Annotated in this window: 54 protein-coding genes and 1 pseudogene (2 of these 55 only partly in view); 29 read left to right on the plus strand and 26 right to left on the minus strand. The window is 63.4% G+C overall.

Features of this window, described 5'->3' with window-relative positions:
• Together LOY53_RS10725 and LOY53_RS10730 are read left to right on the plus strand one after the other, a co-directional pair.
• Positions 1-66, plus strand: the 3' end of a protein-coding gene (locus LOY53_RS10725; protein ID WP_252823705.1) for an FMN-binding glutamate synthase family protein. The gene continues 1,260 nt to the left of window position 1, outside the view; only the last 66 of its 1,326 coding nucleotides appear in the window; the start codon falls outside the window, past its left edge; its stop codon occupies positions 64-66.
• Positions 67-128: 62 nt separating this feature from the next.
• Entirely contained in the window at positions 129-1,430 is a 1,302-nt protein-coding gene (locus LOY53_RS10730) for an ammonium transporter (protein WP_258703990.1), read from the plus strand.
• A gap of 63 nt (positions 1,431-1,493) precedes the next feature.
• Here LOY53_RS10730 and LOY53_RS10735 read toward each other — a convergent pair whose 3' ends face one another.
• On the minus strand, positions 1,494-2,906 hold the full coding sequence (locus LOY53_RS10735; RefSeq protein WP_027595367.1) for a cytosine permease: 1,413 nt from the start codon (positions 2,904-2,906) through the stop codon (positions 1,494-1,496).
• Positions 2,907-3,319: 413 nt separating this feature from the next.
• Positions 3,320-3,772, minus strand: coding sequence for an Lrp/AsnC family transcriptional regulator (locus tag LOY53_RS10740; RefSeq protein ID WP_099429055.1), 453 nt, complete (start codon positions 3,770-3,772; stop codon positions 3,320-3,322).
• Between the two features lie 111 nt (positions 3,773-3,883).
• Here LOY53_RS10740 and LOY53_RS10745 point away from each other — a divergent pair, with 111 nt between their 5' ends.
• From LOY53_RS10745 to LOY53_RS10755, 3 genes are all read left to right on the plus strand, one after another.
• A complete protein-coding gene (locus tag LOY53_RS10745; protein ID WP_099453781.1) occupies positions 3,884-4,498 on the plus strand; it encodes a LysE family translocator in 615 nt (204 codons plus the stop codon).
• Positions 4,499-4,564: 66 nt separating this feature from the next.
• Positions 4,565-5,197, plus strand: coding sequence for a LysE family translocator (locus LOY53_RS10750; RefSeq protein WP_027595370.1), 633 nt, complete (start codon positions 4,565-4,567; stop codon positions 5,195-5,197).
• Positions 5,198-5,284: 87 nt separating this feature from the next.
• Positions 5,285-7,420: a response regulator gene (locus LOY53_RS10755; RefSeq protein WP_252823706.1), complete on the plus strand. Its 2,136-nt coding sequence runs from the start codon at positions 5,285-5,287 to the stop codon at positions 7,418-7,420.
• Positions 7,421-7,423: 3 nt separating this feature from the next.
• Here LOY53_RS10755 and LOY53_RS10760 read toward each other — a convergent pair whose 3' ends face one another.
• The 10 genes from LOY53_RS10760 to LOY53_RS10805 form a co-directional block, all read right to left on the minus strand.
• The gene (locus tag LOY53_RS10760; protein WP_258703991.1) at positions 7,424-9,220 is read right to left on the minus strand and encodes an ATP-binding protein; all 1,797 of its coding nucleotides are present in this window, start codon (positions 9,218-9,220) and stop codon (positions 7,424-7,426) included.
• A gap of 101 nt (positions 9,221-9,321) precedes the next feature.
• Complete coding sequence (locus LOY53_RS10765) at positions 9,322-9,885, minus strand: NUDIX hydrolase (protein WP_027595373.1); 564 nt, start codon at positions 9,883-9,885, stop codon at positions 9,322-9,324.
• A 2-nt stretch (positions 9,886-9,887) separates the two neighbouring features.
• Positions 9,888-10,652 (minus strand): GntR family transcriptional regulator, encoded by a 765-nt coding sequence (locus LOY53_RS10770; protein WP_033697319.1) that lies wholly within the window; start codon positions 10,650-10,652, stop codon positions 9,888-9,890.
• Positions 10,653-10,741: 89 nt separating this feature from the next.
• Positions 10,742-11,131, minus strand: coding sequence for a carboxymuconolactone decarboxylase family protein (locus tag LOY53_RS10775; protein ID WP_152957680.1), 390 nt, complete (start codon positions 11,129-11,131; stop codon positions 10,742-10,744).
• Positions 11,132-11,335: 204 nt separating this feature from the next.
• Positions 11,336-11,821, minus strand: a complete 486-nt coding sequence (locus tag LOY53_RS10780; RefSeq protein ID WP_027595375.1) for a flavin reductase family protein — start codon at positions 11,819-11,821, stop codon at positions 11,336-11,338.
• Positions 11,822-11,834: 13 nt separating this feature from the next.
• Positions 11,835-13,316, minus strand: a complete 1,482-nt coding sequence (locus LOY53_RS10785; RefSeq protein WP_027595376.1) for an aldehyde dehydrogenase — start codon at positions 13,314-13,316, stop codon at positions 11,835-11,837.
• Complete coding sequence (locus tag LOY53_RS10790; protein ID WP_027595377.1) at positions 13,313-14,146, minus strand: alpha/beta fold hydrolase; 834 nt, start codon at positions 14,144-14,146, stop codon at positions 13,313-13,315. The genes LOY53_RS10785 and LOY53_RS10790 overlap by 4 nt, the downstream gene beginning before the upstream one ends.
• Before the next feature lie 68 nt (positions 14,147-14,214).
• Entirely contained in the window at positions 14,215-14,811 is a 597-nt protein-coding gene (locus tag LOY53_RS10795; protein WP_003256068.1) for an amino acid synthesis family protein, read from the minus strand.
• A 333-nt stretch (positions 14,812-15,144) separates the two neighbouring features.
• Positions 15,145-16,185, minus strand: coding sequence for an LLM class flavin-dependent oxidoreductase (locus tag LOY53_RS10800; RefSeq protein ID WP_027595378.1), 1,041 nt, complete (start codon positions 16,183-16,185; stop codon positions 15,145-15,147).
• A gap of 66 nt (positions 16,186-16,251) precedes the next feature.
• Positions 16,252-16,737, minus strand: a complete 486-nt coding sequence (locus tag LOY53_RS10805; RefSeq protein WP_027595379.1) for a flavin reductase family protein — start codon at positions 16,735-16,737, stop codon at positions 16,252-16,254.
• Positions 16,738-17,054: 317 nt separating this feature from the next.
• On the opposite strand from LOY53_RS10805, the gene LOY53_RS10810 reads away from it, so the two are divergent.
• Positions 17,055-18,458, plus strand: a complete 1,404-nt coding sequence (locus LOY53_RS10810) for a cytosine permease (RefSeq protein ID WP_099453786.1) — start codon at positions 17,055-17,057, stop codon at positions 18,456-18,458.
• Positions 18,459-18,500: 42 nt separating this feature from the next.
• Here LOY53_RS10810 and LOY53_RS26860 read toward each other — a convergent pair whose 3' ends face one another.
• The 3 genes and pseudogenes from LOY53_RS26860 to LOY53_RS10820 all read right to left on the minus strand — a co-directional run bounded on the left by LOY53_RS26860 (position 18,501) and on the right by LOY53_RS10820 (position 21,559).
• Entirely contained in the window at positions 18,501-19,364 is an 864-nt protein-coding gene (locus LOY53_RS26860; RefSeq protein ID WP_408981374.1) for a methyl-accepting chemotaxis protein, read from the minus strand.
• Positions 19,356-20,126 (minus strand): annotated as a pseudogene (locus tag LOY53_RS26865) (MCP four helix bundle domain-containing protein); the annotation flags it as partial. The gene LOY53_RS26860 and the pseudogene LOY53_RS26865, both read right to left, overlap by 9 nt.
• 230 nt (positions 20,127-20,356) lie before the next feature.
• A complete protein-coding gene (locus LOY53_RS10820; RefSeq protein ID WP_258703993.1) occupies positions 20,357-21,559 on the minus strand; it encodes an NAD(P)/FAD-dependent oxidoreductase in 1,203 nt (400 codons plus the stop codon).
• 588 nt (positions 21,560-22,147) lie between these two features.
• Here LOY53_RS10820 and LOY53_RS10825 point away from each other — a divergent pair.
• A complete protein-coding gene (locus LOY53_RS10825) occupies positions 22,148-23,527 on the plus strand; it encodes an NAD(P)-binding domain-containing protein (protein WP_252823714.1) in 1,380 nt (459 codons plus the stop codon).
• Positions 23,528-23,612: 85 nt separating this feature from the next.
• Positions 23,613-24,152: an Rrf2 family transcriptional regulator gene (locus LOY53_RS10830; RefSeq protein ID WP_252823716.1), complete on the plus strand. Its 540-nt coding sequence runs from the start codon at positions 23,613-23,615 to the stop codon at positions 24,150-24,152.
• 63 nt (positions 24,153-24,215) lie between these two features.
• Here the strand turns inward: LOY53_RS10830 and LOY53_RS10835 are convergent, their stop codons facing one another.
• On the minus strand, positions 24,216-25,124 hold the full coding sequence (locus tag LOY53_RS10835; RefSeq protein ID WP_252823717.1) for an AraC family transcriptional regulator: 909 nt from the start codon (positions 25,122-25,124) through the stop codon (positions 24,216-24,218).
• Between the two features lie 102 nt (positions 25,125-25,226).
• Between LOY53_RS10835 and LOY53_RS10840 the strand changes: the two genes are divergently transcribed.
• Genes LOY53_RS10840 through LOY53_RS10860 form a run of 5 tightly spaced genes read left to right on the plus strand, consistent with a single transcriptional unit; the run spans position 25,227 to position 29,664 of the window.
• Positions 25,227-25,787, plus strand: a complete 561-nt coding sequence (locus LOY53_RS10840; protein WP_099454458.1) for a carboxymuconolactone decarboxylase family protein — start codon at positions 25,227-25,229, stop codon at positions 25,785-25,787.
• A 47-nt stretch (positions 25,788-25,834) separates the two neighbouring features.
• The gene (locus tag LOY53_RS10845) at positions 25,835-26,899 is read left to right on the plus strand and encodes an acyl-CoA dehydrogenase family protein (RefSeq protein ID WP_252823719.1); all 1,065 of its coding nucleotides are present in this window, start codon (positions 25,835-25,837) and stop codon (positions 26,897-26,899) included.
• The gene (locus tag LOY53_RS10850; RefSeq protein ID WP_258703994.1) at positions 26,896-27,717 is read left to right on the plus strand and encodes an ABC transporter ATP-binding protein; all 822 of its coding nucleotides are present in this window, start codon (positions 26,896-26,898) and stop codon (positions 27,715-27,717) included. The genes LOY53_RS10845 and LOY53_RS10850 overlap by 4 nt, the downstream gene beginning before the upstream one ends.
• On the plus strand, positions 27,704-28,909 hold the full coding sequence (locus LOY53_RS10855) for an ABC transporter substrate-binding protein (RefSeq protein ID WP_258703995.1): 1,206 nt from the start codon (positions 27,704-27,706) through the stop codon (positions 28,907-28,909). The genes LOY53_RS10850 and LOY53_RS10855 overlap by 14 nt, the downstream gene beginning before the upstream one ends.
• Positions 28,909-29,664 (plus strand): ABC transporter permease, encoded by a 756-nt coding sequence (locus LOY53_RS10860; RefSeq protein ID WP_099454454.1) that lies wholly within the window; start codon positions 28,909-28,911, stop codon positions 29,662-29,664. The genes LOY53_RS10855 and LOY53_RS10860 overlap by 1 nt, the downstream gene beginning before the upstream one ends.
• A 33-nt stretch (positions 29,665-29,697) precedes the next feature.
• On the opposite strand, the gene LOY53_RS10865 is transcribed toward LOY53_RS10860, so the two are convergent.
• Positions 29,698-30,384, minus strand: coding sequence for a GNAT family N-acetyltransferase (locus LOY53_RS10865; protein ID WP_258703996.1), 687 nt, complete (start codon positions 30,382-30,384; stop codon positions 29,698-29,700).
• A gap of 80 nt (positions 30,385-30,464) precedes the next feature.
• Positions 30,465-31,406 (minus strand): N-acetyl-gamma-glutamyl-phosphate reductase, encoded by a 942-nt coding sequence (gene argC, locus LOY53_RS10870; RefSeq protein ID WP_258703997.1) that lies wholly within the window; start codon positions 31,404-31,406, stop codon positions 30,465-30,467.
• A gap of 103 nt (positions 31,407-31,509) precedes the next feature.
• Here argC and LOY53_RS10875 point away from each other — a divergent pair, with 103 nt between their 5' ends.
• Positions 31,510-32,388 carry a LysR family transcriptional regulator gene (locus LOY53_RS10875; RefSeq protein WP_027595393.1) on the plus strand — a complete coding sequence of 293 codons (879 nt, stop codon included), beginning with the start codon at positions 31,510-31,512 and terminating at the stop codon, positions 32,386-32,388.
• A 54-nt stretch (positions 32,389-32,442) separates the two neighbouring features.
• On the opposite strand, the gene LOY53_RS10880 is transcribed toward LOY53_RS10875, so the two are convergent.
• Positions 32,443-33,093, minus strand: a complete 651-nt coding sequence (locus LOY53_RS10880; protein ID WP_099454451.1) for a TIGR04211 family SH3 domain-containing protein — start codon at positions 33,091-33,093, stop codon at positions 32,443-32,445.
• A gap of 243 nt (positions 33,094-33,336) precedes the next feature.
• Between LOY53_RS10880 and LOY53_RS10885 the strand changes: the two genes are divergently transcribed.
• The 5 genes from LOY53_RS10885 (at position 33,337) to dddP (ending at position 38,605) form a co-directional block, all read left to right on the plus strand.
• Complete coding sequence (locus LOY53_RS10885; RefSeq protein WP_252823726.1) at positions 33,337-33,816, plus strand: VOC family protein; 480 nt, start codon at positions 33,337-33,339, stop codon at positions 33,814-33,816.
• A 444-nt stretch (positions 33,817-34,260) separates the two neighbouring features.
• A complete protein-coding gene (locus tag LOY53_RS10890; protein ID WP_276534033.1) occupies positions 34,261-35,139 on the plus strand; it encodes a glycine betaine/L-proline ABC transporter ATP-binding protein in 879 nt (292 codons plus the stop codon).
• Positions 35,140-35,159: 20 nt separating this feature from the next.
• Complete coding sequence (gene proW, locus LOY53_RS10895; protein ID WP_099429070.1) at positions 35,160-36,113, plus strand: glycine betaine/L-proline ABC transporter permease ProW; 954 nt, start codon at positions 35,160-35,162, stop codon at positions 36,111-36,113.
• Positions 36,114-36,169: 56 nt separating this feature from the next.
• A complete protein-coding gene (gene proX, locus LOY53_RS10900) occupies positions 36,170-37,198 on the plus strand; it encodes a glycine betaine/L-proline ABC transporter substrate-binding protein ProX (RefSeq protein ID WP_252823728.1) in 1,029 nt (342 codons plus the stop codon).
• 60 nt (positions 37,199-37,258) lie between these two features.
• Entirely contained in the window at positions 37,259-38,605 is a 1,347-nt protein-coding gene (dddP, locus tag LOY53_RS10905; protein WP_252823730.1) for a dimethylsulfonioproprionate lyase DddP, read from the plus strand.
• Positions 38,606-38,658: 53 nt separating this feature from the next.
• On the opposite strand, the gene LOY53_RS10910 is transcribed toward dddP, so the two are convergent.
• Positions 38,659-40,410, minus strand: a complete 1,752-nt coding sequence (locus LOY53_RS10910) for a BCCT family transporter (RefSeq protein WP_258703998.1) — start codon at positions 40,408-40,410, stop codon at positions 38,659-38,661.
• A 313-nt stretch (positions 40,411-40,723) separates the two neighbouring features.
• Here LOY53_RS10910 and LOY53_RS10915 point away from each other — a divergent pair, with 313 nt between their 5' ends.
• The 4 genes from LOY53_RS10915 to LOY53_RS10930 all read left to right on the plus strand — a co-directional run bounded on the left by LOY53_RS10915 (position 40,724) and on the right by LOY53_RS10930 (position 42,969).
• The gene (locus LOY53_RS10915) at positions 40,724-41,041 is read left to right on the plus strand and encodes a hypothetical protein (protein WP_252823734.1); all 318 of its coding nucleotides are present in this window, start codon (positions 40,724-40,726) and stop codon (positions 41,039-41,041) included.
• Positions 41,042-41,061: 20 nt separating this feature from the next.
• Positions 41,062-41,262 carry a DUF1289 domain-containing protein gene (locus LOY53_RS10920; protein ID WP_099454445.1) on the plus strand — a complete coding sequence of 67 codons (201 nt, stop codon included), beginning with the start codon at positions 41,062-41,064 and terminating at the stop codon, positions 41,260-41,262.
• 55 nt (positions 41,263-41,317) lie between these two features.
• Entirely contained in the window at positions 41,318-41,959 is a 642-nt protein-coding gene (locus LOY53_RS10925; protein WP_252823735.1) for a LysE family translocator, read from the plus strand.
• 191 nt (positions 41,960-42,150) lie between these two features.
• The gene (locus tag LOY53_RS10930; protein WP_252823736.1) at positions 42,151-42,969 is read left to right on the plus strand and encodes an ABC transporter substrate-binding protein; all 819 of its coding nucleotides are present in this window, start codon (positions 42,151-42,153) and stop codon (positions 42,967-42,969) included.
• A 3-nt stretch (positions 42,970-42,972) separates the two neighbouring features.
• Here the strand turns inward: LOY53_RS10930 and LOY53_RS10935 are convergent, their stop codons facing one another.
• Genes LOY53_RS10935 through LOY53_RS10955 form a run of 5 tightly spaced genes read right to left on the minus strand, consistent with a single transcriptional unit; the run spans position 42,973 to position 48,682 of the window.
• Complete coding sequence (locus LOY53_RS10935; RefSeq protein ID WP_309475941.1) at positions 42,973-43,557, minus strand: nucleotidyltransferase family protein; 585 nt, start codon at positions 43,555-43,557, stop codon at positions 42,973-42,975.
• Positions 43,539-44,567 (minus strand): XdhC family protein, encoded by a 1,029-nt coding sequence (locus tag LOY53_RS10940; protein ID WP_027593626.1) that lies wholly within the window; start codon positions 44,565-44,567, stop codon positions 43,539-43,541. Before LOY53_RS10940 ends, LOY53_RS10935 begins: the two co-directional genes overlap by 19 nt.
• Positions 44,568-44,601: 34 nt before the next feature.
• Entirely contained in the window at positions 44,602-45,948 is a 1,347-nt protein-coding gene (locus LOY53_RS10945) for a cytochrome c (RefSeq protein WP_258703999.1), read from the minus strand.
• A gap of 17 nt (positions 45,949-45,965) precedes the next feature.
• Positions 45,966-48,224 carry a xanthine dehydrogenase family protein molybdopterin-binding subunit gene (locus LOY53_RS10950; RefSeq protein ID WP_258704000.1) on the minus strand — a complete coding sequence of 753 codons (2,259 nt, stop codon included), beginning with the start codon at positions 48,222-48,224 and terminating at the stop codon, positions 45,966-45,968.
• Complete coding sequence (locus LOY53_RS10955; protein ID WP_252823739.1) at positions 48,224-48,682, minus strand: (2Fe-2S)-binding protein; 459 nt, start codon at positions 48,680-48,682, stop codon at positions 48,224-48,226. Before LOY53_RS10955 ends, LOY53_RS10950 begins: the two co-directional genes overlap by 1 nt.
• 253 nt (positions 48,683-48,935) lie before the next feature.
• Here LOY53_RS10955 and LOY53_RS10960 point away from each other — a divergent pair, with 253 nt between their 5' ends.
• On the plus strand, positions 48,936-51,122 hold the full coding sequence (locus LOY53_RS10960; protein WP_258704001.1) for an OsmC domain/YcaO domain-containing protein: 2,187 nt from the start codon (positions 48,936-48,938) through the stop codon (positions 51,120-51,122).
• 394 nt (positions 51,123-51,516) lie between these two features.
• Positions 51,517-52,329 (plus strand): class I SAM-dependent methyltransferase, encoded by an 813-nt coding sequence (locus tag LOY53_RS10965; RefSeq protein ID WP_252823741.1) that lies wholly within the window; start codon positions 51,517-51,519, stop codon positions 52,327-52,329.
• A 17-nt stretch (positions 52,330-52,346) separates the two neighbouring features.
• Here LOY53_RS10965 and LOY53_RS10970 read toward each other — a convergent pair whose 3' ends face one another.
• On the minus strand, positions 52,347-52,646 hold the full coding sequence (locus LOY53_RS10970) for a hypothetical protein (RefSeq protein WP_085274366.1): 300 nt from the start codon (positions 52,644-52,646) through the stop codon (positions 52,347-52,349).
• Between the two features lie 246 nt (positions 52,647-52,892).
• Between LOY53_RS10970 and LOY53_RS10975 the strand changes: the two genes are divergently transcribed.
• From LOY53_RS10975 to LOY53_RS10990, 4 genes are all read left to right on the plus strand, one after another.
• Positions 52,893-53,267, plus strand: a complete 375-nt coding sequence (locus LOY53_RS10975) for a DUF2231 domain-containing protein (protein ID WP_258704166.1) — start codon at positions 52,893-52,895, stop codon at positions 53,265-53,267.
• Complete coding sequence (locus LOY53_RS10980) at positions 53,264-54,556, plus strand: sorbosone dehydrogenase family protein (RefSeq protein WP_252823743.1); 1,293 nt, start codon at positions 53,264-53,266, stop codon at positions 54,554-54,556. Before LOY53_RS10975 ends, LOY53_RS10980 begins: the two co-directional genes overlap by 4 nt.
• A 68-nt stretch (positions 54,557-54,624) precedes the next feature.
• Positions 54,625-55,203, plus strand: coding sequence for a hypothetical protein (locus tag LOY53_RS10985; RefSeq protein WP_027593617.1), 579 nt, complete (start codon positions 54,625-54,627; stop codon positions 55,201-55,203).
• 122 nt (positions 55,204-55,325) lie between these two features.
• On the plus strand, positions 55,326-55,328 hold the 5' portion of the coding sequence (locus LOY53_RS10990; RefSeq protein WP_258704002.1) for a DMT family transporter. The gene runs 513 nt beyond the window's last position; only the first 3 of its 516 coding nucleotides appear in the window; its start codon is at positions 55,326-55,328; its stop codon lies beyond the right edge, outside the window.

Below are 55,328 nucleotides of genomic sequence, written 5' to 3' on the forward strand. Positions count from 1 at the left end.
GCGGCTGCCATGGCCCGGGTGCCGCTGGCCGGTACTGCCTGGGTACCAGGCCAGGCTCAGTACTGATTCCACCTTCTGGGGCCGCTTTGCGGCCCCCGATGCATCCCCATTCGCACAGGAGTGACTCCATGAAGCTTGCCCTTGCTGTTGTGCTGTTGGCATTGACGCCGTTGGCCCACGCCGCCGAGCCCACCCTGGACACCGGCAACACCGCCTGGATGATCTGTGCGGCGATGTTCGTGCTGATGATGTGCATCCCGGGCCTCGCGCTGTTCTACGGCGGCATGGTGCGGGCCAAGAACTTTCTTTCGGTGTTCACCCAGCTGTTCGCCGTGGCCGGGCTCATCGGCATCCTCTGGGTGCTGTTCGGCTACAGCCTGGTGGTGGATACCCGCGGTATGGTTGAAGGCCAACTGACCTTCAACAGTTTTATTGGCGGCCTGGACAAGGCGCTGATGCTGAACATCGGCCATGACAGCCTGGTAGGGACCATCCCGGAAGGTGTCTTCGCGGTATTTCAGCTGACCTTCGCGATCATCACGCCTGCGCTGATTGCCGGCGGCTTTGCCGAACGCATGAAATTCAGTGCCTCGTTGTTGTTCATGGGCGCCTGGTTCGTCCTGGTGTACGCACCGATTGCCCATATGGTCTGGGGCGGGCCAGGGGCATTGATGGTCAACTGGGGCGTGCTGGACTTTGCCGGCGGCACCGCAGTGCACATCAACTCCGGTGTGGCGGCGCTGGCTGCAGCGTTGATGCTAGGCAAGCGCAAGGGCTACCCACAGGTGGCCATGCCGCCGCACAACCTCGGCTTCACCCTGGTAGGTGCCGGTTTGCTGTGGGTGGGCTGGTTTGGGTTTAACGTGGGCTCGGGGCTTGCGGCCAACGAAGGGGCAGGGGTGGTGATGCTGGCGACCATGGTGGCTGCCTGCGCAGGGATTGTCGGTTGGCTGATTACCGAAAAGCTCATGCATGGGCGGCCCACTGCACTGGGGGCGGCCTCAGGTGCGTTGGCCGGGTTGGTTGGCATCACGCCGGCGTGCGCCTTTGTCGGGCCGTTGGGGGCGCTGGTGATCGGCTTGCTGACGGGGGCTATCTGCTTCATCGCAGTGACCCGGCTAAAGCAGGCATTGGGGTATGACGACAGCCTCGACGTGTTCGGCCTGCATGGCGTGGGCGGGATGGTTGGCGCGCTATTGACCGGGGTGTTTGCCGCGCCGTCGTTGGGCGGCTATGTGGAAGGCATTACGCCCCTTGGGCAAGCACTGGTGCAGCTGAAAGGCGTGGCCTTTACCTTTGTTTATTGCTTTGTGGTGAGCTGGGCGATTCTGGGCGCCATCAAGCTGACTGTCGGGCTGCGGGCCAGCCGGGAGGAGGAAGAGCAGGGGCTGGACCTGGCGGAGCACAATGAGCGGGCTTATAACCTCTGACTACAAGGTGTCTGTACTGGCCTCTTCGCGGGCTTGCCCGCGAAGAGGCCAGTACAGGATGAATCAGTGCCCCATGGCCAGCTTGGCACTCACCTGCCGACGACGATAGGCACTGTCGCGGCTGGCCAGCCACCAGTACAACGGCGAGGTAATCGCCAGCCCCACCAGCCACGACAGGTCTGCCCCGTTGATGTGCTCTGAAACCGGCCCAACATACAGCGGCGTGTTCATGAACGGGATCTGCACGACGATGCCCACGGCGTAGGCCACCAGCGCCTGCGGGTTGTAACGCCCGTAAATACCGCCATCGACTTTGAAGATCGACTGGATGTCGTAGTCACCCTTGTGGATGGCATAGAAGTCGATCAGGTTGATCGCCGTCCACGGCACCAGCACCACCAGCAGCACCAGCACCATGTCGACGAAGTGGCCGATGAAGTCCTTCGATGCGCACACGGCCACCACACTGCAAGCCGCCAGCACGATCAGTGACAGCACCGCACGGCTTTTGGCGGTGGGGATCCAGCGGTAGGCGAAGGTCTGGATCAGGGTAATGATCGACAGCACCGCGCCATACAGGTTGAGGGCGTTGTGGCTGATCACGCTGAGCAGGAACAGCACCAGCATGATCGGGCCCAGGGTGCCGGTGGCGAGTTTCACCGCGTCCATGGTGTCCATGCCGGCCGGGATTGCCAGCACCGCGACCGCGCCGAAGATGAACGACAGGCTCGAGCCCAGCACAGAGCCCAGGTAAGTGGTCCAGAAGGTCGAGCTGACCTTGACGTCGGCTGGCAGGTAGCGCGAATAGTCCGACACATACGGGGCAAAGGCGATCTGCCACAACGCTGCCAGCGACACCGTGGCCAGCCAGCCGGCCAGGTTGAAACCGCCGCGGGTGAGGAAGTCGTCACTTTGCACGTGGGTGAAGATATAGCCGAAGCCGACCACGATACCGATGCCCAGCACCCAGGTGCCGATGCGGTTGAGCACATGGATGAAGCGGTAACCGATGATGCCGATGATGCCCGACCCCAGTGCGCCAATGACGATCCCCACCGGTACCGGCACGGCTTCGACCACGCCATGCAGCGACTTGCCCGCGAGGACGATGTTGGAGGCGAAAAACCCGATGTACATGACCCCGGCGATCACCACCACCAGCAGCGCGCCAAGCGTGCCGAACTGGGCGCGGCTCTGGATCATCTGCGGGATCCCCATCTGCGGGCCTTGGGCCGAGTGCAGCGCCATCAGCACCCCGCCGACCAGGTGGCCGACCAGGATGGCGACGATGCCCCATACCAGGTTCAGGTGAAACAGCTGCACGCCCAGCGCGCCGGTGACGATGGGCAGGGGCGCGATATTGCCCCCGAACCACAGTGTGAACAGATCCCTTACCTTTCCATGGCGGTCTTGCGGGGGCACGTAGCCGATCGTGTGTTTTTCTATGAGGGGTGCCGAGTTGGCTGCACTGGTCATGACTGACTCCAAGGCAAGGTAGGGCATGGGGTACTGCCCGGGTGCGTGCCGGCGAAGGGCGACGCGTTCTTGTTGGAGGGATGATGGGGGGTGCGGGGATAACGAGAAATTAGTAAATATGTGCCCATAAACCTTAAAAAACCTAAGGCTGACAAAAGGTTAAGGGACGAGTGGTAGCAAGGAGCGGGCCATACGGCTGGAAGGCCTGGGCCTGGGGGGTTGGCGCTATCCAGGTGAATGGCTGGGGGAACCGGGTTGGTGCGGGGGGCGCGTTATCAGTGCAGATAAATAATCCGCCTGTGCCGGCCCTTTCGCGGGCAAGCCCGCTCCCACAGGAGGACCACGTGCTCAAGATAGGTGGGTTCCTGTGGGAGCGGGCTTGCCCGCGAAGAGGCCAGAGCAGGCCTGCACAGCTACATCGGCAACAGCCGGTCCTGGATCACTTCCTTCATCACCAACGTCGAACTCAACCGCTTCACGTTGGGAATGCTGGTCAGGTGTTCGTCATACAGCTTCTGAAACGCTGGCAGGTCCTTCGCCACCACGTGCAGCAGGTAGTCCGGGTCGCCGAACAGCCGCTGCGCCTCGACGATCTGGGGAATTTCGGCCAACGCTGCCTCGAAGTCCGCCACCGGCTGGCGCGTCACCTCGCGCAGGGTGACGAACACCAGTGCGGCGAAGTTCAGCCCCAGTGCAGTCGGCGCCAGGCGCGCGTGGTAGCCGAGGATGGCGCCCGATTCCTCCAGCGCCTTCAGCCGGCGATGGCAGGGCGATAGGCTCAGGCCCACACGATCCGCCAACTCGGTCACCGACAAGCGACCATCTTTTTGCAGCTCGGCAAGGATTTTTCGATCAGTTCTGTCCATGGAGAAGAATCTTCCAGCATATGTGCGATGACGGGGAATATACGAAAGAAAATGCCCCGAAGGAATCCGTAATCTTTCTGCATACCAAGCCAAGACATAAGGAAGATTCAAGTGGCAATCAGTGTGCTGACGGCGTTCTGGGCCGTGTCGTTGCTGTTCGTGATAACCCCTGGTGCCGACTGGGCCTACGCCATCTCGGCGGGCATGCGTGGCCGCTGGGTGATGCCTGCGGTGGCGGGCATGTTGTCGGGGCACTTCCTTGCGACGCTGGTGGTGGCGGCCGGCGTGGGCAGCCTGTTGGCCGGGCACCCGTTGGCGTTGACGTTGCTGACCCTGGCAGGCTGCACCTATTTGTTGTGGCTGGGCGGCAACCTGCTGTTGAGCCCCGGCGTGCCGGAAGCGGGGCAGGACGGGGTGGGGGAGTCCGGCTCGCGATGGGCCTTTAAAGGCTTTTGCGTCAGTGGGCTTAACCCGAAGGTATTCCTGTTGTTTCTGGCCTTGTTGCCGCAATTCACCGACCCGCAGTCAAGCTGGCCGGTGCCGGTGCAGATCCTGCTGCTGGGGCTGGTGCACCTGTGCAGCTCGCTGGTGATCTATTCGCTGGTGGGGTACGGCGCCAAGGCCGTCTTGAGTACCCGGCCAGGGGCGGCGAAAATGGTCGGGCGGGTGTCGGGTGTAGCGATGATCGCCGTGGCCTTGGGGCTGATTGCCGGGCAGTTGGGCTGACGCTACCGGCGCTGACGCCGCTCGGATACACTCGCCGCTACTTTTCGCACAACCAGGATGTGCCCCATGCCCGACACCGCCCAACTGCTGACCTTCGCGCTGATCTGCTTGGGTATGGTGCTGACGCCCGGCCCGAACATGATCTACCTGATTTCCCGGTCGATCTGCCAGGGCCGAAATGCGGGGTTGATTTCCCTCGGTGGTGTGGCCTTGGGCTTCGTCATCTATATGCTCTGCGCTGCACTGGGCATCAGCGCGCTGGTCATGGCGGTGCCGTTTGCCTACGACGTGCTACGCATCGGTGGCGCACTGTACCTGTTGTACCTGGCCTGGCAGGCGCTTCGGCCTGGCGGCAACTCGCCGTTCCAGGTCCGCGACCTGCCAGCGGACAGCCCACGGCGGCTGTTCACCATGGGCTTTGCCACCAGCCTGCTGAACCCCAAGATCGCCGTCATGTACCTGTCGTTGATGCCGCAGTTCATCGAGCCCGGTCACGGCAGCGTGTTGGTGCAGTCGCTGGTGCTCGGGTCTACGCAAATCGCCATCAGCGTTTCGGTCAATGCCTTGATCGCGGTGATGGCCGGCTCCATCGCCGTGTTCTTAGGCGGGCGGCCCCTGTGGCAGCGCGTTCAGCGCTGGTTGATGGGCACTGTGCTGGCCGGGTTGGCCTTGCGCATGCTGGCTGAAGGGCGCCGTTGAAAAACGTCTGAAAACAAGGGAACGAACGGGTACTTGCAGGCCTCCTATCCATCAGATGGATGGCAATGTGCCCGGGACTTCCCTGACATGAGATCGCTTCAACAACCCCCCACCGACGCGGGCAACCCACCGTTGGGCTTTCTGCTCAACGGCGGTAGCGTCGGCAGCCTGCTCCAGTCGATGGACTGGCGCGGCTCGCCGGTGGGCCCACCCCACACCTGGTCGCCGCACCTGCAGACGGTCATGGGCACGCTGCTGCCGGCGCAAGCGCAGTGCGTGCTGTTCTGGGGGCCGGCCTACGTGGCGCTGTACAACGATGCCTATGCACCGAGCATTGGCACCAAGCACCCGCAGGCATTGGGGCGGCCGGCCCAGGAAAACTGGAGTGAGCTGTGGGACGACCTGGAGCCGTTGCTGCGCGGTGTGCGCGAGAGCGGCCAGACTTTCTCGGCCAAGGATCGCCCTTTCTACATCGAGCGCCACGGCGTAGGTGAAACGGCCTATTTCGACGTGTCCTATTCCGCCGTGCGCGAGGCTGACGGCAGCGTTGGCGGCGTGCTGTGCCTGGTGACCGAGACTACCGAGCGCGTACGCTTCCAGCAGCGCCAGGCCTTTTTGCTGGAACTGGGCCGTGCATTACCCGCGCTGGGTGATGCAGAGCGGATCGAAGCGTTCGCGGTAAGTCGGCTGGCACGGCGACTCGGCGCGGCACGGGTCTACTTTGGTGAGGACCAAGGCGACGGCAGCAACTTCCAGGTAGCACATGACTGGTCCGAGGCCTTGCCCTCGTTCGTCGGCCAGCATGCCTACGCGAGCTTCGGTGCTTCGTTGCGTGAGCAACTGGCAGCGGGGCAGGTGGTGCAGCAGCCTCACAGCCTGCATGTGCCGGTCCTGCGCGCTGGCCGGCTGGAGACCACCCTGAGTGTGCATTTCCATACCCCGCACCTGTGCCCTGAAGACGAATGCCAGCTGGTGGAAGAGAGCGCCAAGCAAGCTTGGGCGGCGATTACCCATGCCAGGGCCGAGCGGGCGCTGCACCTGCTCAACGAAAGCCTGGAGGAGCGCGTGGCGTCGGCCCTGGCTCAGCGCGAATCTGCGATGTTGCAGCTGCACGAAGCCCACAAGCTGGAAATGATCGGGCAATTGACCGGCGGCATCGCCCATGACCTCAACAACATGCTCACACCGATCATTGCCTCGTTCGAATTGATGCGCCGCAACCCACAGTCCGAGCGTGCCCCCAGGCTGATCGACGGCGGCCTGCAGGCTGCCGAGCGGGCGCGCAACCTGGTCGGTCGGCTGCTCAGTTTCGCCCGCCGGCAAACCCTCAAACCCCAAGCCGTGTCTCTGGCGGCGCTGGTGGAAGACATGCGTGAGTTGATCGCACGTTCGCTGGGGCCGACCATTACCGTGCACGTGCAAGTCGACCCGGCGCTACCGGCCGTGGTGGCCGACCCTCATCAACTGGAGCTGGCCTTGCTCAACCTGGTGGTCAACGGCCGCGACGCGATGGCTGAAGGCGGTGAGCTGAGTATCGTCGCTGGTATTGATGCAAACGGCCCGCCGAGGCCGGAAGGCGTGGCTGCGGCGCGGCTGGCCTGGTTACAGGTGCGCGACAGTGGCTGTGGGATGGACGCTGAACAACTGCGCCGCTGCTTCGAGCCTTTCTACTCGACCAAGGCGGTGGGCAAAGGCACCGGCCTAGGCCTGCCGATGGTGCAGGGCTTGGCCGTGCAGTCGGGCGGTGGCTTTACTATTCGTTCGTGGCCAGGTGAGGGCACCGAGGCGACCTTGTGGTTGCCGACCAGCGATGTGGCGGCAAGCTGCCGCGACAGTGATACAGCCGAAGCGCCATTGGCCGGCCGGAAGAACCACGTGCTGTTGGTCGATGACGAAGCGATCGTACGCCATGCCACAGCGCTGCAACTGCGCGACCTCGGCTACGAAGTGATCGAGGCCGACAGTGCGGCAGCGGCCTTGCAGCTGGTAGAGCGGGGGCTAGTGCCGGATGTGCTGGTGACCGACCATGTGATGGCCGAGATGACCGGCGTGCGCTTTGCCCAGCAGATGCGCCAGCGCCAGGCCAACCTGCCGGTGCTGATCATTACCGGTTACGCCAACCTGACACCGCGCGAACTCAAAGGCTTCGAAGTGCTGCGCAAGCCGTACCGGCGTGCCGAGCTGGCACAGAGTGTGGCGCGGTTGCTGGCCGCGCAACGGTAGCCGCTATTCAGAAGCCTCAGGGCCGGCAGAGGGCGTTTGTTGCGGCAGGTACAGGGTAAACGTCGTGCCCTGGCCTTCGACGCTGATTACCTCTACATCGCCTTCGGACTGCTTGGCAAAGCCGAACACCTGGGACAGGCCAAGCCCGGTGCCTTCACCGGGCGCTTTGGTGGTGAAGAAGGGGTCGAAGATGCGATCGAGCAGCTCGCTGGCGATGCCGACACCGCTGTCCACTACCGAGATGGCTGCAAAGGGCCCGGCTTGCGCGGCCTGCCCACGCAGGCCGGGCAGGCGTTGGTTGGCCTGAAGGCGCAGGCGCAAGGTGCCTTCCCCGGCCATGGCGTCGCGGCCGTTGAGCATCAGGTTGATGATCGCGGTTTCAAGTTGGCTGAGGTCGGCGCGGATATGGCAAGGCGCCTCTGGCAGTTCGATTTCCACCTGAACCCGTGCACCGGTAGCGGTATCGAGCATATCGGCCATGGCTTGGAGCCGCGGCCCGGCCTCGAACACTTGCGGGCTCAAGGCCTGTCGACGGGCAAAGGCGAGCAGTTGGCCAGTCAGCTTGGCGCCGCGCTCGACGGTGTCGGCAATGGTCTTGAGGTAGCGCTCGCGGCGTGCTTCGTCCAGGTTGGGACGCTGCAAAAAGTGCAACGACGAGCGGATGATGGTCAGCAGGTTGTTGAAGTCGTGTGCCACACCGCCGGTCAACTGGCCGATGGCCTCGAGCTTCTGCGCCTGGCGCAGCACGGCTTCGGTGTGCAGCAGCTGGGTGGTGCGCTCTTCGACGCGGTGCTCCAGGGTTGCGTTGAGCGCCTCCAGCGCGGCCAGGGCTTCACGCACTTCGGCGTGGGCCTGCACCCGCTGGATATGCGACCAGCAGCGTTCGGTGACTTCGCGGATCAGGCGCAGTTCATAGCCCGTCCATACCCGGGGCGCCTTGTCGTGAATGGCCATCAAGGCGGTGAGGCGACCGTCCTTGATCAGCGGCATGCAGATGGTCGCGGTGATGCCGATGGCCTGGAACGTCGCGGCTTCCTCGGCGGCCAGTTCGTTGAGGTTGTCATTGATCACCAGCGCTTCGCCTGCGCGCAGCCGGCTGACTGCCAGGCGACCGAAGTCGGCCAGGCGGTATTGGCCGATCAGCCGCGGTGAGCCGGGGGCGACGGTGTCGCCGCAGATGTTGAAGCCGTCCTGGTCGGGGTCCATCACCGCGTAGGCGCAGCTGGACAGTTGCAGGTGCTCGACCAGCATGCGGGTGGTGATGGCCATGATCCGCTCGGGGTCGGTGGCATTGGCCACTTCGCGCCCCAGGCCGTCGAGAAAGCTCAGGCGCTGGCTGTTGACCACGCTGGTGGTGGTTTCGGTCACGGTGTCGAGCATGCCCAGTACCGTGCCGTCTTCGCCGCGGATCGGGCTGTAGCAGAAGGTGAAGTAGGCGCGTTCGGGGGCACCGTTGCGGTCGATGACCAAGGGAAAGTCTTCGATGTAGACCGCCTCACCGGCCATGGCGCGTTCGGCCATGGCGCTGATTTCGCCCCAGGCCTCCTGCCACACTTCGCTGAACGGCCGGCCCAAGGCCAGGGGCTTGCTGCCAAGGATCTGGGTGAAGGCGTCGTTGTACAGGGTGATCAGCTCGCTGCCCCATAACACGGCCTGTGGGAAGCGCGAGGCCAGGCACAAGGCCACCGAGGTCTTGAGCGCGCTCGGCCAGGCCTCGAGTGGGCCCAGTGGGCTGTGGGTCCAATCGTGCTGGCGGATGCGTTCAGCCATCAGCCCGCCGCCGTCTAGCCATTTCGCCATGTGTGCTGCCGATCCTTTATACCTGGGAGGATAAGGGTGCACCGAGAACAGCGAATTGGCGAGGGCTTTGTGTCGTCTGGGCGGCCCCTTCGCGTGCAGGCTCAGCGAATGAAATGCACCTTGCCGGTATCGTCATTGCCCATGTAGATGCCGTACACCCCGGCCTGGCGCTCCAGGATATAACGCTCGAGAATCTGCCGGATGGCCGGGTAGTAGATCTCGTCCCAGGGGATTTCATCCGGCTCGAAGAACTTGTAGGCCAGTGTTTCCGGGCCGAACTGGCCGGTCTCCTGCGTGGCGATGGCGCGGAAGATGATGTACACCTCGCTGATCTTGGCCACGCTGAAAATCGAGTAGGGCGAGACGATTTCGGCGTGCACGCCGCTTTCTTCCCACACCTCGCGCAACGCCGCCTGCTCGGTGGTCTCGCCCGCTTCCATGAACCCGGCGGGCAAGGTCCAGGTGCCAGGGCGGGGTGGAATGGCCCGCTGGCACAGCAAGTACTTGCCATCGCGCTCGATGATGCAGCCGGCGATGATTTTCGGGTTGATGTAGTGGATGTAGCCGCAGCCGGTGCAATGCAGGCGTTCGTGGGTGTCGCCTGTGGGAACGCCCCGGGCCAGTTCCGTGGTGCAGTGCGGGCAGTAGCGCGGGGCGTTGGGCATGGTCAGCGGCCTATGCGGGGTTCTATACGTGGCTCTTTGAGGGCCAGGGGCTCGACCATGTCGCGCACCTTGGTGTTGTCATCCTGCTTCTGGCGCAGGTAGTCCAGGGCCACCTTGGCGGCGGCGCGGACGTGATCGACCGAGGCTTGGTGGGCGACCAGTGGGTCACCGCCCTTGATCGCCTCGACGATCTTTTCCATCTCCCGGTTGCTGGCACCGCGGCGGTTTTCTTGTGACACCGAGGTGGCGCGCAGGTAGCTGATGCGGGCCTGCAGTTGGCGCAGCTGTTGGGCGGCAACCTGGTTGCCGGAGCCTTCCAGCAGCACATCGTAAAAGCCTTGCACCGAGTCGAGCACCTGTTGCAGTTCGCCTTCTTCCAGGGCTTCGCGGTTGACCTCCAGCGCGCGCTCCAGGGCGCGAATGTCCTTGGCCTTGGCATTGAGGGTGAACAGCTGGACGATCAGGCCTTCGAGCACGCAGCGCAGCTCGTAGATATCGCGGGCATCTTCCAGGGTAATGATGGCCACGCGCGGGCCTTTGGCGTCGGCGAACTCGACCAGGCCTTCGGATTCGAGGTGGCGCAGGGCTTCACGTACAGAGGTGCGGCTGACGCCGAGGCGGTCGCAAAGGTCGCGCTCCACCAGGCGGTCACCTGGCAGCAAGTGGAAGTTCATGATCGCGGCGCGCAGCTTGTCGAGCACGATTTCGCGCAGGGTAACGGGGTTGCGGTTGACCTTGAAGCTGTCGTCGAGTGGCTGGCGTTTCATCAGGTGCGCTCTTTATGAGGCTGTTGCGCCAACCCGCGGAGCACGCCGAACCGGGCGCTGCTCCTTACGGTGGTTCGAACAGCCCGTTGTTAACGGGTTGACTCCGCATCGGCTTCGGCGAACGCTTCGCGGGCCAGGCGGAAACTGTCCACCGCCGCGGGTACGCCGCAATAAATGCCGACTTGGAGCAGGATCTCGCGAATCTGTTCTCGGCTCAGGCCATTACGCAATGCGCCGCGGATGTGCAGCTTGAGTTCGTGGGGCCGGTTGAGCGCGGAAATCATGGCCAAGTTTATCATGCTGCGCTCTTTGAGCGACAAGCCTTCGCGGCCCCAGACATGGCCCCAGCAATACTCGGTGACCAGCTCTTGCAGGGGCTTGGTGAATTCATCGGCGTTCTGGATCGAGCGGTTGACGTATTCCTCGCCCAGCACTTGGGTGCGGATCTGCAGGCCTTTCTCGTATTTTTCGTTGCTCATGTGTCTGGCTCCGAATCAAAACAGGGGCCGCAACCAAGGGTGAGAGGGTCGCGCGGCCCCTAAAAAATGGTTGGAACAGGGTCGCTTTGCGGCCCAATCGCCGGCAAGCCGGCTCCCACAGGTACAGCACAGGCAGACAGGACCGTGGCGATCCTGTGGGAGCCGGCTTGCCGGCGATTGGGCTGCAGGGCAGCCCCAAGGGTATCAGCCCAGCGGGGGCAGGGCGCCCAGCTTGCCTTTGTGGTAGACCATCGGGGTGACCGGATCTGCCGGCAACACCAGGTTTTTCACCGCGCCGACGATGATCGCGTGGTCACCGCCGTCATACTCGCGCCACAGTTCGCACTCGATGATCGCCGTGGCCTTGGCCAGCAACGGGTTGCCCAACTCGCTCAGGTGCCAGTCGATGCCCTTGGCCTTCTCCTTGCCCTTACCGGCAAAGGCATACGCCTCGGCGGTCTGCTCGGCAGACAGCAGGTGAATGGCGAACTGCTTGCTGTCACGCAGGATCGGGTACGTGTCGGAGGCGTAGTTGGGGCAGAACAGCACCAGTGCCGGCTCGATCGACAGCGCGCTGAACGCGCTGGCGGTGATACCGACGATGCCGCCGTCAGCGTCCAGGGTGGTGACCACCGTAACGCCGGACGGGAAGGAGCCCATCACGTCTTTGTAGATGCCTGGTTCGATCATGTCGTGCTACCTCTTAACGCATCACAAACGGGTCGGGCATCGGCGCGGTGGACAGGTTGATCCACACGGTCTTCAGCTCGGTATAGGCCAGCACCGAATCGATGCCACTCTCACGGCCGTAGCCGCTGTTCTTGAAGCCACCGATCGGCGCCATCGCCGATACCGCGCGGTAGGTGTTGACCCAGATGATGCCCGAGCGTACGTCACGGGCCAGGCGGTGGGCGCGGCCCAGGTCGCGGGTCCAGATGCCGGCCGCCAGGCCGAACTGCGAGTCGTTGGCAATGGCCAGGGCCTCTTCTTCGGTCTTGAAGCGGATGACTGCGGCAACGGGGCCGAACACCTCTTCCTGCATGATGGTCATCGAGTTGCTGTCGCACTCGAACAGGGTGGGTTCGTAGAACCAGCCGTCACCCTCGACCTCGGCACGCTTGCCCCCCAGGTGCAGCTTGGCGCCTTCGGCCTTGGCCGCAGCGACCAGGCCTTCGACCACGGCCAGTTGCTGGGCGGTGGCCATCGGGCCCATTTCGCTGGCGTCGTCCTGCGGGTTGCCGATGCGTATACGCTTGGCGCGCTCGACCAGGCGGCTGACGAATTCGTCGAAGATCTCGTCCTGTACCAGCAACCGCGAACCGGCCACGCAACTTTGCCCGGAGGCGGCATAAATGCCGGCCACGGCGCCGTTGATGGCGCTGTCCAGGTCGGCGTCGGCGAAGATGATGTTCGGCGACTTGCCGCCCAGCTCCAGCGACAGCTTGGCGAAGTTCTCGGCGCTGCTGCGTACCACATGGCGGGCCGTGGCGGCGCCGCCGGTGAAGGCGATCTTGCGTACCAGCGGGTGGCGGGTCAGGGCCGCGCCGGTGCTAGGGCCATAACCGGTGACCACGTTGACCACACCCGGCGGGAAGCCGGCTTCAAGGGCCAGGCGAGCCAGCTCGAGGATGGTCGCCGAGGCGTGTTCGGACGGTTTGAGCACGATGGTGTTGCCAGCGGCGAGGGCCGGGGCCAGCTTGATGGCCGTCAGGTACAGCGGGCTGTTCCACGGGATGATCCCGGCGACCACGCCAATCGGCTCGTGCACGGTGTAGGCGAACAGGTCTGGCTTGTCCAGCGGCAGGGTGCCGCCTTCGAGCTTGTCGGCCAGGCCTGCGGTGTAGTGGAAGAACTCGGGCAGGTAGCCGACCTGGCCGCGGGTTTCGCGGATCAGCTTGCCGTTATCACGGCTTTCCAGCTGCGCCAGGTGCTCTTTGTTCTCGGTGATCAGGTCGCCCAGCCGGCGCAGCAGTTTGCCGCGCGCCGTGGCGGTTATGCTGCGCCAGGCAGGGCTTTCGAAGGCTCGCTGGGCGGCCTGCACGGCCAGCTCCACATCGGCTTCGTCGGCGTCGGGCAGTTGCGCCCAGGCTTGCGCGGTGGCCGGGTTGAGGCTGTCGAAAGTCTTGCCGCTCTGGGCATCGAGCCATTGGCCGTCGATGCACATCTGGAAACGTACGAGGGTCATGCAACAATCCCCTTGGCGGATTCGGTGAGGGTGCGGGCTTGCTTGAGGAAGTCCAACAGCATCTTGTTGACTTCACGCGGTGCTTCCACCGGCATCATATGCCGTTGCTCGGCGAGGACCACACTGTGCGCCCCAGGGATGCTGGCGGCGAGCTGGCGGGTCATGGCCGGGGTGGAGCCCGAATCGAGTTCGCCGGTGGCGATCAGCGTCGGCACCTGGATGCTGCCCAGGTCGCTGGCGCGGTACATGTCCTGGGTGGCGAACAGTGAATAAGTAGTGTGGTAGCCCTGCGGGTCGTTGCTCGCCAGCACCTGGCGAATGGCGGCGACCTGCGCCGGGTTGGCAGCCTTGTATTCACGGCTGAACCAGCGGTCGAGGGCGGCGTCGACGTTGGCGTCAGGGCCGAGCTCCGCCGCCTGGGCGGCGCGGGCGATAACGCCGGCACTCTGCTCGGGGGTGCGGTTGAACACGCTGTTGAGCACCACCAGCGCAGAGAGCCTGTGCGGGTAGTTGAGGGCGAAAGCACGTGCCACCAGGCCGCCCATGGAGAAGCCGATCACGGTGGCCTGGGCAATCTGCAGGTGGTCAAGCAGCTCGACGAGCTGGGCGGCGTAGCCTTCCAGGCCGGTGTCGGCGGCTGGCAACGCACTCTGGCCGTGGCCGAGCATGTCGTAAGCGATGACGCGGTAGTCGTTGGCCAGGCCAACGAACTGACCGCCCCACATTTCCTTGTTCAGGCCCACACCGTGGATCAGCACCACGGGTTGGCCCTGGCCTTGGTCCAGGTAACTGGTCCCGGCCGGTGTACGTTCAGCGACAGGCTGAATCATGGAGGGCGCTCCTTGAAGGTCGGGCGCGGCGGGTAAGCACGCCACGCCCCGGCCCGTCTTGGTTGTTGTTATTGAGCGTTGGCTTTTTCGGCAGCCAGTTCTTCCAGGTCGATGTAGCGGTTGCCAATGCGCGGGTGCAGACGACCGCCGTCGGCAGCGCCCAGGACCACGACGATTTCATCGGCACGCGGGGCGTCTTCGATCTGCATTTCAAGGGTGATGTAGTGCGAACGCAGGCCTTCGTCGTCCTTCTGCATCATCGGGATCTGGATCGAAGTGCCTGGGCCGCCGCGCTTGTTGGTGAAGCTCAGGTAGCTCTTGGCCTGTACCGCTTCGCGGTAATGGTTGCCGAAGCGCAGGGTGTGGATCACGGCAGAGGCGTGTTCGATTTCGCCGTCGGCGCCGACCACGGCGGCTTTACCGTAGGCTTCGATCTTGTCGGCACCGCCGATGGCGGCAGTCAGGCGCTCGACCATCAGTGCGCCCAGCTCGGAGCAGTTGGCACGGATTTCCGGCTTCAGATCTTCTACAAAACCACGACCCGCCCACGGGTTCTTGATCACCACGGCCAGGCCGACCATGGTCACCGGTTTGTCGGTGGCCTTGCCGCCTTCGATGCGGGTCTCTTCGGAGTAGGTGACGATCTTGCGGATTTCGAAACTCATGGGTGGCTCCTGGTGAGGGTTATCAGCTCTTGTTGTCTGATGGTATACCATAATATTTGTTGTGCAAGAGGGGGCTGGAAATTTCTATTGCCAGGGGACGAAAGGTGGGCTGATCCCTTGAATCTTGTGGTGTCTGTACTGGCCTCTTCGCGGGTGAACCCGCTCCCACAGGTACCGCGCAGGCCTTGAAAGCTGTGGGGAACCTGTGGGAGCGGGTTTACCCGCGAATGGGCCGGTGCAGGCTGTGACTGAACTTCAAAAAAAACCCGCTCACGCGGGCCGCAAGGGCCCCCGGGAGCGGGCGTGTCCCGCAATGTCTCAGGTACAGGGAATTCAGGCGAACGCTGGCACCACTTCCTTGATGAACAGCTCGAGCGACTTTTTCTTCTCGGCGTGGGGCAGGCTGTTGTCGCACCAGAAGCTGAACTCGTCGACGCCGAGCTCTTGGTAGTACTTGATACGCGCGATGATTTCTTCAGGTGTGCCGATCATGGTGTTCTTGCGGATGTTTTCCAGCTGGAACGCCGGCACTTCGGCAAACTTCGATTCCGGGCTCGGCTCCAGGAAGCCGTTGACCGGCACGGTCTTATTGCCGAACCAGGCGTCGAAGGTGCGGTAGAAGCGCGAGATGGCTTGGGCGCCAACCTTCCAGCCTTCAGGCTCGGACGGGCTGTGCACGTGTGTGTGGCGCAGCACCATCAATTGTGGGCGTGGCACATCCGGGTTGTTGTCCAAGGCCGCCTGGAACTTGTTTTTCAGGTCCAGCACTTCTTCGTCACCCTTCATCAGTGGGGTGACCATGACGTTGCAGCCGTTGGCCACGGCGAAGTTGTGCGAGTCCGGGTCGCGGGCGGCGATCCACATCGGCGGTGTAGCGTTGAACGGTTTTGGCACGCTGGTGGAGGTGGGGAACTTGTACACCTCGCCGTCGTGGGCGTAGTCGCCTTCCCACAGTTTGCGCACCACCGGGACCATTTCACGCAGGGCCTTGCCGCCGTCGGTGGCAGGCATGCCATTGGCCATGCGGTCGAATTCGAACTGATAGGCGCCGCGCGCCAGGCCCACTTCCATGCGGCCGTTGCTGATCACGTCGAGCAGGGCGCATTCGCCTGCCACGCGGATCGGGTTCCAGAACGGCGCGATGATGGTGCCGGCGCCCAGGCGGATCTTCTCGGTGCGCGCGGCGAGGTAGGCCAGCAGCGGCATCGGGCTTGGCGAAATGGTGTACTCCATGGCGTGGTGTTCGCCGATCCACACGGTGCTGAAACCGCCGTTCTCGGCCATCAGGGTCAGTTCGGTCAGGTCTTCGAACAGCTGGCGGTGGCTGACCTGTTCATCCCAACGTTCCATGTGTACGAACAACGAAAATTTCATGGGGCTTTCCTCGGAGCTTGAAAGTCTCGCCTGGCGCGCCAGGCGTCAGTAATAAGGCTAGGTGCTTCAGGCGAAGGCGGGCAGGCTGGCCATCTTGCCGCGGCAGTAGATCATCGGCTGCGGGGCTTGCTCGGGGACGATCAAGTTGTGCACCTTGCCGACCATGATGGCGTGGTCGCCACCTTCATATTCACGCCACAGTTCGCATTCGATGATGGCGGTGGCATTGGCCAGCAGCGGGTTGCCCAGCGCACTCAGGGACCACTCGATGCCGGTGGCTTTGTCTTTGCCTTTTTTGGCGAACGCATAGGCTTCGGCTTGCTGTTCACCAGAAAGCAGGTGAATGGCGAAGCGCTTCTGCTTGATCAGCACAGGGTAGGAGTCGGAGCTGTAGTTGGGGCAGAACAGCACCAGCGGCGGGTCCATCGACAGGGAGGAGAAGGCGCTGGCGGTAAGGCCGACGATCGAGCCGTCGTCGTCCAGGGTGGTGATGACGGTAACGCCGGACGGGAAGGAGCCCAGGACGTTCTTGTAGACGGTTGCGTCGATCATCTCATGTACCTCAGAAGGGCTGCGGTGGTCCGCGGTTTTTATCGTTGATGTGTCTGATGGTATACCGTAATACTCGATTTGCAAGCGGAATTTTCCCCCGCAGCAAAATCACGATGAATGGCGCAAAGCCGCATGGATAGGGGGCTTGGCGGAACTTTAGTGCCCCAGCGTCAGCTGCTGAACCGGATCAGTTAGGGTTTTTTAAGCCGAATCAGTGTTGTCAAAAGTTTGGAATACCATAATATGGTCCGCAGCTGAGAGGCCGCCTAGACGCGGTTTCCTTACAAAGATAAAAACGACCTTTCGAGCTGAAAACCATGTCCCAACCGTCATCGCAACACCAGTTTGTCGAGAATCACACGGTCGATTACGTTCCACCTGCCGAGCGCCATGGGAAGGCGCGCGACCTGTTCACCCTCTGGTTCAGCACCAACATTGCGCCCCTGCCCATCGTCACCGGTGCGATGGTGGTGCAGGTGTTCCACCTGAACCTGGTGTGGGGGCTTGTCGCTATCGTGCTGGGCCATCTGCTCGGGGGCGTGGTCATCGCCCTGGCCTCTGCGCAGGGACCGCAGCTGGGCATTCCGCAGATGGTCCAGAGCCGGGGCCAGTTCGGCCGTTATGGCGCCTTGCTGATCGTGTTCTTCACGGCGCTGATCTATGTGGGCTTCTTCATTTCCAACATCGTGCTGGCGGGTAAGACCATCCACGGTATCGCCCCGAGCGTGCCGATGCCCGGTGCCATCGTCATCGGCGCCCTCAGCGCGACGGCCATTGGCGTGATCGGCTACCGCTTCATCCATATCCTCAACCGTATCGGTACCTGGGTGATGGGGTCGGCGCTGCTGGCCGGGTTCATCATGATGTTCATCCAGGAGCTGCCGGCCGACTTCTTCAGCCGCGGTGCATTCAATTTGTCGGGCTTCATTGCCACAGTGTCGCTGGGCACCATCTGGCAGATCAGCTTCTCGCCGTACACCTCCGACTACTCACGCTACTTGCCTAAAGAAGTCGGTATTGCCAAGCCGTTCTGGGCCACCTATTTCGGTGCCACCCTGGGCACCATCCTGTGCTTCAGCTTTGGTGCGGTGGCGGTGTTGTGCGTACCGGAAGGCACGGACGCGATGGACGCCGTCAAGCAAGCCACCGGCTGGCTCGGCCCGATCCTGATGGTGCTGTTCCTGCTCAACATCATCAGCCACAACGCGCTCAACCTGTATGGCGCGGTGTTGTCGATCGTCACGGCCATCCAGACCTTCTTTGCCAAGTGGACGCCGAGCATCAAGGTGCGGGTGATCCTGGCCTCGGTGATTCTGGTGGGCTGCGGCCTGGTGGCGTTGAATGCGTCGGCGGACTTCATCGGCCAGTTCATCGGCTTGATCCTGGCGCTGTTGCTGGTGTTGGTGCCGTGGGCGTCGATCAACCTGATCGACTTCTACCTGATCAAGAAGGGCCAGTACGACATCGCGTCGATCTTCAGTGCCGACGGCGGCATTTATGGGCGCTTCAACCACCACGCGATCATTGCCTATGCGTGCGGGATCGTGGTGCAGTTGCCGTTTGCCAATACGGCGCTGTATGTGGGGCCGTATTCGAACATCGTCGAAGGGGCTGATTTGTCCTGGCTGATCGGGTTGCTGGTGACGGTGCCGCTGTATTACTGCCTGGCGACGCGCGGGCAGAGTGTTAACAGTGCGCGGGCTGTCAGCGTGAACGATTGATGATCAAAACTGGGGCCGCACAGCGGCCCCAGCTATCTTGAGTCAAACCTTGAACTGGGCAACCATCCCATTCAGGTCCACCGCCAACCGCGACAGGTCCTGCGCCGCCGCACTGGTCTGATTCGCACCCGCCGACGTCTGCATCGCCAGGTCGCGAATATTCACCAGGTTACGGTCTACCTCCCGCGCCACCTGCGCCTGTTCCTCCGACGCACTGGCGATCACCAGGTTGCGCTGGTTGATCGAGGCAATCGCTTCGGCAATCACCTCAAGTGCCTGGCCTGCAGACTGGGCCACCTCTAGGGTGCCCGTGGCACGCCCTTGGCTGCTGTGCATGGCGGTTACCGCGCGCTCGGTGCCAGTCTGGATACCCACGATCATCTGCTCGATTTCTGCCGTGGATTGCTGAGTGCGGTGGGCCAGTGCGCGCACCTCGTCGGCGACTACTGCAAAGCCACGGCCTGCCTCACCGGCCCGTGCTGCCTCGATGGCGGCATTGAGCGCCAACAGGTTGGTCTGCCCGGCGATTGCGCCGATCACATCGAGCACGCGGCTGATCTCGTTGGCGTTGTTGGCCAGCAGTTCGATCTCGGTCGAGGTACCGGTGACGTCGTCGACCAGGTGCTGGATCGACGCCAGGGCCTGGTTGACCTGGTCGCGACCGTCGCGGGTGGTGCGGTCGGCACCTTTGGACGCGTCTGCGGTACTCACCGCATTGTTCGCCACTTCTTCCACGGCGGCGGTCATCTGGTTGACAGCGGTAGCGGCCTGGTCGATCTCCGCACTTTGCTGGTGCAGGCCGCGGCTGGTGTCCTCGGTGACGGTGTGCAGCTCTTCCGAGGCCGAGGCCAGTTGATCGGACGATGCGGCAATCTTGCGCAGGGTGTCGCGCAGGCTGTCTTGCATGCGGCTCAAGGCGCGCAGCAGTTGCGCCGGTTCGTCGCGGCCGATCACACGAATTTCGCGGGTCAGGTCGCCGGTGGCCACGCGCTCGGCCACGGCCACCGCGTCGGCCAGGGGCACGACGATGCTGCGGGTCAGCACCGTGGCGATGGCTGCCAGCGCGAGCATGATCACCAGCAGTGAACCGATGATGGCGGTCAACGCTTGGTCTGCGACATCGCTGCTACGTTGCGAGGCCACTTCAGCGCCTTTGCTGTTGTAGGCGATCAGTGCCGCCATGGCTTTCATCATGCTGTCGGCGTGCAGGGTGAGCGGGCCGTTGATTTTCTGCCTGGCCTGGTCAATGTGCCCGGCGGCGATGTCGTCGAGCACCTGCGCCTGCAGGTCGACGTACTGTTGGTGGGCAGTGCTGAAGGCATTGAACAAGGCGCGGTCGTCGGCGGCGATGATGGTGCTGTCGTAGTCCTGGAGGCCGTCCTTGAGCTGAGCGTTGATGCCTCTGAGCATCTCGAGGTTGCGTGCGCGCTCGCTGTCATTGTCATCCAGCGCCGCGCGCAGCGTCACGGCGCGGGCCCGGCCGAGGTTGCTGCTGATTTCACTGAGTGCGACCACGGCGGGCAACCAGGTGACACGGATCTCGTCCGTGGCCGTGTCCATTTGCCGGGTCTCGTAGAGGGCGATCAGGCCCATGCCCAGCACCAGTGCGCCCAACAGGGCGAATACGCTGGCTGCGCGAATGCCGATCTTCATATTCCGTAACTGCATGGAATGCTCCTTGACGGTGGCGTGCAGGCGTCAAGAGCATGGACGGAAGGCCGGGTCACCGGGGGTGGTGCCAGCTCTCGATGCGCTGCGGATTTAGTGTGTGTGCCTCACCCTCGGAAATGTTTTATTTAAATGATGGCATATCGATATCATTATTGACCAGTCATTCAATGTAACGACATGTGCGGGCAAATCCGTCGTTTTTTGACGGATTTGTTCGCTATCAGGTGTTAGACGATCGGGATCAGCGGGTCGGCAGCGGCCAGCGCCAGTGCTCGGTCTGCGGCGGGTGGGTAGATCCACACCGAGTTGATCTGGCGCTTGAGTGCCTTGCCTTCCTGGCCGTGCAACTTCAATTCACGCGCCCAGCCCTCACTGTAGGCCGCGCCCCAGTCGCCGAGGTCCAGGCAGGTGACGTATTTGGGCTGGCGGTAGATGACCGGGTCGATGCCCAGCAGGTCGGCAGCGGCATTGTTGCCGCAGTGACGGCCCATGGGGATGGCGTGCTGGCAGGTCATCAGGGCGTGGTTGCCCAGCTCATCGACAGCGGCCCAGGCGGTGTCGCCGGTGGCATAGATGTGCGCCTGGCCAATCACTTTCAGGTGGTCGTCGACCCGCAGGCGGCCTGCGCCGTCACGCTCGCCGGCGACCTGTGCAGTCAAGGGGCTGGCCTTGACGCCTGCGGTCCAGATCACTGTGCTGCTGGCGATGTACTCGCCGTTGTCCAGGGTGACGCCGCCGGCATCGACAGCCACCACCGAGGTACCGGTCAGCCATTCGACACCCGCCAGTGCAGAGGCGGCCTCGATCGAGGGGGTGATGCCCGCGCCCAACGCCGCGCCGACGCTGGCGCCACGGTCGACCACCAGCACACGCACCGCACTGCCGTCACCGAGCAGGGTGCGCAAGCGTGCCGGCATTTCGGTTGCTGTCTCGATGCCCGTGAACCCGCCACCACAAACCACGACCGTGTTGCGCGCCGGGGAGGCGGGCAGGGCGGCCAGCCTCAGCAGGTGCTGTTCCAGGCGCACGGCCGACTCCATCTGGTCGACATCGAAGCTGTGTTCGGCAAGGCCTGGTACAGCCGGGCGCGCCACCTGGCTGCCGGCGGCGAGGATCAGGCGGTCGTAGTTGATCTGCTGGGGCTGCCCTTGGGCATCGGTGTAGCTCACGCAGCGCCCGTCGGCGTCGATGCTGTCGGCGTTGCCAGGGATGAAGTGCACGCCCACGGCCTCGAACAGCTCGCCCAACGGTGCCTTCATGCCATGCACATCCGCTTCGTAGAAGCGTGGGCGAATGCGCAGCTCCGGTTGAGGGGCGAGCACGCTGATACGCACGTCTTCACGTTGTGCCTGGTCCAGCAGGCGAGCAGCGCTCAGGGCGCTCCAGACACCGGCAAAGCCGGCACCGATGATCAGGATGTTGGATTTCATGCAGGTGCTCCGCAACGGTCACGTAGGGAAAAAGGGCTTCGATGACACAGCAAGTGCCGCTCGAATAACTACGACTGTATTGATCGTAGTTTGCGCCTGCAAGTTTTTTTTCGTCCCCGGTAGGGGCGCAATCCGCCGGTCAACACCTGGAAAGGCTATGTTTCGATGGGTTTTAGGCGGTGAAACGAAGGTTTTGCTGTCGACGAGCGGTCGTGCGGGGGCCGGGCGGGAGGGCCGCCATCCTTGATATCCCCACCCCCATCCGTTATAGATAAAAAAGAAACCATAAAGAAAAGAGGCCATTTCAGCCCCCATGTACGAGATCACACGTATCTTGCGCCCCTCAGGCCCCCATTACGCACCCTGCGCTAATGGATACGGGCCCCCCCCCATGACACGCTCCCCGCTTTCGAGCCTGTACCACGTGTTGTCGATCCCGCCCGTCAACATCCTGCTTAGCCAGATGCGCAAACGCCCCGTCCCTCCACCTGCACCGTAACGCCTGAATTTCACCACCCCCGGCCTTTTGCCGTTTGGGGTTGGGGAGCCTTTGCATTTTTTTCAGCGTTCAACTGTTCAGGAATCACTATGACTCTTCGTGTCGCTATCATCGGCGCCGGCCCGTCCGGCCTTGCGCAACTGCGTGCTTTCCAATCCGCCCATGCCCAGGGCGCCCCCATGCCTGAAATCGTGTGCTTCGAGAAGCAAGCCGACTGGGGCGGTATGTGGAACTACACCTGGCGTACCGGCCTCGACCAGCATGGCGAACCCGTGCACGGCAGCATGTACCGTTACCTGTGGTCAAACGGCCCCAAGGAATGCCTGGAGTTTGCCGACTACAGCTTCGATGAACACTTTGGCCGGCCGATCTCCTCGTACCCGCCGCGCGAAGTGCTGTGGGACTATATTCAGGGCCGCGTGAAGAAGGCCGGGGTGCGCGATTACATCCGCTTCAATACCGTGGTCAAGCACGTCAGCTTCGATGAAACCACCCGCGAGTTCACCGTTAGCGCCCACGACTACAGCGCAGGGCTTGGTGTCGAGCAGGTGTTCGATTATGTGGTGGTGGCCAATGGGCACTTCTCCACCCCACACGTGCCGGAGTTCGAAGGTTTCGAGCGTTTCACCGGGCGTATCCTGCATGCCCACGATTTTCGCGAAGCGATGGAGTTCAACGGCCAGGACCTGCTCATTGTCGGTAGCAGCTATTCGGCCGAAGACATCGGCTCGCAGTGCTACAAGTACGGTGCACGCTCGATCACCACGGCCTACCGCACGCAACCGATGGGCTACAAGTGGCCCAAGGGCTGGGAAGAACGCCCGCAACTGGTCCGGGTCGAGAACGACCTGGCATTCTTCGCCGACGGATCGAACAAGCGCGTCGATGCGATCATCCTGTGCACCGGTTACCAGCATCACTTCCCGTTCCTGCCGGACGAACTCACCCTCAAGACCAACAACCGCCTGTGGCCTGCGGGGCTGTACCAAGGCGTGGTATGGGAGCAAAACCCGCAGCTGATTTACCTGGGCATGCAGGACCTCTGGTACAGCTTCAACCTGTTCGACGCACAAGCATGGTTTGCACGCGACTACATGCTGGGGCGCATCACGTTGCCGGCCAAGGCCGCCATGCATGCCGACAGCGAGCGCTGGCGCGAGGATGAGCTGGGCCTGGAAACCACGGCCTCGATGTACGAATTCCAAGGCCGATACATCAGGCACCTGATCGAGCAGACGGATTACCCAAGCTTCGATATCGAGGCGGTGAACCGCATCTTCCTGCAATGGAAGACCGACAAGAAGCACGACATCATGGGCTACCGCGACAAGTCGTACCGCTCGGTGATCACCGGTACCAAAGCGGTGCCCCACCATACCCGCTGGATGCAGGCGATGGACGACTCGCTGCAGGAGTACTTGCGCGAGACGGACGGCAAACAAGGTGAGGTGAAGGTGCTGCGCGGGTAGGGTTTTCTATCGCTTCAAACGAGGGAATGCTTTCGGCGCTGGCGCTATCGGCGTATTATTGCGACAAAGTTGGTCGGAGATTGATATGTCGCTGTACAGTGCTGGCGTCGAATATGGCATCCATTGCCTGCTGTACCTGGTGGATGAGCGCGGTGACACGCGCGAGTCCAGCGTGCGCGACCTTGCGGCGCTGCAAGGCGTGCCGCAGGAATACCTGGCCAAGGTGTTCACCAAGCTGGCTCGCGCCGGCTTGGTGGTTGCCACTGAAGGGGTGCGCGGCGGTTTCCGCCTGGCGCGGCCGTCGGATGAGATCACCGTGCTGGATATCGTCACGGCTATCGACGGGCCGAAGAAGATCTTCGATTGCCGTGAGATTCGCGAGCGTTGCACGCTGTTTGACGGCTCACCACCGGGTTGGGCGACCGAAGGCACCTGTGCCATTCATGCGGTGATGCTGGGTGCGCAAAAGCGCATGGAAGAGGCGCTGGCGCAGCAGACCATCCTAGACCTGGCGCGGCGCGTGGGGCGCAAGGCGCCTGCCGCGTTCGGGCAGCAGGTCAATGAATGGATGGGGGAGCGGCGGGATGGCAAGAGTGGCGGTGATATCCCGGTGAGTCAGGTCTAAGTCAACCTGCCCAGGCCTCTTCGCGGGCTTGCCCGCGAAGAGGCCCGACCAGGCAAACACAAATCAACGCCCCTCATGCTGCCTGCGATACGCCCCCGGCTGCACCCCAACGGCCTTGGCAAACGCCCGGGTAAACGCCGCCACCGACTGATACCCCACCTGCGCACCCACCTGCTCCACGGTGTTGCCCGCTTGCAACAGCTGGGACGCATGGCGCATGCGCAACGCCAGCAGCACCTGCCCCGGTGACTGCCCGGCCAGTTCGTTGAAACGCTTGAAAAACGCTGACCGCGACAGCCCCGTGCACGCGGCCATGCTCTCCAGCGTCCAGGCTTGCCCAGGCTGTTCGATCAGTTGCACCAGCAACGCGGCAAACGCCGGCTGCCGGGCCAGCGCCACCAGCCCGCCGAGGGGCTGCCCGGCATGCACTTGCTGGCGCAGTACGTACAGGAACAACAAATGCGTCAGCCGCTCCAGCAAGGTCTGCGACGGCGGTAGGCGTTCGCATTCTTCCAGGATCAGCCCGAACAGCGCCCGCGCCGCATGCCCGGCGGGCTCGTCGGCGCGCAACAGAATCCAGTCGGCCAGGCCTTCCACGATCAGTGACGACAACCCCGGGCGAAAGTGGAAGAACCCGCACACCAGCCCCACGCCATCGCCGGCAGTGGCATCCAGAGCCTGCATCGTCTGGCGCGGCTGGGCGCAGGCGCTGATGGGGTTCTGGTCACTGGACAGCCGATACGCCAGGTCACGCAGCAAAAAAACCGCATCCCCAGCTTCCAGCCGTATCGCCTCGGCCTGGCCATCGAGGTGCAGCCAGCAATGGCCCTGCACCACCAGGTGGAAACTGGCGCGGCCCATGCCCTGCGTGCTGGCATGCCAGCCGCCGCAATAGCGGCCGACATGAAACAGGCTGGCGTCGAGCTCCAGGCCTTCTAATAACCAATCAACAAGGTGGCTGGACGAAATCATCTAATGCAAAGACTCAGGAGCAAGGAAAGGCGACTGATGAATATGGAGGGTAGTTCTTATAACCAACAGACTGTAAGGACACCCACCACAGGAGACCCCTCCATGTCCTCGCGCATTACTTTACACACTCTGCAGAGCGCCCCGGAAGCGGCCCGTCCATTCCTTGAAAATGCCCAGAAAAATTCCGGCTTCATCCCCAACCTGCTCGGCGTGCTGGCCAACGCCCCGGCAGCGCTGGAAACCTACGTGACCGTGTCGGCGCTCAATGGCAAGTCCGAGCTGACCCTGGCCGAGCGTGAGGTGGTGCAGTTGATTGCTGCCACCCAGCATGGCTGCGACTTTTGTGTCGCAGGGCACACCGCAGTCGCCCTGAACAAGGCCAAGCTGCCGCAGGCAGTCGTCGATGCGCTGCGCGCGCGGGGTGAACTGCCCGATGCCCGTTACGAGACCTTGGCCGCGTTCGCTCGCGAAGTCATCGCCACCCGTGGCAACGTCAGCGAGGCCACCTACCAGGCATTTCGCGAGGCCGGCTTCAGCGAAGGCAACGCCTTGGAAGTGATTCTGGGCGTGAGCCTCGCAACCCTGTGCAACTTTGCTAATGTTTTCGCCCAGACGCCGCTCAACGACGAACTGAGCAAGTACCGCTGGCAGCCTTCTGCGTAATCCGCGTGTGGTGCCGGCCCCGCCGGCGTTTTCAAAGGAGTACAGACATGCAAGATTGTGCATTTCGGCAATGGCTGGATGCCAACGCCGAGGCCATTGACCAGGGCACGTGCGAGTCGCACCTGGTGCTGGCGCAGATCGCTGAAGCGCAGGTGCTGCGCATCGGCGTCGATCCGGCCCAGGGCGGCACGGGTGGGCAGGTAACCGATGCGGTCGAAGCCATCGCCGCCATTGCCAGCCGTTCGTTGGCGGCGGCCTTCGTCTGCTGGGGCCAGCGCGCCTTCATTGAATACCTGCTGCAAAGCCCTAATCAGTCACTGCGCGAACGCCTGCTGCCGAGGTTGCTGACAGGCGAGCTGGCAGGCGCCACCGGGTTGTCCAACGCCATGAAGTTTCTCTCGGGCATCGAGAGCCTGCAGGTGCGCGGGCGCCCCAGCAGCGAGGGGTGGAGCCTGGAGGGCCGCTTGCATTGGGTGACCAATCTGCGCAAGAGCGGTTTTGTGGTGGCCGCGGCCATCGAGTGCGATGCCGAGCGCGCGCCCTTCGTGTTGGCCATTCCGTCAGAGGTGCACGGGCTGGAGCGCTCGGACGACTTGCAGCTGATGGGGCTGCAATCGAGCAATACCGCCGCGCTGGCGTTCCATCAGGTCGAGCTGGGCCGCGAGTGGCTGCTGCATGAAAACGCCCGTGAGTTTCTGCCCAAGGTACGCCCGGCCTTCCTCGCGCTGCAATGCGGCATGGCCATCGGCCTGGCCCGGCGCGCGTTGGATGAAGTGGCGGCGCACCTGCAAGGCCGTGGTTCGTTCCTCGAAGAGGCCCGCCAGGTGCTCAAGGAACGCCTGGAAAACACCGTGAGTGAACTCAAGCAGGGCCTGCTCGACGGGCGCTTCCTGCAGCAGCCAGCGGCGTTGTTCAAACTGCGCATCATCCTTGCCGAAAGTGCTGCCGACGCGGTGCAGCTCGAGCTGCAGGCCAGTGGTGGCAAGGCGTACCTCAGCGAGTACGGCCAAGGTTTCGCGCGCCGTTGGCGCGAATCGGCGTTCGTGCCCATCGTCACGCCAAGCCTGGTGCAGCTGCGCGCCGAACTGCAACGCCAGGCGGGCACGGCATGAGCGAAGTCGTGCTGCAAGCCCGAGCCATCAGCCTCGGCTACCCCCGCGAGGGCGGTTGGCACGAGGTGCTGGCGCGGTTCGATCTGCAGTTGGCACCGGGCGAAGTGGTGTCCATCCTGGGCCCCAGCGGGGTTGGCAAGTCCAGCCTGTTGCGGGTGCTGGCGGGCCTGCAGGCACCGCATGGCGGCAGTGTGATGCTGCACGGCGAGCCGTTGCAAGGGCCGCACCCGCGCCTGGCGGTGGCCTTCCAGGACCCCAGCCTGTTGCCTTGGCTGAGCCTGGAAAAGAACGTCGCCTTCGGCCTGGATTTCGCCCGCCAACCCAAATTGGCCGCAACCGAACGGCGTGCGCGCATCGACCATGCCATAACCGCCGTGGGTTTGGACCATGCCCGTAACCAGTACCCGGCGCAGCTGTCCGGTGGCATGGCCCAACGCACGGCGTTGGCGCGCTGCCTGGCGCGTCAGCCTGAAGTGCTGTTGCTCGACGAGCCGTTTGGTGCGCTCGACGAAGTGACCCGCGCCGACATGCAGCAACTCCTGCTGCAACTGATCGCCACCCACAATACCGCTGCGGTGCTGATCACCCACGATATCGACGAAGCCCTGCTGCTGTCCGATCGGGTCCTGCTACTGGGCAACCACCCAGCGCAGGTGCTCGGCCAGTGGCACATCGAACTGCCGCAACCGCGTACGCAGCGGGTCGATGAACTGGGCGCGCTGCGTATCGAGATTGTCAAAACCCTTCGGCGGGCAAGCCGCACAGACCCACCTTCCTCAACCCCCTTGCCCTCGGAGGCTGTCCATGTGCATGGATGACTGCTGTTCCGCTTCTTCGCGTCGCGACTTCCTCAAGCTTGGCGCCATGCTTACCGCCGCCGGTGCATTGCCGCTGCTGTCGAGCCTGCAGGCCCGTGCGGCTGCCGAGCCGGACGCGCCGGTGCGCATCGGCTACCTGCCGATCACCGACGCCACGCCGTTGCTGGTAGCGCACAACAATGGCCTGTTCGAGGCCGAAGGCATCAAGGCCGAGCGCCCAGTGCTGCTGCGCAGTTGGGCGCAGGTGATCGAGGCGTTCATTTCGGGCCAGGTCAACGTCATCCATTTGCTGTCGCCGATGACCGTCTGGGCACGTTACGCCAGCAAGGTACCGGCCAAGGTCGTGGCCTGGAACCATGTGGGGGGTTCGGGGCTGACCGTGGCGCCCGACATTACCGACATGAAGCAGTTGGGCGGCAAGACCGTGGCCATCCCATTCTGGTACTCAATCCATAACGTGGTGCTGCAGCAGATGCTCAACGACAGCGGCCTGACCCCGGTGTCGAAACCCGCCAATGCGCAGCTGGCGGCCACCGAGGTCAACCTGCTGGTGCTGCCACCGTCCGATATGCCGCCGGCGCTGGCCAGCAAACGTATTGCCGGCTACATCGTCGCCGAACCGTTCAACGCCCTGGCCGAGAACCTTAAGGTGGGCCGCGTGCAGCGCTTTACCGGCGATGTGTGGCGCAACCACGCCTGCTGCGTGGTGTTCATGCACGAGCACGACCTCAACAACCGCCCGGAGTGGTCGCAGAAAGTGGTGAACGCCATCGTCAAGGCCCAGCAGTGGACGCGCGAGCATCGCGCCGAAGCCGCCGCGCTGCTGTCCAAGGCCGGCCCCAACAAGTACACCCCGCACGAAGTGGCGGTGTTGAGCAAAGTCCTGGCGCCAGCCGCCGAAGACCGCGCAGGCTATATCGCCAGTGGCGCGATCCAGCATCAGCAGTGGGACGAAAAACGTATCGACTTCCAGCCATACCCGTTCCCCAGCTACACCGAAGCACTGATCAAACGCCTGCAGCACACCCTGATCGAAGGCGACAGTGGTTTTTTGGCTGGCATGGACCCAGCGCACACCGCCCGCGACCTGGTCGACGACCGTTTCGTGCGTAATGCCATCGCCGCTGTTGGCGGGCCGTCGGTGTTCGGCATTGCCGACAACTTCGAGCGTAGCGAGGAGTTCGCGGTCTGATGCGCAAGCATGTCGTTCATACCAGCCTGGGCTTGGCCGGGCTGCTGGGGTTGCTGCTGGCGTGGTGGGCCGGCGTGGCATGGTTTGGCGAGGCCGATGGGCTGTCGGCGCGTTTCTCGCCGGCGGCCACCCTGGCCAGCCTGGCCGAGCTGCTGGGGCAGGGCGAGGTCTACGGCCACGTGTGGGTCAGCCTCAAGCGTATCCTGATCGGGCTGTTGCTGGCTTTGTTGATCGGTGTCCCCCTCGGCTTGCTGGTGGGCAGCTATCGGCACCTGGAGGCGGCGACCACGCCGGCCTTCCAGTTCTTGCGGATGATCTCGCCGCTGTCGTGGATGCCGGTGGTGGTGATGCTGATGGGGGTGGGTGACCAGCCGATCTATTTCCTGCTGGCATTTGCCGCGCTGTGGCCGATTTTGCTCAACACTGCAGCAGGTGTGCGTCAGCTTGACCCGCGTTGGTTGCAACTGAGCCGCAGTTTGAGTGCTACGCGCTGGGAGACCTTGTGCAAGGTCATCGTGCCAGGGGTGATCGGCCATGTGCTGACGGGCGTGCGCCTGGCCATCGGCATCCTATGGATCGTGCTGGTGCCCTGCGAGATGCTGGGGGTAAGTGCGGGGTTGGGGTATTTCATCCTCGACACCCGTGACCGGCTGGCGTATTCGGAGCTGATGGCGATGGTGCTGCTGATCGGGGTGCTGGGCTTCATGCTCGATGCCCTGGCGCGTGCGTTGCATCGGCGTTGGGTGCATGGCTGAAAAGAGCTGGGGCCGCCACGCGGCCCCACTGGTTTAATGCACGGTCTTGCGCTGGCGGACACATTCCTGCGCTTGAATAGCCAACTGGTCCAAGCGCTCGTCGCGCAGCTGTTCGGCCTCGATCATCGCCTCCTCGCCTTGCTGGTTGAGCAGGTAGGTGTGGATTTGATGCACCTCGGTGGTCTGGTAGATCGGCCCGATATCCAGCCGGCCGATCAGCGCCTCGCTGGCGTGCCCGGTGCTGCTCATCAGCACCTGCGGCCCGTTGGCAGCTACCACCTGCATGCCCATCGCTTCGAACCACGGCACCTGGCCGGCAAAGGTGTTCAGCTCGACATAGGCATGCTGCGCCTGCAGGTCACCTAACAATGCGCGGGCGATGCCTTGCCGGCGATGGCTGGCGCGCACGGCAAGAAATGCCAGTGCGCAGGTTTGCGCATCATCATCGGCCGGCAACGCCAGGGCGAAACCGAGCAGTTGGTCCGGGGCATCGGCGTCCAGCGCCAGGGTCAGCGTCACCGACAAGCCGCGTTTCCCGTCCATGGCCTGCAAGTACTGGTGCACTTCCATGCCGACGCCGTACTGGTACAGCGGATACAGCGGGTTATCGGCAAGAATGGCGACGCTGCTCAATTCGCCGACGTGATGAATCACCAGCTCACGGATCTGGTTCTGGAAAGACTCGGGCGGCACGCTGTAGAGGCGGCTCAGGATGAACATCGGGGGGCGGGCTCCGGCGGCTAGGAATACAACCCGCGCCATGCTGACGCGGGACGTACAGTTTAACCGGTTTTGCCCAATCAGCCTTGCGCCTGTAGCGCGGCGAGCATCAGGTCGAGGTTTTGCACTGCCGCCCCGGACGCGCCTTTGCCCAGATTATCGAATACGGCGGTCAGCAGCACCTGGCCATGTGCCGGGTTGGCGTACAGCGCCAGGCGCAGGTCGTTGCTGTCGTTCAACGCTTCGGGGTCGAGTGCTGCAGCCGGGCCTTGCTGGTGCAGGGGCATTACTTGAACGTAGCGGGCTCCCTGGTAGTGCTCTTCCAAGCAGGCCTGCAGGTGTTCGGCGCTGACCTGGCCGGGCAGCAGGCGCAACTGCAGCGGGATGCTGAGCACGATGCCCTGGCGATAGGCGCCGTAACCAGGCATGAACACCGGCCGTGCCGACAGCCCGGCGTGTTGCTGGATTTCCGGTACATGCTTGTGTGCCAGTTCCAGGCCATACAGCTGCAGGGTTGGGGTGTTCTCGGCACTTGGCTGCTCATGGCGCTCGACTGCGGCGCGGCCGCCGCCGGAGTACCCCGAGATGGCGTGAATGCTCAGCGGGTAATCCGCTGGCAGCAACCCGGCGGTGATCAGCGGGCGCAGCAGGGCAATCGCGCCGGTGGGGTAGCAGCCGGGGTTGCTGACGCGTGTGCTGTGGGCGATGCGCTCGGCTTGCTGCGCGTCCACTTCCGGCAGGCCATAGACCCAGCCGGGGCTGGTGCGGTGGGCGGAGCTTGCGTCGATGACCCGAACGTGCGGGTTGTGGATTGCCGCGACGGCCTCGCGGGCGGCGTCATCGGGCAGGCAGAGCACGGCGATGTCGGCGCTGTTGATGGCTTCGGCGCGGCGCTGCGGGTCTTTACGCTCGGCCTCGGGCAGGGTCAGCAGGCGTACGTCATTGCGCCCGTGTAGGCGGGCGTGAATCTGCAGGCCAGTGGTGCCTTGGTCACCGTCGATAAAGACAACAGGGGTATGCATGGTCGAGGTCCGGTCAGGGGAGGGTGGCCTATGCTCGCCTGCGGCTGGACTAAAGGAAATTTGAATATCATGATGCTGATATTCATTATTTCTGAAGCTAGTCATGCGCGAAATCAGCCTCGACCGCCTCCGCACGCTGGTCGAAATCACCGACCTCGGCTCGTTTGCCGAGGCCGCTCGCCGGCTCAACCTGGCCCCACCCACCATCAGCCTGCATGTGGCCGAGCTGGAGGCACGGGTAGGCGCGCCGTTGCTCACCCGCAACCGTGGGCAGGTACGGCCTACGGCCATCGGCGAGACGCTGCTGGCCCGAGCCCGTCGCTTGCTGGCCGATGCCGACCTGGCGCTGGATGAGGTGCGCCGTCAGGTCGAGGGGCTGACTGGCCGGGTTCGCCTGGGGGCTTCGACTGGCGCCATTGCCCACCTGTTGCCCAAAGCGCTCGAGTATCTGCGCGAAGTGCACCCGGGGATCGATGTGCAGGTGCAGGTGCTGACTTCGCAGGCGTCGCTGGCGCGGTTGCGCGAGGGGGCCTTGGACATTGGCCTGGTGGCCTTGCCGCAAGTGGCAGGCAAAGGGCTCAAGATCACCCCGTGGCGACGCGATCCGATCTTGGCCTACGTGCCGGCCGACTGGCAGCCGCCGGCCAAGGTTACCCCGGCATGGCTGGCGCAGCGGGCGTTGATTCTCAACGACAACAGCACGCAGTTGTCGCGGGTGACGGGGGAATGGTTCGCTGCGGCGGGGTTGTTCCCCGAGCCGCGCATCGAGCTGAACTACAACGATGCAATCAAAAGCCTGGTGGGCGCCGGCTACGGCGCGACATTGCTGCCGCAGGAGGGCGAGGCGCCCGAGCTGGACCGGCGGATTGCCCGGCGACCGTTGCGTCCGGGGTTGTGGCGGCAACTGGGCATCGCCTGCCGTGAAGGGCAGGCTGAACGTGCCACAGCGCATGTGCTCGAGGCTTTGGAGCGGCTGTTGTAGGGGGCGGGTGCATGCCTCCTGGCCGCCCGCCTCAAGCCCCTGATGCACCCCAAATCAGAACCAGCGGTCATTCTTCTTCCGCCCACGCGTCAGCGCCGGCAAGATCAACCCCATCAGCAGGCCCGCGCCTGCAATACTGCCGCCGTACACCATATAGCGCATCATCACCTGTTTGTTCTCATCCCCCAGGCGGGCCTGGGTATCGCGCAAGGTCGACTGGCTCTGGTCGAGCTGTTCGTTCAGCGCTTTGTTGCGCGCTTGCAATTCGTCGATCAGTTGCTTGCGCGAATCCAGTGTCTCTTGCATGCCCTGCACGCGGTTTTTCCAGCTGTCATCGATGTTCTTGAGCTGCCCGGACAGGTCGGCGACCTGGGCATCGAGTTGCGGCAGGCGTTCGCCCTGGCCCGGCACCGCCTGCAGGTCGCTGCTGAGGATCCACACCAGGTCGCCATTCTGCCCACGCACCTGGCTGTAGTTGCCTTGGGTGGTGACCAGCGTCAGTTTCTGGCCGGACTTGAGGGTGCCGACAATCCGGTGGCCATCGGTCGGGCCGCTGCGCACGTAGGTGCTCAGGCTGTCGCTGACCCAGCGCGCATCGCTGGCAGGCTCCTCGGCATGCACTGGGGCGGCGAGGGCCACCAGGGCTGCGATCAGGCCGCCGCGCAGGGCTGGGAGGGCGGAGAATGTGGGGCGGGATTCGGGCATGTTGGTCTTCGCTGAAACAGGACAAAAGTAGGCCCGCTGACTGGGCCGGTGAACCGGTCGGTGAGTTGACCGTCAGCGAAAGACCTTTTTTATGTAAGCAGGTTCACTACCTAACGTCGGAAATGTCTGCAGAATGTTGCAAAGACCGGCCGTCCTGAAGGCGTATGCCGGGCCACGCAGCGGCGCCGACGGCAAGGCCGTGAACTAGACTCAAAGGCCCACTCTCATTCATGGAGCCCTGCCATGACTGCCAAAAACACGATCTGCCTGTGGTACGACCATGACGCCGAAGAGGCGGCCAACTTCTACGCCCGCACCTTCCCCGACAGCCGGGTAGTGGCGGTGCACCAAGCCCCTAGCGACTACCCGTCGGGCAAGCAAGGCGATGTGATTACTGTCGAGTTCATCGTCATGGGTATCCCTTGCGTTGGGCTCAATGGGGGTAAGGCTTTTAGCCATAGCGAGGCGTTCTCGTTTCAGGTCAGCACCGAAGACCAGGCCGAGACCGACCGGTTGTGGGATGCCATCGTCAGCCATGGCGGCGAGGCCAGCGTCTGTGGCTGGTGCAAGGACAAGTGGGGGCTGTCTTGGCAAATCTGCCCACGCATCCTGATCGAGGCCATTGCCAATCCCGACCGGGCTGCTGCCAAGCGGGCGTTCGAAGCCATGATGGAAATGGGCAAAATCGATGTCGCCAAGATCGAGGCAGCATTGAAGGGGTGACCCCCTTACCCGGTAGGAGCAGCCTTGTGCTGCGAAGAGGCCGGTGATAACACAGTGAGTCTGTAGGAGCAGCCTTGTGCTGCGAAGAGGCCAGTGATAACACAGTGAATCTTTAGTGTTATCACCGGCCTCTTCGCAGCACAAGGCTGCTCCTACAGTCCCTATGCCGTGGCAAGCCCTGGGCCCCGGCATACCATAAATTGACGCTTCCGTTCTATTCCATGCCGATCGCCAGGGCTACAGTTCAGCCAGTCCTTCACAAAAGCCCGCTACCCCGAGGCTTTACCAGCGTGCCACGCACCGCTTGCTCAACCATAAGATCATCACCGTTCTGATTCGCTCACCGCTTTTTGAGCACCCTGCCAATCGCACGTCTGCAGCTGTTTCCGCCCATGGAAAGGATGCCGATCATTTATTGGTCATAACAAAAAGAAAGAGGGTCGTATGAGCCATGCCGATGAGATTCTTTCGGTAAACAACATCTTCAAAGTGTTCGGCCCCAACCCGAACATGGCCATGGAGATGCTCCGCAAGGGCGCCGACAAGAACGAAATCTTCAGCAAGACCGGCCACGTCGTCGGCGTGTTCGATGCAAGCTTTTCCGTCAAACGTGGCGAGATCTTCGTCATCATGGGCCTGTCGGGCTCGGGCAAGTCGACCATGGTGCGGCTGTTCAACCGCCTGATCGAGCCCACTTCTGGCAGCATCCACCTCAACGACCGCGAAATCACCGGCCTGTCCGATAAAGCCCTGCTCGATGTGCGCCGCAAGGAAATGGGCATGGTGTTCCAGTCCTTCGCCCTGATGCCGCACATGAGCGTGCTGCAGAACACCGCCTTCGGCCTGGAAATCGCCGGCGTTGCTGAAACCGAACGCCACCGCCGTGCCCGCGAGGCGCTGAGCCAGGTCGGCCTGGCCGGCCACGAGCACAGCTACCCGCACCAGCTGTCCGGCGGCATGCAGCAGCGCGTGGGCCTGGCCCGGGCGCTGGCCAACGACCCGACCATCCTGTTGATGGACGAAGCCTTCTCGGCCCTCGACCCGTTGATCCGCAACGAGATGCAGGGCGAGCTGATGCGCCTGCAGGCCGAGCAGCAGCGCACCATCATCTTCATTTCCCACGACATTGAGGAAGCCATCCGCATCGGCCATCGCATCGCGATCATGGAGGGCGGCCGGGTGGTGCAAATCGGCACCCCGCAACAGCTGATCAACCAGCCGGCCAACGATTACGTGCGCGCGTTCTTCAAGACCTTCAACAGCCGCTGCCAGTGTTCCAGCCTGGCCAACAGCACGCCGTTGCAGTCCCTGAGCCGCCACTGACCCCACGCGAGGTTTGCCCCATGTCCGAATTCAGCCTGCTCGACCCGTTCCAGGCGGCCACCATCCCCCTGGGCGATTGGGTCACCGCTACCCTCAACTTCCTCGTGCACAACTTCCGCGAGGTGTTTCGCGCCATCCGTTGGCCGATCGACCAAGTGCTCAATGGCATCGAGTTCACCCTGCAGAGCATCCCGCCCACCATTGGCATCCTGCTGTCGTCCTTGCTCGGCTGGCAGCTGGCGGGCAAGCGCATGGCGCTGCTGTGCTTCGTCACCCTGACCCTGCTGGGGCTGATCGGCGTGTGGTCGGAGTCGATGACCACCCTGGCGCTGGTGCTCACTTCGGTGTTTTTCTGCGCGGTGATCGGCATCCCGCTGGGCATTGTCTGCGCCCGCAGCAACCGCCTGGAAAGCATCATCCGCCCCGTGCTCGATGCGATGCAGACGCTGCCGGCGTTCGTCTACCTGGTGCCGGTGGTGATGCTGTTCGGCATCGGCAACGTGCCGGGCGTGCTGGTGACCATCGTGTTTGCCCTGCCGCCGCTGGTGCGCCTGACCAACCTGGGCATCCGCCAGGTGCCGGAAGACAAGATCGAAGCGGCCCGCGCCTTTGGCTGCACGCCGCGCCAGATGCTGACCCGCGTGCAGCTGCCGCTGGCCACCTCGACCATCATGGCCGGGCTCAACCAGACCCTGATGCTGTCGCTGTCGATGGTGGTGATCGCCTCGATGATCTCAGTCGGCGGCCTGGGCCAGATGGTACTGCGCGGCATCGGCCGGCTGGACATGGGCCTGGCCACGGTCGGTGGCATGGGGCTGGTGCTGCTGGCGATCTTCCTCGACCGCCTGACCCAGGCCATGGGCGCGCGCACCAATGCCGACCCGAGCCTGCGCTGGTACCACACTGGGCCGGTGGGCCTGGTGCTGCGCCTGTGCGGTGCGGCGCAACCACAAGGGCAGCGCAAGGCCGCCTGAAACACCGCGTTCTATCTGCCGCAACCCTCGACAACAACCCGAAAAGGTACGCGAAGATGTACGAGTCCCCGTTCACCCGTCGTTTGCTTCAGTGCGCATGTGCCATGGCGCTTTCCGTGACGTGCCTGGGCGCCAGCGCCTCCACCGACAAGCCCGGGGAAGGGGTGAATATCACCCCGTCGTTCCCTTCGGTGGATGAAGAACGCTTCCGCGGCGAAATCGCCATGCAGGGCCTGCGCGAATTGGGCTACAACGTGCAGAAACCCAAGGAAACCGAATACGCCACGATGATTCTGGCAGTCGGCTACGGCGACGCCGACTTCAGCGTCAACCTGTGGGACAAGCTGCACGCCAGCTTCTACGAGAAGGCCGGCGGCGACCAGAACATGGTCAAGGCCGGCGATATCATGCCTGGCGTGTTGCAGGGCTACCTGATCGACAAGAAAACCGCCGATCAATACAACATCAAGTACATCACCGACCTGAAAAAGCCCGAGCTGGCCAAGCTGTTCGACACCGATGGCGATGGCAAGGCCGACCTGACCGGTTGCAATCCCGGCTGGGGCTGCGAACTGGTCATCGCCCACCATATGAAAGCCTACGACCTGGACAAGACCGTGCACGTCAACCAGGGGTCGTATTTCGCCTTGATGGCCGACACCATCACCCGCTTCAAGGAAGGCAAACCGGTGCTCTATTACACCTGGGTACCTCAGTGGGTGGCCGGGGTGATGGTGGAGGGGCGCGATGTGGTGTGGCTGCAAGTGCCCAACACCGACTTGCCGGGCGGCGGCAACAGCGTCGATACCACGTTCGAGGGCAAGAACCTGGGCTTTGCGGTGGACAAGGTCGAAGCGGTACTTAACCGAGCGTTCGCCGACAAGAACCCGGCGGCACTGAAGTTTCTGTCGCTGGTGCAGATCAGCGCGGCGGACGAGAGCGCGCAAAACCTCAAGATGCAGAACGGCGAGAAGAACCTGAGCGACATTCAGCGCCACGCCCAGGCGTGGATTGCAGCGCATCGTCAGCAGTTTGATCAATGGCTGCAGGCCGCGCGAGCGACGGCGGTGCAAGCCAGCAACTAGCGGCGCCACCTTGCAGGTGGGTGATTCTTCCAACACTACGATCAAGGAAGCCCTCGCACCATGATGACTTCGCCGTTCTCGATCCCCGCCCAGTCACGCCGTATCGACCCGTCGCGCCAGCGTGCTGCCGCGCTCAGGGCCGACGGCTCGGTCGATGACAACGACCGCAGCGAAATCGGCCCGACCCCTTTGGCGTTCGCCGAGTGGGCCGCGCTCGGCCTGCAGGTGCCGCAGTTGGCGACGATGCGAGAGTACCGCCTGCAACGCATCTGCGAGCAGCTCGTGGCCCGTGATCTCGGCGGCATTCTGCTATTCGACCCGTTGAACATCCGCTACGCCACCGACAGCACCAACATGCAGCTGTGGACCACCCACAACCCCGCCCGTGCCTGTTTCGTCGCTGCCAGCGGGCATGTGGTGCTGTGGGATTTTCATGGCTGCGAGCACCTCTCGGCACACTTGCCGTTGGTGCGTGAGCTGCGCAGTGGCGCGTCGTTCTTCTACTTCGAAACGGGCGAGCGTACCGACGAACATGCCCGGCGTTTTTGTGCCCAGGTCGACGAACTGCTACGAACCCATGCCGGCGACAACCGCCGCTTGGCCGTGGACCGCATCGAGGTCGCCGGCCTGCGTGCCCTGGACGCCTTGGGCGTGCAGGTGCAGAACGGCCAGGCAGTGACCGAGTTCGCGCGTGTGATCAAGGGCCCCGATGAAATCCTCGCCATGCGCTGCGCGGTGGCTTCCTGTGAAGCTGCCATCGCCGAAATGCGCCAGGCCATGCGCGCCGGGGTAACCGAGAACGACGTCTGGGCGGCGTTGCACAGCGGCAATATCCGCCGTGGCGGCGAGTGGATCGAAACCCGCATCCTCAGCTCCGGCCCGCGTACCAACCCGTGGTATCAGGAGTCCGGCCCACGGGTGCTGAGCGACGGCGACCTGCTGTCGTTCGACACTGACCTGATCGGCGTGTACGGCTTTTGCGTCGACATGTCGCGCAGCTGGATGTGTGGCGGGCTTGAGCCGACGGCCGAGCAAAAACGCCTGTATCGAATCGCCCATGAGCACATCCAGGTCAACGCCGACATGGTCAAGCCTGGCGTTCGTTTCTCCGAACTCACCGCTAACGGGCATCGCCTGCCGGAAAGCTGCCGTGCCCAGCGTTATGGGGTGATGTTCCATGGGGTGGGGCTGTGTGACGAGTATCCCTGCATTCGGTACCCGGAAGACTTCGAGGCCTATGGTTACGAAGGGGAACTGCAGCCTGGCATGGCGCTGTGCGTTGAGGCCTATGTGGGGGAGGTGGGGGGGCGTGACGGGATAAAACTTGAGAACCAACTGTTGGTGACCGAGACGGGATATGAAGTGCTGACCCATTACCCGTTCGAAGACAGTTTTCTCGCCGCGTGACTGAGGCGGCCCGGGCCCGCTTAGCGGCCCCGGGTCGTTGCAGCGTAGGGGGGTTATCCGTTCAGCTCGGCGTCGGCCAGGGGTTGCGTCTGCTTGCTCGCAGACTTCTTCTCCTGCACCACGATGTAGAACTCCTCGCCGTGTTTCACCGCGCCATACAGCACGGCCTTTTCGATCAGCTCAGTGCCACGCAGGTGGCGCAGCATCATCGGGTCCTTGCGCAGGTCGCGGTACAGCGCCAGGCACAGCAGCACCATCACCACGACAAAGGGCAGCGCCACCACGATGGTCAGGTTCTGCAGCCCGGTAAGCGCTTCGCCAGGGTCGCGTGGGTCGCCGATCGCCAGCATGATCGCCGCCACCGTGCCGGTCAGTGCCCCCCAGAAGATCACGGTGCGCCGTGATGGCGTGGTGGTGCCGTGCTCCGACAGGGTACCCATGACCAGCGACGCGGCATCGGCCCCGGAGACGAAGAAGATACCCACCAGGATCATCACCAGTACCGAGGTCACCGAGGCCAGCGGGTAGCTGTCCAGCAGCTGATAAAGGGCATGGTTGCTGTTCACGGCGCCATTGACCAGTGCGAAGCTGCCTTCGCGCAGGGCGTCGATGGCGGCGCCGCCGAAGATGGTGAACCACACCAGGCTGACCAGGCTCGGTACCAGCAGCACGCCGGTGACGAATTGGCGGATGGTGCGGCCGCGGCTGATACGGGCAATGAACATGCCGACGAAAGGCGTCCAGGAGATCCACCAGGCCCAGTAGAACACTGTCCAGCCGGCCAACCAGCTGTCCATCTGCTCACCGCCGCTGGCGTTGGTGCGGGCCATCATCTCTGGCAGCATCTTGATGTAGATGCCGATCGAAGTGGGCAGCAGGTTGAGCATCAACAGTGTCGGGCCAACCAGGAACACAAATAGCGCCAGCACCAGCGCCAGCACCATGTTGGTGTTGGACAGCCACTGGATGCCTTTGCCGATGCCAGAGACCGCAGAGGTGACGAAGGCGATGGTCAGCAGGGTGATGATCGAGATGTAGAACAGCTTGCCGGGGCTCTCGATCCAGCCGTTGTACTCCAGGCCACCGGCGATCTGCAGGGCGCCAAGGCCGAGCGAGGCGGCAGAGCCGAACAAGGTGGCGAAAATCGCCATCATGTCGATCACACGGCCAACTGGGCCGTTGGCGTGTTTGCCGATCAGGGGCCGGAAGGCGGTGGAAATCAGCTGCGAGCGGCCGCGTCGGAAGGTGCCGTAAGCGATCACCAGGCCAACGATGGCATACATGGCCCAGGGGTGCAGGGTCCAGTGGAACAGGGTGGTGGCCATGGCCACCTGCATGGCTTCGCTCGATTGCCCGGTGGCCGAGCCGGGAGGCGGCGACACGTAATGCGACAAGGGTTCGGCAACGCCGAAGAACATCAGGCCGATGCCCATGCCGGCGCTGAACATCATGGCCACCCAGGATACCGTACGGAACTCTGGCGCTTCGCCATCACGCCCCAGCGGAATTCTGCCGTAGCGGCTGGCGGCCAGCCACAGCACGAAGATGACGAACACGGTCGAAGTAAGTACGAAAAACCAGCCAAAGTTGAGAATGACCCAGGATTGCGCTGAGGACGCGCTGGCGGCCAGGCTGGCCTGGCTGATGAAGCCCCAGATGACGAAGCCGATGGCCAGGATGCTGGTGATGCCAAAGACGATCCAATCGATCTTGCCCTCGAGGTGCCGGTCCTGGCGCGCTTCTGCGGTCTTCGAGGGGTCCGTCACGCCAAGGTCGAGCGTTTCGGTAATGTGTTCCTTTGCCATGAATGGTGTTGCCCCTTTGTGGCTTACCTGTGCGTGCAGGCTTGTTGTTGTGGGCTGCCGGGGACGATGACGGTCTCGGCGGGGGAGTCTTGCCGGGCCGATTATCCTGTGCGAGTCACAGCGCTTCCTGTCCCGAATGCGCCGTGGGGCATCCCTTGAACGACCTGTTTAATACTTTTAGTTCCGGGGGCGATGGCCCTATTTGTCCCGCGTTCTGGTACCCTGATGGGCATTACCCTGGCCCGCACTCCCGAGCACCGTAGAAGCGGCGCTGCCTGCGAGCCTGGCCTTATCAGGAAACGGAGATTCGTCAATGGCCACTGACCGTGTGAGCCTGATTCATTTCGATAAATTGAGCATGAGCCCTGCCGCTGCCGAACGGTTCCAGACTGCCCTCGATGCCCTGGAAACACTCAAGCTGCAGGATCGGTACGTGTACCTCGTTGCTCCTTATCTGGGTGATATCGCCGACGCCTCTGACCGTGAGCAACTGGCCACCGCCATGGAGCAGGGCATCCGCGTGGTGCATGACTTGTTGGCTAACAAGTCGATCACCAAGGCCAAGTCCGAAGAGCTGTGCAAAGTCTTTGAAAATGCCGCCGAACGCGTGCGCGCTGAAATGCCGGCCTGAATGTTGGTCTTGAGCGTGTAATGGCCAAGGACATCGACAACCCCTGCGTCTCGCTTTGCCAGCTCAACAGCGAGCTGTGCGTAAGCTGTGGCCGCACCCGTGAAGAAATCCGCAAGTGGCGCGGCATGAAGCGCCCTGAGAAAATGGCCACCGTGCAGCGCGCGGCCACGCGGATGAAGGCCATCGTCAAGAAGAACGCGAAGCGGCAGAATGCCGACTGACCGTTGTCTGCTGCCTCAACACTCAACTCTCTGAACGTTAAATCGAGCCTGGAAAATGGATTCTCACTCGCTTCTTGCCTTTACCCTGGTCGCTGCGATCGCCATCGCCAGCCCTGGCCCTGCAACGCTGATGGCGATCAACAACAGCCTGGCCCACGGGCAGCGCAGCGCTGTCTGGTCCTCGCTGGGCAATGGTTCGGGGCTGTTCTGCCTGTCGGCAGCGGCCATGCTCGGGCTGGGCGCCTTGTTGGCCAGCTCTGAAGTCCTTTTCAATGCGGTCAAGATTATCGGTGCCGCGTACCTGTTCTACCTCGGCGCACGGCAGTTGTTGAAGAAAGGCCCGATGCTGGAGGCGGGGGCTGAGGCAGGGGTGGCCAAGCAGCGCCCGACGCCGATGAAGCTGTACAAATCGGCGTTCCTGACGGCGGTGACCAACCCCAAGGCGACCATGTTCTTCACGGCGCTGTTCCCGCAGTTCATCGATCAGGGGGCAGCGTTGCTGCCGCAGTTCCTGATCCTGACCGGGATCTTTGTCGCCTTGTCGCTCGTTTCGCTGACCCTGTACGCCGCGCTGGCCTCGCGGGCCAAGGGCGTGTTGACCCGGCCCAGCCTTTCGCGCTGGGTGAGCCGGGTGGTGGGGACGACCTTCATTGGCTTCGGTGCGGCCATTTTGACGATGCGTCGTCAGTCGGCTTAAGCCATTCGGGGCTGACTGGCGACGCGCAGTTGCCCCGTCAACCTGCCTGCGCAACAAAAACCTGCCTGCCCGCCATTATGGGCCAGACTGTCTACACCACGCGAAGCCAGATGCTGCAGTCTTCCACGGGATGTGGCAGCCTTTGGCGACCACGCCGGGTCGCCGGGTGCCACTTGTGCCGAGGGTTGTAGATGATCGAGCGTTGCGTTCGCCACGCCTTGCTGTTGTTGCTGTGCGTGTTCCTGCTACCGATGGGCGTGGGTGCGCAGGCGGCATGCCAGCACCTGACGGCCACTGGCAACCCTGAATACCCCCCGTACCTGTGGCGTGACCCACACAACCCTCAGCAGTTGATCGGTGCCAATGCCGACTTGCTCAAGCACTTGGGCAAGCAACTCGGGCTGGAGGTGGAGGTGATCTATGGCGGGCCTTGGTCGCGTGCCCAGGAGGAAGTGCGCACGGGCCGTATCGACCTGCTGGCCGGGTATTTTCTGACCCAGGCGCGCACGCACCTGATGGACTTCATAAGCCCCGCGTTCCTGCACACGCCCAGCGTGGTCTGGGTGCGCCAGCAAGGGGCCTTTGCCTATCAGCAATGGGCGGACCTGCAAGGCCGTAAAGGCGGGACACTGGTCAATAACAGCCATGGCCAGCAGTTCGATGACTATGCCAGGGCCAACCTCACGCTCGAAGCGGTGCCCAGCGCCAAGCAAGCCTTCGAGAAACTGTTGCTCAAACGCAGCGACTACGTGGTCTTCGAGCAGTACCCCGGCATGGCGTTGGCGCAGACGCTGGGCATGCAGGACAAGCTGCAGGTGCTGGACCCGCCCGTGTCCAGCGAAGGCTTGTACCTGGCGGTGTCACATCAGTCGCCCTGCAATCAGCCGCAGTTGCGCGAAGCGTTGGCGCGGGAGATGACCCAGGTCGTATCCAGCACGTTGCCGGAGCAATTACTGCGGCAGAACCTGGCACGCTGGCAGCAACAGCAGTCGCAAGGGCTCGCTCACTGACCCTCACATCGCCGTCAGGGCTTGAGGCACGTCAACGTCCAGCACCACCCCAGCATCGTCGACGGCTACGCTGATGCACGCCTGCGGATTGTCCAGGATGACCTGCCTGCCGCCTTGGTCGCCGTGCAACTGCGCCAGTGCCGGCCAGAACGCACGGCCGAAGACCACCGGGTGCCCGCGCTGGCCCTGGTACAGCGGCAGCACGATACGTGTAGCGCTGGCCTGCTCGCACAACGTGTGCAAGGTACGCGGTGCGATCCACGGCATATCCGCCAACAGCACCGCCACCGCCTGGGCCGGGGTCTGCAACAGGGCGGTGACCCCCGCTGCCAGGCTGGCGCCCATGCCATGTTCGGCCTGGTTGGCCCATACGATCCGGGCACGCGGGTCGATGCCCAGTTGCTGCGCGTCGTCGCCCGGGCGCAGCACGAGGTGCACCACGGCGAACTGCTCGAATGCGCGCGCCAGCGTCGTTGCCAGCAGCGTCTGCCCCGAAGGCAGCCGTGCCAGGCGTTTGTCGCTGCCAAAACGCTGCGCTCGCCCGGCCGCCAGCACCAGCGCGGCGCAGGTCATGGGGTGTGCAGGCACGCCTCGGCCTCCCGCGCAAGCTTGGCCTTGGTCACGTTGACCGCGCCAGGCAGGCTCACGTCGTTCTTGGCGGCAAGGATCTCGGCCATGACGCTGACGGCGATTTCGGCCGGGGTCTTGCTGCCGATGTAGATGCCGATAGGGCCGTGCAGGCGCTGGAGGCTGGCTTCGGTCTCGCCGAAGTGCTCGATCAGGCGCTCGCGGCGCAACTGGCTGTTACGCCGCGAGCCGATGGCGCCGATATAAAACGCCGGGCTGTGCAGGGCTTCGAGCAATGCCAGGTCGTCGAGCTTGGGGTCGTGGCTGAGGGCGACGACGGCGCTGCGCAGGTCGGGGGCGAATGCGCGAACCACGTCGTCCGGCATCCCGGCCAGCTTCACCACGCCTTCGACGCTCCAGCCGCCCATGTACTCGGGCCGAGGGTCGCACACCGACACAGTGAAGCCGTTGAACAGGGCCATGGTCGCCAGGTATTCGGCCAGCGCGCCGGCGCCGATCAGCAGCACCCGGTAGCCAGGGCCGAGGGTGCTGAGCATGCGCTGGCCGTCGAAGCTGAACTGATCCGGTGTGGCGCTGGCCGTAAGCGTGGCTGCGCCGCTGCGCACATCCAGCTCGCGGCGTATCAGGCTACCGCTGTCCAGGCCGGCCAGCAGTTGCGCCAGGTGTGCTGCCGATGGCTCGAACTCGAGAATCAGTTGCAGGGTGCCGCCGCAGGGCAAGCCGAAACGGTGGGCGTCCTCGGCGCTGACGCCGTAGCGAACCACCTCCGGCAGCCCGGTCTGCATGCCGGGGCCGCCATAGGCGGTGGTGTAGCGGTGGATGAGATCGTCCTCGATGCAGCCACCGGACACGCTGCCGACCACGCGACCGTCGCTGCGCAGGGCCATCATCGAACCGACCGGGCGAGGTGAGGAGCCCCAGGTGCGGGCCACGGTGGCCAGCAGGACGCGTTCACCGCTGGCAAGCCAGTCGCGGGCGGTGCGCAATACCAGCAGGTCGATGCTTTCCATTCTCATTCTCCAAAGCGTAATACCTGTGCCGACTTCATCGCATATGCAAGATGATGGGGCTGCTGCTGGCCGGGTCGGTGTGCCCGCGCAACGTGCTCACTGCCTGTGCATCCACCGCGCTGCCGTGGTTGCCCCAACTGCTGCGTACAAAGCTCAGTACTTCGGCAACCTCCTGGTCCGACAATTGCTCGCGGAAGGCCGGCATGCGGTAGGCATCCGGCAGGCCAGCGGCAACGATGCGTTGCGAGCCATTGAGGGTGATGTTGATCGCCGAGGCGTTCTCGCTGGCCAAGGCCGAGGTTGCGCCCGCTAACGGCGGCATCCATTCGGCCTGGCCCTTGCCGTCCAGCCCATGGCAAGAGGCGCAGCGCGTGACGTAGGTGTGGGCGCCCGGGCGCTCCAGTGTCGTCGCCGCCGATGCCGCCTGGTACTGCCAGGGCGTGCCGTCACGCTGCGGATCGCCTGGCAGCGATTTCAGGTAGTGGGCGATTGCCGCCAGGTCCTCGTCGGCCATGAACTGCGTGGAGTTGTTGAACGCCTCGGTCATCGAGCCATAGACCACGGCATGCCGGTTACGCCCAGTCTTGAGAAACTGGACGATCTCGGCTTCGCTCCAGCGCCCAAGGCCGGTGTTGTGATCGGCGCGCAGGCTCGGGGCGTACCAGCCATCGAGCAGCGCGCCGGCGAGGAACGGCTTGCCGTCCTCATCTAGAGCCTTTTCGTTGAAGGCCAGGCCTCGTGGGGTATGGCAACTGCCGCAGTGCCCGGGGCCCTGGACGATATAGGCGCCACGGTTCCACAGGGCGTCCTGGCCAGCCTTGGCCACGTAGGGCGTAGTGGGCGCAAACAGCCCGTTCCACAGGGCGATGGGCCAGCGCAGGTTCAGCGGCCACGGAATATCGCTGGGGATGTTCGGCTGGTTGGCAGGTTGCACGCCCTGCATGAAAAACGCGTACAACGCACGCACATCGTCATCGCTGAGCTTGGCGTAGGAGGGGTAGGGCATGGCCGGGTATAGCCGCCGGCCACCGGGGGCGACGCCATGGCGCACGGCGCGGTCGAAGTCGGCGAGGCTGTAGCCGCCGATGCCGGTGTCCCGGTCTGGGGTGATGTTGGTGGCATGGATCGCGCCTAGCGGCGTGGCCATCTCCAGGCCCCCGGCGAACGGCTTGTTGTCGGGCAGGCTGTGGCAGGCGACGCAGTCGCTGAGCCTGGCCACGTACTCGCCGCGGCTGACCAGTGCCGGGTCGACGTTGGCATTTTGCTCGGCCACGAAAGGCGACGCGGGCTCCCGGGTGACATACCAGGCCAGCAGGCCTGCCGCGACCAGGCACGGCAGCGCCAGCCAGCCGGCGGTACTTGCGAATCGGCTGTGGGTCATGGGCGTTCCTTGTCCTGTCAGGTGAAGGTGTAGCGGCTCAATGGGATGCTGCGGATGCGCTGGCCGGTCAGCCGCGCTACCGCGTTGGCCACCGCCGGTGCAACTGCGGGCAGCGGCGGTTCGCCGATGCCGCCCATCTTCGCGCCGCTTTCGACGATGCGCACATGCACCCGCGCCATGCGCGAAGGTGGCAGGATCGGGTACAGGTCGTAGTTGCGCGCACGGGGTTTGCCGTCGATGTACACCGCTTCTTCCAACAGGGTTTGCGACAGGCCCAGGGCCACGGCGCCGTTGACCTGGGCTTCGATGATCGCCGGGTTGACGATGCTGCCCGGGTCGATGGCCTGCCAGATGTCGTGCACTTTGACCTGACCGTCCTCGATCGACACTTCGGCGATAACCGCCGCCTCCGAGCCAAACGGCGAGGCCATGGCCACACCACGTGCCCGTTTGCTGCCGTCCTCGGCCGTGAATGGCCCACGCTTCCAGCCGCCGGACAACTCGCCGACCGCCTGTAGCAGGGTGGTCAGGCGCGGGTTGTCGCGCAACAGGTGCAGGCGCAATTCGTAGGGGTCCTTGCCGCCTTTGTCGGCCAGTTCGTCGAGGAAGGCTTCGTAGAAGAAATCGTTCAGCGAATTGCCTACTGAGCGCCAGTAGCCAAGCATGACCGGGCCTTTGACGTAGATCTGGGCAATGCGTTTGTTGGCGATGGCGTACGACTTGCCCGACAGCCCTTCAAGGGCAGTGGGGTCGATCTTGTCACCTTGCTTGCCGGCCAGTGCCTCGGTCGGGCCTTCGGTCGCACTCACAGCTTCTATCGCGACTGGCAGGCCATCGTCATCCAGTGCCCCACGGAACTTGACCACCGCCAGCGGCCGCAACACATCCCGCAGAAACTCTTCTTCGCGGCTCCAGATCAGCTTGACCGGGCGGCCCACCGCTTTGGCCAGGGCGATGGCCTGCGGGTAGGGGTTGGCCGATTCGTATAGAAAGTGCCGGCCAAAAAAACCGCCCAGCAGGGGGGAGTGCAGGGTGATGCGCGCAGGGTCGAGACCGGTGCGTTTGGCGATGTCGTCGCGGAACATGTCCGGTGCCTGGTTAGGCAGCCACACCTCCAGCGAACCGTCGGGGTTGAAGCGGGCCAGCGCCGAGGGCGGCTCAAGCTGGGCGTGGTTGAGGTACTGGTTGTGGTAGGTCGCCTCAACCTTGGTCTTGGCCTTGGCCAGCACCCCGGCCACATCGCCTTGATTTTCCTCGTCGCGGGCCGGGCCTTGCTCGGTGGCCAGGCGGTCACGATAGGCGTCGCTGGAGAAGTCCGCCGGCATTGGCCTTACCGGCGAATCGCTGCCGGGCTCCTGCCAGTCCACCTGGAGGGCCTCGACTGCGCGCTTGGCATGCCACCAGCGTTCGGCGACAACCGCCACCGCGCCGGGTAATTGATGCACCGAATGCACGCCTTTCATGGCCTTGACCTGTGCTTCGTTGCGCAGGCTGCCCACTGTCATGCCCAGGCGTGGTGCGTGCTGGACGGCGGCGTGGAGCATGCCGTCGAGCTTGATGTCGATGGTGTACACGGCTTTGCCGGTGGATTTGTCATAGGCATCGACCCGGCGCACCGGTTTGCCGATCCAGCGGAACTGGCTGGGGTCGCGCAGCTTCACGCTGGCCGGGTCTGGCACCGGCAGGTCAAGGGCGCGCGCGGCCAGTTCGCCGTAGGGCACCGAACGGCCTGAGGCTGCATGGACGACCTTGCCGGGTTCGGTAGAGAGTTCGTCGACCGGCACCCCCAACTGCTCGGCACCTGCCTGCAGCAACATGGCCCGGGCCAGGGCGCCGAGGCGGCGCATGGTCGGGTAGCTCATGCGTACCGACATGCTGCCGCCGGTGATGCGCATGCCGTTTTCCATCACCACGTAAGCCTCGCCAGGCGGCGCGCTGTCGACCAGGAACGTGGCCGGGTCGGCATCCAGTTCTTCGCCGACGATCTGTGCCATGGCGGTGTAGGTGCCTTGGCCGCCCTCCATGAACGGGCAGAGCAGGCGCACGGTGCTGTCCGGGCGAATTTCGAGGAAGGCCGGCACTTGTGTGCCGCGCTCCTGGGCCGCGGCGGTAGCGGCCTGGACCCGTGCCGAGCCCAGCGGCAACCCAAACCCGAGTACCAGCGCGCCTGCGGCGGCGCCCGCCGAGGCTAGCAGGAAGCGGCGGCGTGACAGGTTAACCGGCTCACCCAGCGGCAGCGCCGACAGCTCGGCAGGGGTATCGATACGCGTGTTCATTACGCCTCCTCCTGCTGGGCCGCAAGGTCGTGGACGGCGGCATGGATGGCGTTGTAGGTGCCGCAGCGGCACAGGTTGACCATCGCGGCATCAATCTGCGCGTCGCTGGGCTGGGGCGTGTGCTTGAGCAGCGCTGTGGCGGCCATCACCTGGCCTGACTGGCAGTAGCCGCACTGGGCCACCTGGTGCTCGACCCAGGCCGCGACCACGCGCTTGCCAACGGCGTCGTCCTCGATCGCCTCGATGGTGGTCACTTCGCGCCCGACCACGCCTGCCACCGGGGTCACGCAGGCGCGCACCACGCTGCCGTCCACCAGCACCGAGCAAGCGCCGCATTGCGCCAGGCCGCAGCCATACTTGGTACCGGTCAGCCCCAGGTCGTCACGGATCACCCACAGCAGGGGCGTGTCGGCGTCGGCCTCGACCTGATAGGTCTTCTGGTTGATGCGTAGTTCCATGGTTCACCTGCTCATCATCGGTTTGCTGTCGCGTTGTCGTCTTGAGTGGGGATACGTTGCCCCCAATCCAGAAACGCTAGCACAGCGCTACGACCGGCGAGCGGGCGCTGCCGACAGGTCAGGAGGATCAGGCAAGGAATCCGGCGGAATGCGCAAGGCAGGCGTTGGCGGCAGGCAAACAGGACTTCCAGGCGAAAAACCCGGATAATGCCGGCCAATTTCGTTTTGCACGCTTAACTCACGGTAATCCCGCATGGAAATCAAGGTCAATTTTCTCGACAATCTCCGTCTCGAAGCCAAGTTCGACGACTTCACGGTGATCGCCGACCAACCGATCCGTTACAAAGGCGACGGTTCGGCCCCGGGGCCGTTCGACTATTTCCTGGCGTCTTCGGCCCTGTGCGCGGCTTACTTCGTGAAGCTGTACTGCCAGACCCGCGACATCCCCACCGAAAACATTCGGCTGTCGCAGAACAACATCGTCGACCCGGAAAACCGCTACAACCAGATCTTCAAGATCCAGGTCGAGCTGCCCGAAGACATCTCCGAGAAGGACCGCCAGGGCATCCTGCGTTCCATCGACCGTTGCACGGTAAAGAAGGTCGTGCAGACCGGGCCTGAATTCGTCATCGAGGTGGTGGACAACCTCGACGCCGATGCCCAGGGGTTGCTGATGCCGGTGTCGGACACCAGCACCTACATCCCGGGCAAGGACCTGCCGCTGGAGCAGACCATCGCCAACATGTCGGCGATTCTCGCGGGCCTTGGGATGAAGATCGAGATCGCCTCGTGGCGCAATATCGTGCCCAACGTGTGGTCGCTGCATGTGCGCGATGCGCAGTCGCCGATGTGCTTCACCAATGGCAAGGGTTCGACCAAGGAGGCCGCGCTGGCCTCGGCGCTGGGTGAGTTTATCGAGCGCCTGAATTGCAACTTCTTCTACAACGACCAGTTCTGGGGCGAGGACATCGCCAACGCGCCGTTCGTGCATTACCCGAACGAGCAGTGGTTCAAACCGGGGCCCAAGGACGCGCTGCCCAGCGAGATTCTCGACGCGAACTGCCTTGAAATCTACAACCCCGACGGTGAATTGCGCGGCTCGCACCTGTACGACACTAACTCGGGCAACACCGCGCGGGGCATCTGCTCGCTGCCGTTCGTGCGCCAATCCGATCAGGAGCTGGTGTACTTCCCGTCCAACCTGATCGAGAACCTGTTCCTCAGCAATGGCATGAGCGCTGGCAACACCCTCGCTGAGGCGCAAGTGCAGTGCCTGTCGGAAATCTTCGAGCGTGCGGTGAAGCGCGAGATCCTCGAAGGCGAACTGTGCCTGCCGGATGTACCGCAGGAAGTGCTGGCCAAGTACCCGGGCATCGTTGCTGGTATTCAGGGGCTGGAAGAGCAGGGCTTCCCGGTGCTGGTCAAGGACGCGTCGCTGGGCGGTGAGTTCCCGGTGATGTGCGTGACCTTGATGAACCCGCGCACCGGTGGCGTGTTCGCCTCGTTCGGCGCGCATCCGAGCCTGGAAGTGGCGCTGGAGCGCAGCCTCACCGAGTTGCTGCAGGGCCGCAGCTTCGAAGGCCTGAACGACCTGCCGCAGCCCACCTTCGAAAGCCACGCGCTGACCGAGCCGAACAACTTTGTCGAGCACTTCATCGACTCCAGCGGCGTGGTGTCGTGGCGCTTCTTCAGCGCCAAGGCCGATTTCGAATTCGTCGAGTGGGACTTCTCTGGCCATGGCGAAGATTCCAACGTACAGGAAGCTGCGACCCTGTTCGGCATCCTCGAAGACCTGGGCAAAGAAGTGTACATGGCGGTGTACGACAACCTCGGTGCCACCGCGTGCCGCATCCTGGTGCCGGGTTACTCGGAGATCTACCCGGTCGAGGACCTGATCTGGGACAACACCAACCGGGCCTTGTCGTTCCGCGCCGACATCCTCAACCTGCACAGCCTGGACAACCGCTCGCTGAAGTTGCTGCTCAAGCGCCTGGACAACTGCGATGTGGACGATTACACCACCATCACCACGTTGATCGGCGTCGAGTTCGACGACAACACGGTGTGGGGCCAGTTGACCCTTCTTGAGCTGAAGCTGCTGATCTGCCTGGCGGTGCAGCGCTTCGAAGATGCCAAGGAGCTGGTCGAGGCGTTCCTTCAGTTCAACGACAACACCGTCGAGCGTGGCCTGTTCTACCAGGCGTTGAACGTGGTGCTGGAAGTGGTGCTGGACGATGAACTGGAGATGGAAGACTACGAGACCAACTTCCGCCGCATGTTCGGCAACCCGCGGATGGACGCGGTGCTGGGCTCGGTGGACGGCAGCGTGCGCTTCCATGGCCTGACGCCGACCAGCATGAAGCTGGAAGGGCTGGATCGTCATTTGCGTTTGATCGAGAGCTACAAGAAGCTGCATGCGGCTCGGGCCAAGTTTGCCTGATCGACCGAACGCCGCTTGTGCGGCGCTTCGCAGCACAAGGCTGCTCCTACACAGGCCCGATTCGGCGCCAAGAAGGTCGCGCGCCCCTGCCACAGGATTAATTGGCCCGAAACAATTGTAGGAGCAGCCTTGTGCTGCGAAGCGCCGCGCAAGCGGCGCTCAATCTCATAGGCGCCAAAAGCCCCAAGCCGTGCACCTCGCAGCCATCCCCTATATAGCGGTTAACACTTACCGCTATCTCAAATCCGTCTTGCCTCTCACCCCCCACCGCTTGCCGCTTCCCCCATCAGGCGCATAATTTTCTGCTGCCCCCACGGGCTCGACCCTCAACCTATCCATGGCGCGATGACCGCCAGAAGGACCTCGGCCGCGCACAAACAAGAAGGCGCAGACCATGAGCACCCCTTTGGATACCAATGCCTTGAAAGCCCGCCAGCAAGCCGCGTGGGCCAGTGGTGACTACGCCGTGATCGGCACCACCCTGCAGCTGGTGGGCGAACGCCTGGCCGAAGCCTGTGATTTGCGCTGGGACGAGCAGGTACTGGACGTCGCAGCCGGCAACGGCAATGCCACCCTGGCCGCCGCGCGGCGCGGTTGCCGTGTCACCTCCACCGACTACGTGGCCGAGTTGCTCAAGCGCGGTGAAGCACGCGCTCAGGCCGAGCACCTGAACGTGGTGTTTCAAGTGGCCGATGCCGAAGCGCTGCCGTTCGCCGAGGGTGCATTCGATGCTGTTCTGTCGAGCTTCGGTGTGATGTTCACCCCCGATCAGGCACAGGCCGCGCGGGAATTGAGCCGCGTCTGTCGGTCCGGCGGCCGGATTGGCCTGGCAAACTGGACCCCGCAGGGTTTCGTTGGCCAGATGTTCAAGACGCTCGGGCGCCATGTTCCGCCGCCAGTCGGGGCATTGCCCCCTTCGCGCTGGGGTGACGAGGAACAGTTACGGGTACTGTTCGACAGCGCGCTGGGCCAGATGCAGGTCACCCGTCAGCACTTCAACTTCCGCTATCGCTCTGCGGCGCACTTCATCGATGTGTTCCGCACTTGGTATGGGCCGGTGCACAAGGCGTTTGCGGCATTGGCGCCTGAAGCCGCCAATGCGCTGGAGAGCGACCTGACTGCGCTGTTGAATGAAAACAACGTGGCAGGCGGGGCCTCACTGGTTGTACCCAGCGAGTATCTGGAGGTGGTGATCACGCGGCGTTGAGCGTCAGCGACTGCTGCCTAGTTCTTGCACTTTGCCATCACCACCTGGCAGGTCTTCGGTGTCCCCCCAGACCTGCCTGCATAGCGCACACAGTTGTTCAGCGACTTTTGCCGGGCAATGCTCAAGGTATTGCCCCAGGCCAGGCCACCTTCGCCCGTAGTCGGTACGGCCTTGGCGAAGCAGTTGGAGCCAACGGTCGAGGCCGCATAGCGAGCTTGGTTTTTCTTGCTGGAGCAGCCCGCGCTCAGCCCCAGGCCGAGGATGAGCAGCGTGTTCAGTGCCCAGAACGCCCACGTGCGCTCCCGGTAGTCGCTCATGCTGTTCTCCTTGTTTGAATGATGCCAAAGCGCTGCAGGTGGAAAAGCACAGCGCGGGTGCTTGCAGGATACCATTCAAGCGAAACGGTGAACTATCGCGTCGTAGAGACGCTCCTTTCTTTAGCGCACCCCGCGCACGCCTGATGATGTCTTTGTCATCAGGCCCGGGTCACTGAACGATAAGGAGGCGCCGTGACCGCATCTGAGCAAACCCTCTACCGCTGCACGCCAGGCCCATTGCACGCCATGCTGCTGGCCGGCGGTGTTCCGCTGTTTCTTGGCGCGCTGTTGAGCGATATCGCCTACTTCAACAGCTACCAGATCCAATGGAGCAACTTCGCGGCCTGGCTGATTGCCGGTGGCCTGGTGTTTTGTGGGCTGGCGCTGCTGTTCGCATTGGTCAACCTGATCCGCGCCGAGCGCAAAGGCGGGCGTGCGACCCTGTATTTCGTGCTGTTGCTGGCGACTTGGGTGTTGGGGCTAATCAACGCGTTCGAACATGCCAAAGACGCCTGGGCAGTAATGCCGTCGGGGTTGGTGCTGTCGGTAATTGTGACCGCGCTCGCAACCGCAGCGGCGTGGACCGGGCTGAGCAACCTGCGTTCGGGAGGTGTGGCATGAAACCTTTGCACACCTTGAGCCTGTTGAGCATGGCGTTACTGATCAGCGCCTGTGGTGGGGAGGGCACGCCCACTCAAGCCCATGGCCCTGACCCTAAGCTGCCTCAGCCACAACGTGGTTTGCTGCCGAGCATGAAGATCGCTGAGCCAGTTGCCTGGGGTGAGCAAAAGCCGACTGTGCCTGAGGGCTTCAGCGTCACGGCAATCGCCACCGGCCTGAACATCCCGCGCCAGAGCCTGGTGCTGCCCAATGGCGATATTCTCGTGGCCGAGGGCCGCGGCGGCAGTGCCGCAAAACTCAAACCCAAGGATGTGATCGCCAGCCAGATCAAGGCCAAGGGCAATACCCAGGTCAAAGGCGGCAATCGCCTGACCTTGCTGCGCGACGCCGATGGCGATGGCACCTACGAGGTGCAGACGGTGTTTGCTGAAAACCTTAACGCCCCTTACGGCCTGGCGTTTGCCAACGGCAAGCTGTACGTGGCCAACCAGGATGCATTGGTGCGTTTCGACTATCAGGAGGGCCAGACCAAGGCCAGCGGTGCGCCGGTCAAGGTCACCGACCTGCCTGCCGAAATCAACCACCACTGGACCAAGTCGCTGGCCGTCAGCGCTGATGGGCGCTTCCTTTACGTGGGAATCGGCTCGAACAGCAACATCACCGAGCGCGGCCTGGAAGTGGAGATCGATCGGGCCATGGTGTGGCAGGTCGATGCCCAGACCGGTGCTCACCGGCCCTATGCGACCGGCTTGCGCAACCCCACGGCATTGGCTGTTCAGCCACAGAGCGGGCAGGTGTGGGCGGTGGTCAACGAGCGTGATGAGCTCGGCCCTGATCTGGTCCCGGACTACCTGACGTCGGTGCGTGAAGGCGGGTTTTATGGGTGGCCCTACAGTTATTGGGGCCAGAATGTCGATGACCGGGTCAGGCCACAGAACCCGGACAAAGTGGCGGCGGCAATCAAGCCGGACTACAGCCTTGGCTCGCATGTGGCTGCACTGGGGGTCGATTTCTCGGTACCGGCCATGGGCGAGCGCTTCGCCGACGGGGTGTTCGTGGGTGAGCACGGTAGCTGGAACCGGCCAAACCCCGTGGGCTACAAGGTGATCTTCGTGCCGTTCAGCAATGGCAAGCCGGCAGGCGAACCGATCGACTTTGCCACGGGCTTCCGGGGTGAAGACGGCAAGACGCGTGGACGGCCGGTGGGGGTGACGGTCGATCCGCGCGGTGCCTTGATCATTGCCGACGACCTGGCCAATACGGTCTGGCGGGTGACGCGCAGCCAGTAATGACTATGCTTGTTGGCGCGTGAACCTTTCACGCGCCAACCCGGAAACGAATACAGGGAAGCAGGCCTATGAAACCCATTAGCTCACTCGCTCGCGCTGTCGCACTCGCCTCGCTGGTCTTCGCTGGCAGCTTCACGGCCCAGGCCGCTGATGTGCCGATTGGTAGCGAAGCGCTGGAAAGCCATGTCACCACCAAGGTGCAGGCTATCGACCTGGCCAGCCGCCAGGTCACGGTGGAGGGCGCCAACGGCAAGCCTGTGACCTTCCAATTGACCGAGAAGGCCAAGGCGCTGCCCAACCTCAAGGTCGGCGACACGGTCGACATCTACGTGACCCGCGCTGTGGCTTATGTGCTCAATACCGACGTGGGCGGCGCGCCTAAAGTGAGTGATGAGTCCGGAAGCATTCGCGCCACCAAGGACAACCCCAACCCCGGCGGTGAGGCGTTCCGCCAGGTCAAGGTCACGTCGCAGATCAAGAAGATCGACCTCAAGAAGCATGAGGTGAGCCTGCTGCCGCCGGAAGGCAAGCTGCAGGTGGTGAAGGTCGAGAACCCTGACCTGCAGGCGCGCATGAAGAACCTCAAGGTCGGCCAGACGGTCGATGCCATCTACACCGAAGTGCTGCGCGTAGAGACCTCACGCTAGGTCGGCGAGTGAGGTGCCCGACTATTCACAAGGCGAATAGTCGGGGTGCATATGTTTGATTTCCATAACCGGTGCAGATCCATCGATCATGGCCTCCATCACACAACAAGGTGAGGGTGGTCATG

It is taken from the genome of Pseudomonas sp. B21-031, assembly GCF_024748985.1.
GTDB lineage: Bacteria > Pseudomonadota > Gammaproteobacteria > Pseudomonadales > Pseudomonadaceae > Aquipseudomonas > Aquipseudomonas kermanshahensis.

Bases quoted from the DNA above. Each gene is read 5' to 3' on its own strand.
- LOY53_RS10730 (WP_258703990.1), top strand. From the start codon at position 129: ATGAAGCTTGCCCTTGCTGTTGTGCTGTTGGCATTGACGCCGTTGGCC.
- LOY53_RS10735 (WP_027595367.1), bottom strand. From the start codon at position 2,906: ATGACCAGTGCAGCCAACTCGGCACCCCTCATAGAAAAACACACGATC.
- LOY53_RS10740 (WP_099429055.1), bottom strand. From the start codon at position 3,772: ATGGACAGAACTGATCGAAAAATCCTTGCCGAGCTGCAAAAAGATGGT.
- LOY53_RS10750 (WP_027595370.1), top strand. From the start codon at position 4,565: ATGCCCGACACCGCCCAACTGCTGACCTTCGCGCTGATCTGCTTGGGT.
- LOY53_RS10755 (WP_252823706.1), top strand. From the start codon at position 5,285: ATGAGATCGCTTCAACAACCCCCCACCGACGCGGGCAACCCACCGTTG.
- LOY53_RS10760 (WP_258703991.1), bottom strand. From the start codon at position 9,220: ATGGCGAAATGGCTAGACGGCGGCGGGCTGATGGCTGAACGCATCCGC.
- LOY53_RS10765 (WP_027595373.1), bottom strand. From the start codon at position 9,885: ATGCCCAACGCCCCGCGCTACTGCCCGCACTGCACCACGGAACTGGCC.
- LOY53_RS10770 (WP_033697319.1), bottom strand. From the start codon at position 10,652: ATGAAACGCCAGCCACTCGACGACAGCTTCAAGGTCAACCGCAACCCC.
- LOY53_RS10775 (WP_152957680.1), bottom strand. From the start codon at position 11,131: ATGAGCAACGAAAAATACGAGAAAGGCCTGCAGATCCGCACCCAAGTG.
- LOY53_RS10780 (WP_027595375.1), bottom strand. From the start codon at position 11,821: ATGATCGAACCAGGCATCTACAAAGACGTGATGGGCTCCTTCCCGTCC.
- LOY53_RS10785 (WP_027595376.1), bottom strand. From the start codon at position 13,316: ATGACCCTCGTACGTTTCCAGATGTGCATCGACGGCCAATGGCTCGAT.
- LOY53_RS10790 (WP_027595377.1), bottom strand. From the start codon at position 14,146: ATGATTCAGCCTGTCGCTGAACGTACACCGGCCGGGACCAGTTACCTG.
- LOY53_RS10795 (WP_003256068.1), bottom strand. From the start codon at position 14,811: ATGAGTTTCGAAATCCGCAAGATCGTCACCTACTCCGAAGAGACCCGC.
- LOY53_RS10800 (WP_027595378.1), bottom strand. From the start codon at position 16,185: ATGAAATTTTCGTTGTTCGTACACATGGAACGTTGGGATGAACAGGTC.
- LOY53_RS10805 (WP_027595379.1), bottom strand. From the start codon at position 16,737: ATGATCGACGCAACCGTCTACAAGAACGTCCTGGGCTCCTTCCCGTCC.
- LOY53_RS10810 (WP_099453786.1), top strand. From the start codon at position 17,055: ATGTCCCAACCGTCATCGCAACACCAGTTTGTCGAGAATCACACGGTC.
- LOY53_RS26860 (WP_408981374.1), bottom strand. From the start codon at position 19,364: ATGCAAGACAGCCTGCGCGACACCCTGCGCAAGATTGCCGCATCGTCC.
- LOY53_RS10820 (WP_258703993.1), bottom strand. From the start codon at position 21,559: ATGAAATCCAACATCCTGATCATCGGTGCCGGCTTTGCCGGTGTCTGG.
- LOY53_RS10825 (WP_252823714.1), top strand. From the start codon at position 22,148: ATGACTCTTCGTGTCGCTATCATCGGCGCCGGCCCGTCCGGCCTTGCG.
- LOY53_RS10830 (WP_252823716.1), top strand. From the start codon at position 23,613: ATGTCGCTGTACAGTGCTGGCGTCGAATATGGCATCCATTGCCTGCTG.
- LOY53_RS10835 (WP_252823717.1), bottom strand. From the start codon at position 25,124: ATGATTTCGTCCAGCCACCTTGTTGATTGGTTATTAGAAGGCCTGGAG.
- LOY53_RS10840 (WP_099454458.1), top strand. From the start codon at position 25,227: ATGTCCTCGCGCATTACTTTACACACTCTGCAGAGCGCCCCGGAAGCG.
- LOY53_RS10845 (WP_252823719.1), top strand. From the start codon at position 25,835: ATGCAAGATTGTGCATTTCGGCAATGGCTGGATGCCAACGCCGAGGCC.
- LOY53_RS10850 (WP_258703994.1), top strand. From the start codon at position 26,896: ATGAGCGAAGTCGTGCTGCAAGCCCGAGCCATCAGCCTCGGCTACCCC.
- LOY53_RS10855 (WP_258703995.1), top strand. From the start codon at position 27,704: ATGTGCATGGATGACTGCTGTTCCGCTTCTTCGCGTCGCGACTTCCTC.
- LOY53_RS10860 (WP_099454454.1), top strand. From the start codon at position 28,909: ATGCGCAAGCATGTCGTTCATACCAGCCTGGGCTTGGCCGGGCTGCTG.
- LOY53_RS10865 (WP_258703996.1), bottom strand. From the start codon at position 30,384: ATGTTCATCCTGAGCCGCCTCTACAGCGTGCCGCCCGAGTCTTTCCAG.
- argC (WP_258703997.1), bottom strand. From the start codon at position 31,406: ATGCATACCCCTGTTGTCTTTATCGACGGTGACCAAGGCACCACTGGC.
- LOY53_RS10875 (WP_027595393.1), top strand. From the start codon at position 31,510: ATGCGCGAAATCAGCCTCGACCGCCTCCGCACGCTGGTCGAAATCACC.
- LOY53_RS10880 (WP_099454451.1), bottom strand. From the start codon at position 33,093: ATGCCCGAATCCCGCCCCACATTCTCCGCCCTCCCAGCCCTGCGCGGC.
- LOY53_RS10885 (WP_252823726.1), top strand. From the start codon at position 33,337: ATGACTGCCAAAAACACGATCTGCCTGTGGTACGACCATGACGCCGAA.
- LOY53_RS10890 (WP_276534033.1), top strand. From the start codon at position 34,261: ATGAGCCATGCCGATGAGATTCTTTCGGTAAACAACATCTTCAAAGTG.
- proW (WP_099429070.1), top strand. From the start codon at position 35,160: ATGTCCGAATTCAGCCTGCTCGACCCGTTCCAGGCGGCCACCATCCCC.
- proX (WP_252823728.1), top strand. From the start codon at position 36,170: ATGTACGAGTCCCCGTTCACCCGTCGTTTGCTTCAGTGCGCATGTGCC.
- dddP (WP_252823730.1), top strand. From the start codon at position 37,259: ATGATGACTTCGCCGTTCTCGATCCCCGCCCAGTCACGCCGTATCGAC.
- LOY53_RS10910 (WP_258703998.1), bottom strand. From the start codon at position 40,410: ATGGCAAAGGAACACATTACCGAAACGCTCGACCTTGGCGTGACGGAC.
- LOY53_RS10915 (WP_252823734.1), top strand. From the start codon at position 40,724: ATGGCCACTGACCGTGTGAGCCTGATTCATTTCGATAAATTGAGCATG.
- LOY53_RS10920 (WP_099454445.1), top strand. From the start codon at position 41,062: ATGGCCAAGGACATCGACAACCCCTGCGTCTCGCTTTGCCAGCTCAAC.
- LOY53_RS10925 (WP_252823735.1), top strand. From the start codon at position 41,318: ATGGATTCTCACTCGCTTCTTGCCTTTACCCTGGTCGCTGCGATCGCC.
- LOY53_RS10930 (WP_252823736.1), top strand. From the start codon at position 42,151: ATGATCGAGCGTTGCGTTCGCCACGCCTTGCTGTTGTTGCTGTGCGTG.
- LOY53_RS10940 (WP_027593626.1), bottom strand. From the start codon at position 44,567: ATGGAAAGCATCGACCTGCTGGTATTGCGCACCGCCCGCGACTGGCTT.
- LOY53_RS10945 (WP_258703999.1), bottom strand. From the start codon at position 45,948: ATGACCCACAGCCGATTCGCAAGTACCGCCGGCTGGCTGGCGCTGCCG.
- LOY53_RS10950 (WP_258704000.1), bottom strand. From the start codon at position 48,224: ATGAACACGCGTATCGATACCCCTGCCGAGCTGTCGGCGCTGCCGCTG.
- LOY53_RS10955 (WP_252823739.1), bottom strand. From the start codon at position 48,682: ATGGAACTACGCATCAACCAGAAGACCTATCAGGTCGAGGCCGACGCC.
- LOY53_RS10960 (WP_258704001.1), top strand. From the start codon at position 48,936: ATGGAAATCAAGGTCAATTTTCTCGACAATCTCCGTCTCGAAGCCAAG.
- LOY53_RS10965 (WP_252823741.1), top strand. From the start codon at position 51,517: ATGAGCACCCCTTTGGATACCAATGCCTTGAAAGCCCGCCAGCAAGCC.
- LOY53_RS10970 (WP_085274366.1), bottom strand. From the start codon at position 52,646: ATGAGCGACTACCGGGAGCGCACGTGGGCGTTCTGGGCACTGAACACG.
- LOY53_RS10975 (WP_258704166.1), top strand. From the start codon at position 52,893: ATGCTGCTGGCCGGCGGTGTTCCGCTGTTTCTTGGCGCGCTGTTGAGC.
- LOY53_RS10980 (WP_252823743.1), top strand. From the start codon at position 53,264: ATGAAACCTTTGCACACCTTGAGCCTGTTGAGCATGGCGTTACTGATC.
- LOY53_RS10985 (WP_027593617.1), top strand. From the start codon at position 54,625: ATGAAACCCATTAGCTCACTCGCTCGCGCTGTCGCACTCGCCTCGCTG.